Source organism: Bacillus sp. 11C (assembly GCF_055486375.1).
Genome location: NZ_JBUPVZ010000020.1, coordinates 1 through 48,753 on the forward strand (window position 1 = coordinate 1; position 48,753 = coordinate 48,753).

At 39.3% G+C, this 48,753-nt stretch carries 49 protein-coding genes, 1 other RNA gene and 7 pseudogenes; 20 read left to right on the forward strand and 37 right to left on the reverse strand.

Annotated features, from left to right (window positions below; all coding sequences use genetic code 11):
- Positions 1-306: 306 nt before the first annotated feature.
- Positions 307-669 (forward strand): hypothetical protein, encoded by a 363-nt coding sequence (locus ACY3LV_RS19335; RefSeq protein ID WP_333560317.1) that lies wholly within the window; start codon positions 307-309, stop codon positions 667-669.
- Positions 670-776: 107 nt separating this feature from the next.
- Here ACY3LV_RS19335 and ACY3LV_RS19340 read toward each other — a convergent pair whose 3' ends face one another.
- The 3 genes from ACY3LV_RS19340 to ACY3LV_RS19350 all read right to left on the reverse strand — a co-directional run bounded on the left by ACY3LV_RS19340 (position 777) and on the right by ACY3LV_RS19350 (position 2,574).
- A complete protein-coding gene (locus ACY3LV_RS19340) occupies positions 777-971 on the reverse strand; it encodes a hypothetical protein (RefSeq protein WP_252400930.1) in 195 nt (64 codons plus the stop codon).
- A gap of 144 nt (positions 972-1,115) precedes the next feature.
- The gene (locus ACY3LV_RS19345) at positions 1,116-1,610 is read right to left on the reverse strand and encodes a hypothetical protein (RefSeq protein WP_333560316.1); all 495 of its coding nucleotides are present in this window, start codon (positions 1,608-1,610) and stop codon (positions 1,116-1,118) included.
- Positions 1,611-1,659: 49 nt separating this feature from the next.
- The gene (locus ACY3LV_RS19350) at positions 1,660-2,574 is read right to left on the reverse strand and encodes a VanW family protein (protein ID WP_333560315.1); all 915 of its coding nucleotides are present in this window, start codon (positions 2,572-2,574) and stop codon (positions 1,660-1,662) included.
- 299 nt (positions 2,575-2,873) lie between these two features.
- Between ACY3LV_RS19350 and ACY3LV_RS19355 the strand changes: the two genes are divergently transcribed.
- The 3 genes from ACY3LV_RS19355 to ACY3LV_RS19365 all read left to right on the forward strand — a co-directional run bounded on the left by ACY3LV_RS19355 (position 2,874) and on the right by ACY3LV_RS19365 (position 4,477).
- Positions 2,874-3,356, forward strand: a complete 483-nt coding sequence (locus tag ACY3LV_RS19355; protein ID WP_148961645.1) for a DUF2975 domain-containing protein — start codon at positions 2,874-2,876, stop codon at positions 3,354-3,356.
- A 10-nt stretch (positions 3,357-3,366) separates the two neighbouring features.
- Positions 3,367-3,591 carry a helix-turn-helix domain-containing protein gene (locus ACY3LV_RS19360; protein WP_003220412.1) on the forward strand — a complete coding sequence of 75 codons (225 nt, stop codon included), beginning with the start codon at positions 3,367-3,369 and terminating at the stop codon, positions 3,589-3,591.
- Between the two features lie 88 nt (positions 3,592-3,679).
- Positions 3,680-4,477 (forward strand): DUF817 domain-containing protein, encoded by a 798-nt coding sequence (locus ACY3LV_RS19365; protein ID WP_464864339.1) that lies wholly within the window; start codon positions 3,680-3,682, stop codon positions 4,475-4,477.
- Between the two features lie 256 nt (positions 4,478-4,733).
- On the opposite strand, the gene ACY3LV_RS19370 is transcribed toward ACY3LV_RS19365, so the two are convergent.
- A complete protein-coding gene (locus tag ACY3LV_RS19370; protein ID WP_464864340.1) occupies positions 4,734-5,600 on the reverse strand; it encodes a LysR family transcriptional regulator in 867 nt (288 codons plus the stop codon).
- Between the two features lie 107 nt (positions 5,601-5,707).
- On the opposite strand from ACY3LV_RS19370, the gene ACY3LV_RS19375 reads away from it, so the two are divergent.
- Positions 5,708-6,586, forward strand: coding sequence for a DMT family transporter (locus tag ACY3LV_RS19375; protein ID WP_464864341.1), 879 nt, complete (start codon positions 5,708-5,710; stop codon positions 6,584-6,586).
- Positions 6,587-6,912: 326 nt separating this feature from the next.
- Here ACY3LV_RS19375 and ACY3LV_RS19380 read toward each other — a convergent pair whose 3' ends face one another.
- The 3 genes from ACY3LV_RS19380 to ACY3LV_RS19390 form a co-directional block, all read right to left on the reverse strand.
- Positions 6,913-7,077, reverse strand: coding sequence for a hypothetical protein (locus ACY3LV_RS19380; RefSeq protein ID WP_148961642.1), 165 nt, complete (start codon positions 7,075-7,077; stop codon positions 6,913-6,915).
- A 71-nt stretch (positions 7,078-7,148) separates the two neighbouring features.
- Positions 7,149-7,616: a hypothetical protein gene (locus tag ACY3LV_RS19385; RefSeq protein WP_464864342.1), complete on the reverse strand. Its 468-nt coding sequence runs from the start codon at positions 7,614-7,616 to the stop codon at positions 7,149-7,151.
- Between the two features lie 60 nt (positions 7,617-7,676).
- Positions 7,677-7,856 carry a permease gene (locus ACY3LV_RS19390; RefSeq protein ID WP_333519424.1) on the reverse strand — a complete coding sequence of 60 codons (180 nt, stop codon included), beginning with the start codon at positions 7,854-7,856 and terminating at the stop codon, positions 7,677-7,679.
- A gap of 369 nt (positions 7,857-8,225) precedes the next feature.
- Between ACY3LV_RS19390 and ACY3LV_RS19395 the strand changes: the two genes are divergently transcribed.
- Positions 8,226-8,456 (forward strand): hypothetical protein, encoded by a 231-nt coding sequence (locus ACY3LV_RS19395; RefSeq protein WP_148961639.1) that lies wholly within the window; start codon positions 8,226-8,228, stop codon positions 8,454-8,456.
- Positions 8,457-8,487: 31 nt separating this feature from the next.
- On the opposite strand, the pseudogene ACY3LV_RS19400 reads toward ACY3LV_RS19395, so the two are convergent.
- From ACY3LV_RS19400 to ACY3LV_RS19415, 4 genes and pseudogenes are all read right to left on the reverse strand, one after another.
- A pseudogene (locus ACY3LV_RS19400) lies at positions 8,488-8,779 on the reverse strand (UPF0715 family protein); the annotation flags it as partial.
- A gap of 795 nt (positions 8,780-9,574) precedes the next feature.
- Entirely contained in the window at positions 9,575-10,465 is an 891-nt protein-coding gene (locus tag ACY3LV_RS19405; protein ID WP_464864343.1) for a CPBP family intramembrane glutamic endopeptidase, read from the reverse strand.
- Between the two features lie 195 nt (positions 10,466-10,660).
- Positions 10,661-11,053 (reverse strand): annotated as a pseudogene (locus ACY3LV_RS19410) (DJ-1/PfpI family protein); the annotation flags it as partial.
- A gap of 66 nt (positions 11,054-11,119) precedes the next feature.
- Positions 11,120-11,740 (reverse strand): lytic polysaccharide monooxygenase auxiliary activity family 9 protein, encoded by a 621-nt coding sequence (locus ACY3LV_RS19415; RefSeq protein WP_464864344.1) that lies wholly within the window; start codon positions 11,738-11,740, stop codon positions 11,120-11,122.
- Between the two features lie 688 nt (positions 11,741-12,428).
- Between ACY3LV_RS19415 and ACY3LV_RS19420 the strand changes: the two genes are divergently transcribed.
- Entirely contained in the window at positions 12,429-12,932 is a 504-nt protein-coding gene (locus tag ACY3LV_RS19420) for a DinB family protein (protein WP_464864345.1), read from the forward strand.
- 695 nt (positions 12,933-13,627) lie between these two features.
- On the opposite strand, the gene ACY3LV_RS19425 is transcribed toward ACY3LV_RS19420, so the two are convergent.
- Together ACY3LV_RS19425 and ACY3LV_RS19430 are read right to left on the reverse strand one after the other, a co-directional pair.
- Positions 13,628-14,140, reverse strand: a complete 513-nt coding sequence (locus tag ACY3LV_RS19425; RefSeq protein ID WP_464864346.1) for a GNAT family N-acetyltransferase — start codon at positions 14,138-14,140, stop codon at positions 13,628-13,630.
- A gap of 217 nt (positions 14,141-14,357) precedes the next feature.
- Positions 14,358-14,580, reverse strand: a pseudogene (locus tag ACY3LV_RS19430) (UV damage repair protein UvrX); the annotation flags it as partial.
- A gap of 582 nt (positions 14,581-15,162) precedes the next feature.
- Here ACY3LV_RS19430 and ACY3LV_RS19435 point away from each other — a divergent pair.
- Positions 15,163-16,599 carry a flavin monoamine oxidase family protein gene (locus ACY3LV_RS19435; RefSeq protein ID WP_464864347.1) on the forward strand — a complete coding sequence of 479 codons (1,437 nt, stop codon included), beginning with the start codon at positions 15,163-15,165 and terminating at the stop codon, positions 16,597-16,599.
- A gap of 394 nt (positions 16,600-16,993) precedes the next feature.
- On the opposite strand, the gene xynA is transcribed toward ACY3LV_RS19435, so the two are convergent.
- Entirely contained in the window at positions 16,994-17,635 is a 642-nt protein-coding gene (gene xynA, locus ACY3LV_RS19440; protein ID WP_333519410.1) for an endo-1,4-beta-xylanase XynA, read from the reverse strand.
- A 304-nt stretch (positions 17,636-17,939) separates the two neighbouring features.
- Here xynA and ACY3LV_RS19445 point away from each other — a divergent pair.
- A pseudogene (locus ACY3LV_RS19445) lies at positions 17,940-18,323 on the forward strand (ATP-dependent DNA ligase); the annotation flags it as partial.
- A 400-nt stretch (positions 18,324-18,723) separates the two neighbouring features.
- On the opposite strand, the gene ACY3LV_RS19450 reads toward ACY3LV_RS19445, so the two are convergent.
- Positions 18,724-19,086 (reverse strand): hypothetical protein, encoded by a 363-nt coding sequence (locus tag ACY3LV_RS19450; protein ID WP_464864348.1) that lies wholly within the window; start codon positions 19,084-19,086, stop codon positions 18,724-18,726.
- Between the two features lie 149 nt (positions 19,087-19,235).
- Here ACY3LV_RS19450 and ACY3LV_RS19455 point away from each other — a divergent pair, with 149 nt between their 5' ends.
- Positions 19,236-19,319, forward strand: coding sequence for a putative holin-like toxin (locus ACY3LV_RS19455; protein WP_082786706.1), 84 nt, complete (start codon positions 19,236-19,238; stop codon positions 19,317-19,319).
- Positions 19,320-19,949: 630 nt separating this feature from the next.
- Here ACY3LV_RS19455 and yobK read toward each other — a convergent pair.
- The 11 genes and pseudogenes from yobK to ACY3LV_RS19510 form a co-directional block, all read right to left on the reverse strand.
- Positions 19,950-20,408, reverse strand: a complete 459-nt coding sequence (yobK, locus tag ACY3LV_RS19460) for a type VII secretion system immunity protein YobK (RefSeq protein WP_464864349.1) — start codon at positions 20,406-20,408, stop codon at positions 19,950-19,952.
- A 9-nt stretch (positions 20,409-20,417) separates the two neighbouring features.
- A pseudogene (locus ACY3LV_RS19465) lies at positions 20,418-22,210 on the reverse strand (T7SS effector LXG polymorphic toxin).
- Positions 22,211-22,310: 100 nt separating this feature from the next.
- The gene (locus ACY3LV_RS19470; protein ID WP_464864350.1) at positions 22,311-22,865 is read right to left on the reverse strand and encodes an SMI1/KNR4 family protein; all 555 of its coding nucleotides are present in this window, start codon (positions 22,863-22,865) and stop codon (positions 22,311-22,313) included.
- Between the two features lie 36 nt (positions 22,866-22,901).
- Positions 22,902-23,156: a SunI/YnzG family protein gene (locus ACY3LV_RS19475; RefSeq protein ID WP_333560295.1), complete on the reverse strand. Its 255-nt coding sequence runs from the start codon at positions 23,154-23,156 to the stop codon at positions 22,902-22,904.
- Positions 23,157-23,972: 816 nt separating this feature from the next.
- On the reverse strand, positions 23,973-24,305 hold the full coding sequence (csaA, locus tag ACY3LV_RS19480; protein WP_333560294.1) for a chaperone CsaA: 333 nt from the start codon (positions 24,303-24,305) through the stop codon (positions 23,973-23,975).
- A gap of 64 nt (positions 24,306-24,369) precedes the next feature.
- Entirely contained in the window at positions 24,370-25,095 is a 726-nt protein-coding gene (locus tag ACY3LV_RS19485) for a helix-turn-helix domain-containing protein (RefSeq protein ID WP_333560293.1), read from the reverse strand.
- 13 nt (positions 25,096-25,108) lie between these two features.
- Positions 25,109-25,207: pseudogene (locus tag ACY3LV_RS19490) on the reverse strand (GNAT family N-acetyltransferase); the annotation flags it as partial.
- Positions 25,208-25,332: 125 nt separating this feature from the next.
- Complete coding sequence (locus tag ACY3LV_RS19495) at positions 25,333-25,908, reverse strand: TetR/AcrR family transcriptional regulator (protein ID WP_148961614.1); 576 nt, start codon at positions 25,906-25,908, stop codon at positions 25,333-25,335.
- A gap of 5 nt (positions 25,909-25,913) precedes the next feature.
- Positions 25,914-26,615 carry an MBL fold metallo-hydrolase gene (locus tag ACY3LV_RS19500; protein ID WP_464864351.1) on the reverse strand — a complete coding sequence of 234 codons (702 nt, stop codon included), beginning with the start codon at positions 26,613-26,615 and terminating at the stop codon, positions 25,914-25,916.
- 75 nt (positions 26,616-26,690) lie between these two features.
- Positions 26,691-27,176 carry a GyrI-like domain-containing protein gene (locus ACY3LV_RS19505; RefSeq protein WP_464864352.1) on the reverse strand — a complete coding sequence of 162 codons (486 nt, stop codon included), beginning with the start codon at positions 27,174-27,176 and terminating at the stop codon, positions 26,691-26,693.
- 53 nt (positions 27,177-27,229) lie between these two features.
- Complete coding sequence (locus tag ACY3LV_RS19510) at positions 27,230-28,168, reverse strand: helix-turn-helix transcriptional regulator (protein ID WP_464864353.1); 939 nt, start codon at positions 28,166-28,168, stop codon at positions 27,230-27,232.
- A 207-nt stretch (positions 28,169-28,375) separates the two neighbouring features.
- Here ACY3LV_RS19510 and csk22 point away from each other — a divergent pair, with 207 nt between their 5' ends.
- Positions 28,376-28,921 carry a mother cell-specific sporulation protein Csk22 gene (gene csk22 / locus ACY3LV_RS19515; protein WP_148961610.1) on the forward strand — a complete coding sequence of 182 codons (546 nt, stop codon included), beginning with the start codon at positions 28,376-28,378 and terminating at the stop codon, positions 28,919-28,921.
- Between the two features lie 25 nt (positions 28,922-28,946).
- On the opposite strand, the gene czrA is transcribed toward csk22, so the two are convergent.
- Positions 28,947-29,270: a Zn(II)-responsive metalloregulatory transcriptional repressor CzrA gene (czrA, locus tag ACY3LV_RS19520; protein WP_014114065.1), complete on the reverse strand. Its 324-nt coding sequence runs from the start codon at positions 29,268-29,270 to the stop codon at positions 28,947-28,949.
- A 192-nt stretch (positions 29,271-29,462) separates the two neighbouring features.
- Here czrA and ACY3LV_RS19525 point away from each other — a divergent pair, with 192 nt between their 5' ends.
- On the forward strand, positions 29,463-30,140 hold the full coding sequence (locus ACY3LV_RS19525; protein WP_333560287.1) for a lysozyme family protein: 678 nt from the start codon (positions 29,463-29,465) through the stop codon (positions 30,138-30,140).
- A gap of 88 nt (positions 30,141-30,228) precedes the next feature.
- Here ACY3LV_RS19525 and ACY3LV_RS19530 read toward each other — a convergent pair whose 3' ends face one another.
- Both ACY3LV_RS19530 and ACY3LV_RS19535 read right to left on the reverse strand, forming a co-directional pair.
- Positions 30,229-30,765, reverse strand: coding sequence for a DUF420 domain-containing protein (locus ACY3LV_RS19530; protein WP_087993876.1), 537 nt, complete (start codon positions 30,763-30,765; stop codon positions 30,229-30,231).
- Positions 30,766-30,901: 136 nt separating this feature from the next.
- On the reverse strand, positions 30,902-31,684 hold the full coding sequence (locus tag ACY3LV_RS19535; RefSeq protein WP_464864354.1) for a VLRF1 family aeRF1-type release factor: 783 nt from the start codon (positions 31,682-31,684) through the stop codon (positions 30,902-30,904).
- A 174-nt stretch (positions 31,685-31,858) separates the two neighbouring features.
- On the opposite strand from ACY3LV_RS19535, the gene ACY3LV_RS19540 reads away from it, so the two are divergent.
- The 5 genes from ACY3LV_RS19540 (at position 31,859) to desR (ending at position 36,469) form a co-directional block, all read left to right on the forward strand.
- Entirely contained in the window at positions 31,859-32,356 is a 498-nt protein-coding gene (locus tag ACY3LV_RS19540; RefSeq protein WP_333560285.1) for a hypothetical protein, read from the forward strand.
- Positions 32,357-32,419: 63 nt separating this feature from the next.
- Positions 32,420-33,397: a S66 family peptidase gene (locus tag ACY3LV_RS19545; protein ID WP_464864355.1), complete on the forward strand. Its 978-nt coding sequence runs from the start codon at positions 32,420-32,422 to the stop codon at positions 33,395-33,397.
- A gap of 163 nt (positions 33,398-33,560) precedes the next feature.
- Positions 33,561-34,616: a Delta(5) desaturase DesA gene (desA, locus tag ACY3LV_RS19550; RefSeq protein ID WP_333560283.1), complete on the forward strand. Its 1,056-nt coding sequence runs from the start codon at positions 33,561-33,563 to the stop codon at positions 34,614-34,616.
- Positions 34,617-34,737: 121 nt separating this feature from the next.
- Positions 34,738-35,850: a sensor histidine kinase gene (locus tag ACY3LV_RS19555; RefSeq protein ID WP_464864356.1), complete on the forward strand. Its 1,113-nt coding sequence runs from the start codon at positions 34,738-34,740 to the stop codon at positions 35,848-35,850.
- A 19-nt stretch (positions 35,851-35,869) separates the two neighbouring features.
- A complete protein-coding gene (gene desR, locus ACY3LV_RS19560) occupies positions 35,870-36,469 on the forward strand; it encodes a two-component system response regulator DesR (protein WP_464864357.1) in 600 nt (199 codons plus the stop codon).
- A gap of 33 nt (positions 36,470-36,502) precedes the next feature.
- Here the strand turns inward: desR and ACY3LV_RS19565 are convergent.
- The 8 genes and pseudogenes from ACY3LV_RS19565 to ACY3LV_RS19600 form a co-directional block, all read right to left on the reverse strand.
- Positions 36,503-38,091, reverse strand: a pseudogene (locus ACY3LV_RS19565) (solute:sodium symporter family transporter).
- 180 nt (positions 38,092-38,271) lie between these two features.
- The gene (locus ACY3LV_RS19570; RefSeq protein ID WP_333560282.1) at positions 38,272-39,135 is read right to left on the reverse strand and encodes a LysM peptidoglycan-binding domain-containing protein; all 864 of its coding nucleotides are present in this window, start codon (positions 39,133-39,135) and stop codon (positions 38,272-38,274) included.
- Positions 39,136-39,382: 247 nt separating this feature from the next.
- A complete protein-coding gene (recQ, locus tag ACY3LV_RS19575; protein ID WP_148961600.1) occupies positions 39,383-41,158 on the reverse strand; it encodes a DNA helicase RecQ in 1,776 nt (591 codons plus the stop codon).
- A gap of 142 nt (positions 41,159-41,300) precedes the next feature.
- Positions 41,301-41,487, reverse strand: a non-coding RNA gene (ssrS, locus tag ACY3LV_RS19580) — 6S RNA.
- A 230-nt stretch (positions 41,488-41,717) separates the two neighbouring features.
- Positions 41,718-42,344 (reverse strand): FMN-dependent NADH-azoreductase AzoJ, encoded by a 627-nt coding sequence (gene azoJ / locus ACY3LV_RS19585; RefSeq protein WP_148961599.1) that lies wholly within the window; start codon positions 42,342-42,344, stop codon positions 41,718-41,720.
- A 152-nt stretch (positions 42,345-42,496) separates the two neighbouring features.
- Complete coding sequence (locus tag ACY3LV_RS19590; RefSeq protein WP_464864358.1) at positions 42,497-42,988, reverse strand: TraR/DksA family transcriptional regulator; 492 nt, start codon at positions 42,986-42,988, stop codon at positions 42,497-42,499.
- Positions 42,989-43,206: 218 nt separating this feature from the next.
- Positions 43,207-43,551 carry a PH domain-containing protein gene (locus ACY3LV_RS19595; protein WP_003220141.1) on the reverse strand — a complete coding sequence of 115 codons (345 nt, stop codon included), beginning with the start codon at positions 43,549-43,551 and terminating at the stop codon, positions 43,207-43,209.
- A gap of 350 nt (positions 43,552-43,901) precedes the next feature.
- Entirely contained in the window at positions 43,902-44,105 is a 204-nt protein-coding gene (locus ACY3LV_RS19600; protein WP_003241656.1) for a DUF6501 family protein, read from the reverse strand.
- Positions 44,106-44,335: 230 nt separating this feature from the next.
- Between ACY3LV_RS19600 and dhaS the strand changes: the two genes are divergently transcribed.
- From dhaS to ACY3LV_RS19615, 3 genes are all read left to right on the forward strand, one after another.
- A complete protein-coding gene (gene dhaS, locus ACY3LV_RS19605) occupies positions 44,336-45,823 on the forward strand; it encodes an aldehyde dehydrogenase DhaS (protein ID WP_333560280.1) in 1,488 nt (495 codons plus the stop codon).
- Positions 45,824-45,924: 101 nt separating this feature from the next.
- On the forward strand, positions 45,925-47,823 hold the full coding sequence (locus tag ACY3LV_RS19610) for a terpene cyclase/mutase family protein (RefSeq protein WP_464864359.1): 1,899 nt from the start codon (positions 45,925-45,927) through the stop codon (positions 47,821-47,823).
- Entirely contained in the window at positions 47,813-48,658 is an 846-nt protein-coding gene (locus tag ACY3LV_RS19615) for a superoxide dismutase (protein WP_289347527.1), read from the forward strand. The genes ACY3LV_RS19610 and ACY3LV_RS19615 overlap by 11 nt, the downstream gene beginning before the upstream one ends.
- Positions 48,659-48,753: the final 95 nt, after the last annotated feature.

The following is a 48,753-nucleotide window of genomic DNA, read 5'->3' on the forward strand; positions in this document are numbered from 1 at the left end:
CCCATAAAAAATCCCCTCCATAGTAGACAGATTAGTATGCTTTCTTTTTTCTGTCTACTATGAGGGGATCATATCAATGAGAGTGGGCTTTTTATTTTTCCATTACTCCAAGCTTCCTACACCTTAAGGCAGCATTAAGTTCGCTAACAATAGCTTGTTGAATAATTTTTATACTTATTTTATCCTTATGATTCAATGATAAGTACCTATTATCAGTATATAATTAGATCAATGAATTCTTATCAGCAGAACCACCAAATAGTAAGGTGTTACCATGAATTTTCAACAGATAAAAGAGGGACTAATTTGATAGAAAAATTATATTCATGTTTAATTTGCGGATATAAAGGATTAAGTCAAAATCCTTTGTATAAAGGCGAGTATCAAAAAACGTTTGACATTTGTCCATGTTGCGATTTTGAGTTTGGCTACAGTGAGGACCATGATGTAAGATTAGGCTTTATTGTCACTCCGGATCATTTAATTGAGGCTGCATTTCAATTGTATCGTAAACAATGGATTGAGTCCGGGATGAAAATTGCTCATCCTGAAGATATTCCAGAAGAATTAAAAAATGATGGTTGTTTAAAATTTGAAGTTCTGTTGAAACAACTGAAAAACCTAAATCTTGACATAGAGAATTTTGAAATTAACGGCTTTAATGATTAACTGAGGTGCTTTTTTGGTTTTTCAAAGGTGTAACAGTCTTTATCTTTACAATGTCAAGCTAAAATGCGCAGAAAGTGATTCAACTGCTTGTTCATTTCAATACTTTTCTATTCGTATTCAATAAAGACTTTGTGATCGTCAACAAACATTTCACTTCCATCAGATAAGTGTATCCAAAAAGCTTCCTCTGGTTCTTCTCTATAGTCAAAAATTGCAGTAACTTTGATGTTTGACTCATCTTTGACTGGTTTTCCAACTGTTATTTTCGTTTTTTCCTCTGGCAAAGTAATGGATTTAATCATCAAAACCATCCCATCTTATAGTTTTACTCTCCCTCTTCCCTTTTTCTCCGGAATATGCTTAATGCTGATTCATCTCATCTATATAAGAAATATGAATATTCTATTTCAATGACTGACAAATTTTAAAATAAGATGCTTTAACGCCTAATTAACGCCCTCTTCAGTGAATTTAAAGGTCTGTTTTAAATTGCGTCCTTCTTGCCCTTTTTGCGTCCAGATTATAACAACTTCTAATTCAGAGGCTTTATCTGCCAGCATAAAATGCTTGAACCTCAACGGCGAGCCATCGTTTAAACTTTCAGCTAACGTTTTAGTATCATCTATTTGTTTTACACAATTTTCATCGGGGCATCCAAAAAGTGAAAATCTTGTGATTGAATTAGGATCATTTCTATACAATTGCACATCCACCGTAGCTGCTTCTTTCCCAATATTGTTGACTTCCAAGGAATAAACATTATATTTCCCTTTTTTAGGTGCCGCAAATTCCTTTGCATTTTTTGCTTCACTTACTTCTACTGACCACTGTTCCGTTTTTTGTGTAATCGGCAACACCGTAAAAGTAAGAGCGTGCGCTTTTGATTGAACAAAAGTAAACGCAAATAATATTACATATAAGAAAAATAATACCTTCTTCACTTCATTTATCCCTCCTTTCTTTTTCATTCGCTTGTCCAATAATAGTATCCTATTGCCGCTCGGCATTTATTTCTTTCGGTATTTGAGATGGGGCTTTAGGGACTTTTCTCAGTTTGTTATTGATCATATCAGAAGAGTACAACGTAACAATCATACTCCCTCCATACCGTTTTGCCCGAATTAATATTGGCTGGTTATATTGGTTTTTAAAGAGAAAGTCTGGACCTCCCCAGCTTACTGTCGCATCACGTCCGGACGGAACATATGGTACGCTTCTTGAATGAGAATAGCGCTGAACGATTCGCAGCCCCGCACGATCGACTGCATTAAATAGTGTTGAAGACACCTGGCAAATTCCTCCGCCTACACCTTCAGACAACTCACCTTTAACGATAATGGGCGCACTCTTGTATCCTTTGTCTTGAGTTCTCATCCCAACAACTTGATTAAACGAAAACGTCTCATTAGGGAAAACAACATGATTGTTAATCGCTTTTGCAGAAAGAGAAATATTGTGTGAACGGCTTTTATTGTTCGAATTAAAATACGTTACGTACTGACCGAGCTGATGCGTACTGATGTGAGCAAGCAGCTCGCTGTCAACTTTCGGATATATGTTCAATTCCGGCACTTCTACCTTGGAGGGGCCATGGCCATAGAAATAGGCATATAACTTTTCCTTAAACGCCTGTTGATAAAGTCTGTAACCAACCCTGCCCGGGACAATGCTTCCCTGTTCGTTAAGCACAGCATTAGCCGGCTCCCGGTAAATTTCCTGATCCAGCTGTTCGATCAATTTCCGGTATTTTTCATGGTCAATCATTGGAGTACCAGGAAGAGGCATTGTAAAGTTTTCACGGGTAACAGTAGCTATCGTCCGCCCTTGCTGTGTGACCGTTAAGCTGTCAGGCGGCTCGCTCGGTTGAGCCAATAATAAAAGACCAGTGATCCAAATTTGTATCATAAGTCGTTTACCTCCCGACCATTAGTATGGGCATCAGCTTATTCTTTGATGTATTTCTTCCTATCGCTTGTTTGAATATTTAGATGTTGATTCGCTTATTTTCGAGTAATAGAAAAACCACATTAGTGAGCTATAACTTTAATTGTTCTCTGGTTCAATTCGCTGCCAAGTTAAAAAAAGACTAAAATGATAAAGATGTAATAACAACAATAAAATAATCTATCTTAATATTTTTTTATTGTAAAACGATAAATATCGTGTTAAATTCAAAATGACAACAAATCAGTGAGGTGCTTTTTATGAATCGAGTCTCAACACTCTTTTTAAAGATTGCCGTAATTCTTATCGGACTCCCGATTCTTGCTTTGTGCATTTTTGCGGTGCCGAAGATAGCCAATTATGCAGCGGAATTAGTTCCAAATATCGCTTATATCAAATATCTCGTTTTCATCTATTTGTATGTAACGGCGATTCCTTTTTACTTTGCTCTTTATCAAGCGTTCAAACTTTTAAGCTATATTGACAAGAACAAAGCTTTCTCTAACATTTCTGTAAGAGCTTTAAAGAATATAAAATACTGTGCGGTCACAATCAGTATCTTGTATGCAGCAGGCATGCCGGTCTTTTATCTGATGGCCGAGATAGACGACGCCCCGGGTATCATAGTCATCGGATTGGTCATTATTTTTGCTTCAATGGTGATTGCAGTCTTTGCTGCTGTTCTTCAAAAACTGTTAAAAGAAGCGATTGATATAAAATCAGAAAATGACTTAACGGTCTGAGGTGATGAACATGGCAATTATTATCAATATTGATGTGATGCTTGCTAAAAGGAAAATGAGCGTAACAGAGCTTTCGGAGAGAGTCGGCATCACGATGGCTAATCTTTCGATATTGAAAAACGGAAAAGCAAAGGCCATTCGATTATCAACTTTAGAAGCGATTTGTAAGGCTTTAGAATGCCAGCCCGGAGATATTTTGGAATACCGAAGTGATGAAGATACACAAGATTCATAAAGAGGACACGGTGACACTATGGACGTAACGCTATGTCCATCTATGTGTGCCTTACATATAATCAGAAAAAAGTTTGGAGGCACATATCATGAGAGCGTTAAAACAACTCTTTCATTTTGGCTGGGAACAGGCCCTTTCGTGTTTGTTTCCTGTCGTTATTTTTGCCTCTTTGGCTATCACACAAATCATCCCTCTTCCCTTCTTGCCGCGGTATGACTGGCTGCTCATCATCTGCGTTTTCATGCAGGGGCTGATGGTGCGTTCCGGGCTTGAAACACGAGATGAATTAAAAGTAATCACCTTGTTCCACCTTATTGGGCTTGCTCTTGAACTTTTCAAAGTCCATATGGGGTCCTGGTCTTATCCAGAAGAAGGATATTCCAAAATGTTCGGGGTGCCTTTGTATAGCGGCTTTATGTACGCAAGTGTGGCCAGTTATCTTTGCCAGGCGTGGAGAAGGCTTAAGGTTGAACTGGTGAAGTGGCCGCCGTGTTTTGCAGTTGTCCCGCTTGCCGCTACGATCTATTTGAATTTTTTTACCCACCATTATTCAATTGACATACGTTGGTGGTTATCTGGACTTGTCATCATTGTCTTTTGGAAAACATGGGTCATATACGAGGTGAATGGAACTCATTACCGGATGCCGCTTGCACTTTCTTTTGTGCTCATTGGATTTTTTATATGGATAGCGGAAAATATCGCAACGTTTTTTGGTGCTTGGACATATCCAAACCAAACCGAGGCATGGAGTCTTGTTCACCTAGGAAAGGTGAGTTCATGGCTTTTGTTAGTGATTGTTAGCTTTCTTATCGTAGCGACGTTAAAACAAGTTAAGGAACAGAATCCCACAAAGACAGAGATTGATGAACCTTTTTTAGGTTGAAGTTCTCCTAGCGTATAAAGTACCAAATAAAATGAAAAAGCAACGTTCGAATTGTTGCTTTTTTCTTTTTTTAAACTCTACCGATGAGTATTCATTTTCCTCTAGGGTTAGATCACAGAATAATTGTGGAGAAATCGTCTTTTGCCATCCTTTAAGAACATCAATAAAGTCTTCGAACACTTTTTATAAAACGTCTTAAACTAAGAGTTTTTACGCTCCTCTTCTAGACTAGAACCACCTTATTACGACTACGGATTCAGATGACGACTGTTTTCAATATCTTGATAAACTCATGCGCCGCCGGCGTTATTTCATCAAATGAGTGCGCGATGACGCCAATATCACGGGTAATCCGGGGAATGATGTCTTTTTTGATCAATTGATGCGGAACAGATGAAAGTGTAAAGTTTGAAATAATGCCTATGCCCAAGTTATTTTTGACCATATTGATCAAGGTTTCGGCATTTTGCACAGTCAAGTTTTCCTTTAATTCAATATGGTGCTGCTGAAACGTATTTGACATTGCAATTTCATGACCGCCTTTGCAAAAAATAAGGTCATCTTGATATGTGTTGAGGTCGACATGCTTTTCCTGTTTTAATTCATTATCTTGCGGAGGGATGACGGCCACCATATAGTCGTTACATATTAGTTGATAGTCAAATGGGTCAAATGGAGATGCCGCGATCCCAATATCAACCGTCCGATCCTCGACCCATCCTTTGATTTGATCAGAGGTCCCCTCGACCAATTCTATGCGGATCAGCGGGTAGTTTGATCTGAATGCCGCAATCGCCTGCGGCATGATATTTGTTGAAACAGCAGGAAATGAACCGATTTTCACCTTCCCGCTTAACAGCTTGTTTTCCCTGTTGGCTACTTGATATATTTTGCTTTCAATCCCCTTCATTTGCCTCGCCAGCAGCAAAATTTCCTTTCCGACGTCAGTCAGTATTAAACCATGATGTTTATCCCTAATCAATAATTTGAGCTGGAGCGAGTTTTCGAGGTTTTTTATCGCTTTGCTTACCGCCGGCTGAGAGATGAACAATTCTTTTGCCGCTTCTGTAATGTTCAATTTCTCCCCGACTTTTATAAATATGTGAAGATGGTTCATATTCATAACTTATTTGGTTATACCCCCAATAATAAAAATGTATTTCAGTTATATATAAATGTAACATATGATAGAAACCAGCACGATATTTAAACAAGAAAGGCGGCTTATTAATGGTAAAAGTCATGCTGGGAATCATATCTGTCACACTTATTTGGGGCTATACTTGGGTTGCGATGAAAGTAGGAATTCATGACATTCCCCCGCTTTTGTTTTCAGCATTGCGTCTGTTCATCGGGGCGGTTCCTTTATTTCTCATTCTCTTCATTCAAAGAAAAAAACTTTCAATTGGAAAACAATATGTCAAAAGCTATATCATCATGAGCCTGCTGATGGGCCTGGGCTATATGGGGATCTTAACGTATGGAATGCAGTTTGTCGATTCAGGGAAAACCTCTGTTTTGGTGTATACGATGCCTATATTTGTTACGGTGATCAGCCATTTTACATTAAACGAGAAAATGAATGTATATAAAACGATCGGGCTGATAAGCGGCTTCTTCGGACTTTTATTCATATTTGGAAAAGAAATGCTGAATGTCGATCAAAGTGCTTTATTTGGAGAACTGTGCGTCCTTGCGGCAGCGCTTAGCTGGGGAATTGCGAATGTATTTAGCAAGCTTCAATTCAAGCATATCGATATCATTCATATGAATGCCTGGCATCTACTGATGGGAGCCATCATGTTGTTGATGTTTTCCTTTATATTGGAGCCGGTCCATTCAGCCGAGTGGTCATATCAGGCGGTTTGGTCATTGCTGTTTAATGGTTTGCTTTCTACAGGCTTTACATTTGTCGTATGGTTTTGGGTGCTCAATCAAATCGAAGCGTCAAAAGCATCCATGGCATTAATGTTCGTTCCCGTTTTGGCTCTATTCTTTGGATGGTTGCAATTGCACGAACAGATGACCATAAATATCATCATCGGCGCACTGCTGATATGCTGCGGCATTTTTATGAATACATTTAAATTATCACGACAGAAAGTGTGATTTTTTAAAGATATACTTTTTCCTTGTCGATGTTAACCTCGTATGATAGGAGACCGCTATTATGAGTGCATCTCTAGGATCCTGACTGCAGTCTATTAAACAATGAAAAAAGCTAATGTCTGCATGTGAGACATTAGCTTAAATGGCTGGCGTTTAGGTTGGTGGGCAAGCCACTTGCAGGCAGCTTTACTTGTAAAACTTGGTTGCTTTTTGTAATACAATTGCATAGTGCTTATACTTCGGCAGAATTCAAATAATAATTGCTTATGTATGAACAATTTTATCCATCTTGAATTTTTCCAGCTGGCCAAAAAGGATTTTTTTATCTAAAAAGCCTTAAATACTGAATTAAAGAAAAACATCAAGATAATGATGGCTAGTACAATAACAATCTCAAAAGTATGTGAACTGCTATCTTCTTTTTCTTGTTCAGTCTTCTCCCTCATTTGTTCCCTATATTTTCTTTGTATTTCATCCTTTTTCTTATCCATCTTACTCGACTCCCTTCAAAGTAAAGCCAAGCAATTCTGAATTAGTAAAAATCAATTATCATCTTTCACCTTCATTTTTTTTGTGAAAGGTAATTGAAATCACTGTTGCTAATATTGTTAAGCTTGATGTCTTTATTTATCTCTAGTGCATATGGTTTAATGAAATCCACAATAGGGGTCATATCAAAAGGAAAATCAAAGTCCAGCAGCTCAGAATTTGATTTATATACCTGCTCTTTAATAAAGAAGTGGCAATCTGGTTTCATATTTAACAGACCATCTATAAAAGAAAAGGTATCTGCTGTAAAGTTTTCAAGAAATCTTTCTTCAGTGAATGCAATGACCTGAATAAAATTTGAGGAACCCTCGTATTCATTTTCATCCTTTATACCAATTAAAACTGGATTATCACACAGCTCTCCTTTTCTTTTTGAATCAACAATTAAGATATAACCGTAAATGTTTGAAGTTTCTTTTTGCAGTACCTGAAAAAACTCGACATCATTTGTTCTAAAAAGCCTGTAAAATTTTAAATCCATATAAACCTCACTCTTCATATGATGATTTCGTTTCTATTCTCTAACCAAAAAACAGTTTATTCAGAGCTGCTCATTCGTGTTTTCTTCTTTTACCTTCTTGTTTAACTTGAAGCCAATCAAGACATTGATAATCGCAGCTGGAAAATATAAAATTCCTGCACCCATTATTCCTAACGCAGTACTCGAGCCGACGATAAACGACTGCACTTCTGTACTTCTCGACTTTAGACTAAGTAACACAAGAATTCCCGCTACAATCCCAATAAACCGAGCAATACCTGGTATAAAAAAATCGGTTAAAATTCCAAAAAATTGTCCCATGGCTGATAACAGGATTCCTAGAATGCTAGAAATCACGACTAGTTTTTTTATACCCTGTCCCCCCCTTTCATTGCCACATTTGAATTTTCCTTATTTCAATGGTACTTGTTAAAAAGCTCTGAGAGAAAGTGATGAACTCTTGCGTGAGCGCCAGCGATTCGGGATGAAAAACAGCATTTTTACATTACATTTGTTTAACATGCTTCTTTTATCTTACTCCTTTAGTCTCTCCAAGGACAGTGCATAACGTGTTAAGCTTTTAATAAAAACTTTGCAAGGAGTGGTACTTTGCTTAAAGCTTCAAAATTTTTCATTTCATGTGTAGCTTTAATACTGTGCGTGTATTCATTATATAATCAAAGTGTTTTCCTCTTAACCTCTCTCCAAGTACTAGTTGCACTTCTCTTTGTACTAATAGGGGTGGAGGCCCTTATAGAGAAACAAACGAGGTCCGCATATATCTTGTTCGGATCAGCGGCTTTTATACTTGTTGTAAATGCAGTTAAATACATGATCTAACTTAATTTGTACTAATTCCGCTAAATATAGAATCACAAAACCAAAAAATGAAGGCAGCTACAAAAGCAATGACTGTATAAATCATAAGATTAAGTAAATTAAACTTTTTGAGCCTTCTTCTCAACCACAATTCCAAAGGAACAGCAAATACCCAGTAAGTGATGAAAGGTCAAAAGCAATGATGTCAATAGTGACTAATGCGATTGTCATAAAACCGGATAAACAAACATATACAGACCAAAGATCAGACCGTATGAGATACTTGAAAACGCCCGAGTATAAACATAACTTTTTAACTTCTTTTGATTGAGGCTCTTGAGCACCTCCGTATTTTCAAATCATGGTTAAGTTGTTATGTTCCGCTCTGTTAAACTCATCGTAATTTTATATAGTAAAAATAAGTTTCTTCTTCAATTTCCTTAAAAAGCTCGTTTAGCTCGAGCTTACTCCTCCAATATATTAAATTATTGGGCTGGTTTTATTTGTTTTTATCTTTTGAAAACGGTATTATCATAGGAATGAATAACGCCCATATCGAACGATAATACCTACTGAAGCAGCCAAAGCAGTCGATATCCATATGACTGCATAAGTCGTGGTTGGTTTCAATGTAATCCCCCTGATTTTATTTATGTAACTCGAAAGCGTGTAATCGACTTCCAATACTTGTCACATCAGTTTACCATTTTCACTTTGAGTGAACGATAGATTATGATCTTTTTGAAAGACTAGCAATTTATGCACTTCAATGTGCAGATATGACAGACTTTAATCATAATCATTTGAAGCTACTTGATTGGTAAGTGCTGCATATATTTCAAAGAAAGAATGATGATTTAAAAAATCATGACGATCCCTCCGCTCTGTTTTTTTTATTTTCGTGTTATACTTAATTAACCTGAAATATGACATATCCAGCAACTTCAGCTACAAGAAGATAAATCATGTACCTCCCATAAATGAATACTTCTTCACCCGCATTTTTTTGCCTTTTGAAAATCCATGCGAATAAACCTAATACAGTTAACACTGAGATGATTTCAACAATTATTAAAATAGACATTTTTACTCCTATCCGTTTACCTCGCCACTTTCTATCTGTATATAAACCACAGTCGTTAAACACCTTCGCCGTTTCTCTTATTCTTACGCCAACAGCGAGCTATTACTGCTGGTATTAATAGCAGAGTACCGACAAAAAGCAACATACAAAAGATGATAAACAGCGCTCCTGTACCCGGCACAATTTCTTCATAGGTTATAAAGCGTTCCTCCCCCTGCAGGACGAAAAACCGAGAATTTTCGAGAAAAGCTAGATGAAAGGCGATAGATGTCCATAAACTTCCTGTTACAATACGCAAAAGTTGAAGGATGAATCCAAAAGATAACAATAAAACGATGTAATCTAATGTGATAGCTGGTGATTCAATTCCTGCTATATATTGCAAACCACCTACAGTTATTGGTGCAAGCACAAATAGGGTTGGCTGCAGGAATAAAGTTATGAAACAGTTAAACCGCCTGTTTAGAGCGTAGTACACCGCACCTCGAAAAGTTAATTCCTCTGGAAAAGCTTCATAAAAGAAAGCGATTATCATATTTAAGAGCAATACTGTAACCAAATGACCAGAGAAGTGAAATTGTGTAATGTTGATCCACCCTAATAAATGAGCGATAGCAAATCCAGATCCAGAAAGAATAATCACATACATTGCTCCCATAATGGCTTTCGGAATGGCTTGCCGCCACCCAGACAGTCCGATAGAGCAGAATGGTTTACTAGAAAACCGTTTAAAAAGAATGTAGAGCAACGGGACAGTGACTAATGTCACTAAGCCTGCTTGGATACCTTGCTGCAAGAGCTTGGAAGCTCCTGCCTGGCGTGCCATTGAACCGACAAAAGTTGCAAAAAACAGCGCAAAAACGAACGTTCCCCAGCTGAAAAAAACAGCCGCGACCCATTTAAGATGATTGTTTTGTTTTCCGTTTTGGATTTGATGAAATTGCATTTTCATCCCCCTTTCACATCATGAACAGCATCAAACAAGAAAGCAAATTGAGCAGTCGATCATTAGCTTTCTTATCACAATACGTTCCAGATGCTGTTATTGTTTCAAATTTTTGAATCACCCTGCTTCAATTGTATCGCTTTCTTTCATCATAAAAAAATGCCCCATCATTTCTGGGGCATGGTACTGATTCTATCAATTTACTATATTCATTAACTCGAAGAAGTATTCAGGTTTTTGGGTCTTATTTAGCTTATACCATGCATGCAATGTATCAGGTGCAAATACATCTAATTTTTTCAGTACTTCCATCGCAAATTCCAGGGGAGCTATTCCTGATGCGGTGACCAAATTCTCATCAGATACTGCAGGTCCCATCTCATAAAATGTTTCTCCTTTATAGTGAGAACAGACCATTTTCAAATAGGCTAAGTCATTGCTTGTGTGCTTTCTAGAATCTAAGTATCCATAACGCGCGAGGCCCTCGGTTGCACCACAAATGGCAGCAACAATCGTGCCAAGCTTTAAAGCTTCGCCAACTTTTTTCAAGATCGATTGATGAATATCTTCTCCCCAAGTATTCCCTCCGGATTAATTCAATAGTATTTGCCGTTACTTTTGAGGCATTAAGATTTGTTGGATGGAGGTTCAACATCATCGTATGAGGTTTACATCAATTACGTTATAAAAGGCATTAGAGGTGTCCGCAACATCCCACACCCCTAGAATGACATGATAACCACTGCGATCAGTTGGTACATAAATCTTATGAGATAGATTCGTATCAGCCCTTGAACCATCGTGATCAACAGTACCAATTAATTCAAACTCATCTCTTGTTAAAGGTTTGTTTGGATTCCAATCTTTCTTAGTTATATAATAGTGCCACTTTGTTGTTGCGTGAGGAGCAGTATAGTGCCAAATAAAGGTGTTTAGACCCCCACGTATGTTTTGTTTTACCCAATGATCTGCAGTCTGCCTGTCTAACCCAAAATCAATTTGACCCGATCCTCCATTTGCTGATGCAATTTTCCCATCTGGTGGACCCGCTGATGGAAACCCTTTTGGTCCTTCTACCGATTGAGGATTATCAACTACGGAACCATATTTTTGAGTAGCTGCAGTCCAACCAATTATTTGTTTTTCTAATGATCCCATGTACGCTCGACTAGCAGGTTCTTTTATATACCCGTGTGCAGATACATCACCTGCAAATAAAGTAGCACCAACACCTAGAACAGCAGTTAGAACAGCACCTTTAATAAAACTCTTCATTACTAACTCATTCCTCCCTTTGTTGTAAAATTTTTCTCTTTCCTACTATAATAATTCATTACATGTGAGGTAATCTCCTTCTTTATTTTTGATCACGTGAAATTTAAAGAACTTCATGTTCCCCCAGCTCCTTTGTTCTTCAGCTTATTGACAAACACTCTTTGCATATAGCTTTCCATTTTAGTTACAGATACCGAAACACTTTATCAATCTCTTCTTGATCTTTTCAACTCTATAAAACACATATCATCTCAATATCATTTAACCTGCCGCTCGATATTGGTTCTGTAAATTTTCAAAGTAATCTTGTATTGATTTTTTAATAAAACAATGCAACTTGAATCAAAAACTGCAGCTGGATTCTTTACTTTGTTATGTTCTTTCTCCTGAATCGTCTCTAATTAGAAATAAGGCTGTTCCCCTTTCTCTTTAAAACAGTTGTTTTATTCAGAACCCTTTGTAAAAAAGGAATTTTGCATTTCAATATCAAGCAAATCTTATTTGACTTCCTTATCATTTAGGTTGGTTGTGATTGCATGTATTCTAAATGTAGCTTTGAATTAAAGTTGTGACGATTATAAGAATGTCGCAATGCCTTTTAAAGTTCTGTTCTTTTTAACTAAACGGGACATTATAATTGAACTACAGGTTTATAGAAAGAAAACAAAATATTATAAGGAGGAATTTTGTGTTTCAAACCTTAAATCATTTTTTAAAATCTTGGGAGTTCGAAGCCGGTGCAACACAGAAAATACTAAATAGTCTAACTGATGAATCACTTAAACAGGAAATAACTTCAGAAAATTGGACTTTAGGCCGTATTGCTTGGCATACTGTTGCTGCCATTCGCATCATTACCTCAAACACAGACTTAACGTTTCATGCCCCAGCTGAAGATTATCCTGTTCCTACTTCGGCTCAGTTTATAGCAGACAGTTATCATCAAGCCAGTAATGCATTTGTACAGGCATTAAAAACCCAATGGACTGACTATACACTCCAAGAACGTATCAACTTTATTGGGCAACAATTGCCGAATGGTTCACTTTTGATGTTTTTAATTCAACATCAAAATCACCATCGAGGACAAATGACTGTTCTTATGAGACAAGCAGGGTTAAGTGTTCCAGGTATTTATGGTCCAGCAAAAGAGGAATGGACAAAATTTGGTTTGGAACCCCCGCAAATGTAATATAAAGAAATTAACCAAGCATGTTTTGATCAATCTTATTTCAAAACATGTTCTTTCTTTTGTTCATTTATCAATGTTGTTATTAACATAACTTTGATTCATTTTTATTCCAAACCTAGACTAACTAAATAACATTGCCTGCGTGATCAGGATTATTCGACTTCATCCAATTTTGGTTAAGATCAGCTTTTCCCATTGTTTACACTTTATTTGACCTCACCTTATTTTATCCATATTTTTCACATCTCTTTTCTGATTAAAATTATTGTTTTATTGAGATTCCTCACTAAAAAAAGCGCTCTGCTTTCTGCTGCAGGTGCGCTTCATCTCTCAATATATGGACATATATCATCATTCCAGATTATTTGGACTTCATAACTCTATCTTATAGTTAGCTGAATCTTTCTTAAAAGCTTCTACGTGATCAACCTTTAAAAACTAAGACTGTATGCCGCCAATATAATTACAACATTAACTAACAAATTCCTATAACATTGTTCTTCGGGTTTGCATATGAAGAGCTAATTTAGTCCTCAAGCGAATCCTACAAAGAATGATCTCCCCGGCATATAACTTATCCCGTCTTAAGCGAATTGTAATGGTATAGGAGGGATATTTTGTTTGTATCGCCAATGTTGCTGCATTCACTAAAAGAACTTTTGTTCAAGAGGTAAGACTTAAAAATTATTAATAGTTTATTTCCACTCTTCTTCTAAAATAGCGTAATAATATTCATCCCACCATTCATTGCCTTTGGGAATACATTTTTTAAAAAAGCCTTCTCTTCTCATTCCGATTTTCTCCATAACTCGGTATGATGGAATATTCTCAGGCTGACACGTAGCTATAATCCTATGTAAGTTCATTTCTTTAAATCCATATTCCAAGATAGCTTGTGCTGCTTCAGAAGCGTACCCTCTATTTTGATAATTTTGATTAAACACCCACCCAATCTCATATGTATGTTCACCAAAATACTTATAAAAAACAATATGACCTATAAGATAATCTTCATCTATTAGTACTACAGGAAATTTTTCAGCGTTATCACCTTTGTTTTTATTTACAAATTCTTTAGCATCTTCTTCAGTAAAAACCCCTTCTGGTATATACTTCATAACATTAATATCTGATGTATACTCATATACAGCTTGCCAATCATTTAATTCAAATTCACGTATCAATAACCTTTTTGTTGTTATATGCATTAAAGTGACTCCCATCAAAAGTACTTAAACTTAATCTTTATTTCGATATTAAGACAACAATAACCTCTTTAAATACTATCCTTATTCAACAACTCAAGAAATTTCTGACCAGTGAACAGGCCATGGGATATGATTCATCACAATAAAAGCCCCGCTCGAGCTATCAGTAAGCCTTATCGGCTTACGAGGGACTTAAATCATTCACGTAAATTCATTAAACATCTAAAGAATTAACACATTTTTCAAGAAAAAATCTGTAAAAAGGAATCAACCGGAACTGATGAAAAGCTTTTTTATTTAGAGATTTACGAGATGTATTCTTGGATCTTCAGCTATCATAAAAAGTACCGAGCCTGTTTTGATTCGAAAATCTTTTTTAAGTTCAGAGATGCAGCTAACACTACACTTCCCTGTCTCTCCGTATTCCCTACAACAGCAAGTTCATAAATAAAAAATAGACCTCCCTTGAGCTTAGGAATCTTCAAGGGTTAGGTCTACACAGATTGACCATTGAGCAAGCTCTTTGATGGGTAGCTTTTTGTACAAAGCCGGGGTATTGCCGTCCCTCGGTCTTTTTATTTTGTGCATTTCCAACAATTGTTTTGCTTACTGGGATTACCTTTATCCTATTTATCCTAGTCCGATCATCAAAAGGTAACCTTCCAATTAGCAGTCAACCGGAAGACTATTGATGTTCTTCAGATAAATCCTCATATTTCAGTTCCTCTTCAAGTTCTTCATGGCTAAATAAATGAATTCCTCTACCTCTAAGTGTTTAATTTGATACTTCGCTTCGAAGTTTTGAAGTTCCTTAAGAGTTGCTTTGTTCATCTAAGAGACTTTTTGAAATATTTACAGTCTTATAACAAAATTAGTCAATATACGTCTCCCCATTTTGTTCTTTTAATGAGAATAAATGTTCGTTTTGGCGTTCCAATTCCAAAAGATGTGAACAGAACGTGATAGGCGCCCTTTTCACTGAATATAATGCCATAAATTCAAAAAAGAGGTGCCTCCAAAAAGTGAATTCTCTAACGAATGATGACATGGTGAAGATCATTAGAAACGGACTTAGCGCATCACATCATCCAAAGCATATTATTGTTGTGGGAGCTGGATTGGCCGGGCTTGTATCAGCATCTTTGCTGAAAAATGCCGGTCACAGAGTAACGATTCTTGAAGCGAGCGGCAGAGCAGGCGGCCGTGTCTGCACGTTGAGATCTCCCTTTAGTGATGGTTTGTACTTTAATGTTGGTCCGATGCGCATTCCAAATATCCATATGTTAACCTTAGAATATATAAAAAAATTCAGGCTGCCGACAAATGTATTTATCAACAAAAGCCAAATGGACATCATTTACACGAACGGAATTAAAACACGTCTCCATCTTTTTGAACGAAATCCTCAGATATTAAGATACCCCGTTGCACCAAACGAACAAGGGAAAACCGCGGAAGAGCTGATGCTTTCTGTATTGCAGCCTATTCTGCATTTTATTAATCAAAATCCAGAGAGAAATTGGCGGATTGTTGAAGAACAATACAAAAATGACTCGTTAAGCTCTTTTTTAAACACATATTTTTCATATGGCGCGATCGATATGATAGGAGTCCTTTTGGATATGGAAGCGTATATGGGTATGTCCCTTGTTGAAGTGTTACGGGAATCCATCTTTTTTACTTCACCAACTCACTTCTATGAAATAACAGGCGGAATGGATCGGCTTCCTCTCGCGTTTCTTCCTCAACTAAAAACAGATATTCTATACCATCAAAAAATGATGAAAATTTCTCAAAATGAGCACAGCGTTACGGTCCATTGTCAGCATCAACAAACAGCAGAGCATATAGCGTTCACAGCTAACCTTGCTATTGTAACCATTCCTTTTTCAACATTGCGATTTGTCAAATTCGAACCATACCATTCCTTTTCCTACTATAAACGGCGGGCAATCCGCGAACTGAACTATATAAGCGCAACCAAAATCGGCATAGAGTTTAAAAGCCGATTTTGGGAAAAAGCCGGGCAGCGCGGCGGCAAATCGATTACTGATCTTCCGATTCGATTTTCGTATTACCCAAGCACTGGTATTGGAGCAAATGGACATGCTGTCGTTCTGGCGAGTTATACATGGGCAGATGAGGCACTGATGTGGGACAGTCTTTCAGAAAGAGAGCGTATTCAGTATACTTTACTGAATTTATCAGAGATATATGGCGATATTGTATGGTCTGAATTTGTGTCCGGCGCTTCTTTTAGCTGGAGTCAGAATCCTTATTCTGCAGGGGCCTTTACAGCTATGGAACCCGGACAAGAATTAGAACTGTACCCCTATATCCCTGTTCCTGAGGGAAGAATCCATTTCGCTGGAGAACATGCCTCACTCACTCATGCGTGGATGCAAGGGGCGATTGAATCTGGAATCCGTGCCGCTTATGAAGTTAATCGTTTATCTTAGATCCTGCTCTGTGCTAAATCTTGTTGTCTATAACAAAGTAACCCTTGCATTCCTTCACCTGCCATGCTATTTCATATAGCGATGAGCTGAATTGTGTAAGCCGATGTACATGTGTCAAAAGAGGTACTACAAAGCCTTACACAGCGAAGTTCATCGCTTTTTTTATTTGATCAGGTCACAGGTGAGGTCACGCTCTTATCTGCTGCTTCTAATTGCATTGATGGAAGTGCGTGACTATATATTCCTAATAATTATTTACCATATCCGAGGCATATATTGGGATTCCAACTAAAAGACCGACGATTATTAGTAACTCACAATAATAACAATGATTATAAAAATTCTTAAGGAACGATCAGCAGTCCGTTAGCTACCCCTGATTAAAGACGCTCTGTTACCAAACTGTTACGTTAGAACTTCCACTACTTTGATATCCCTCTGTCGCTAAGACTTGGTAAGACCAATTACTACCCAGATTCATTCCATGACTCTTCCATGCGTTAACATGATTGCTGAAAGTGATTGTAGCGTTGCTTCCAGTTGGTCTCTTCGACTGGCGAACACTCCAATACTGTGTAAAGGTAGTGTTTTCTCCATCAATGGAAGGAGCATTATAACGTGTCGTTGTATATATGTCATATACCCCCCCATCACTGTATACCGTACCTTTATACGTTCCAGTAGGTCGATAAGTACCCCATGAATCCACTACATAATATTCTATGAGAGGTGATCGCGTCCAACCATATAAAGTCAAATATCCATTGCCATTCGGCGCCCAAACTCCGGCATTATAGTTTATTGTCCTAAATGGCGAACCTGTAGTCCAACCTTTACCAACAACAAAATTTCCGGTATTAGACCAATTCACACTGTAATTCCCGCCAGACCCATTGACAGCGTTTACTATTCCGCCCCCATCAGTCCAATTTTGCCAGTAGTCTGTGCTAGCTGCAGAGGCGGTTGCCGAAAACAAGCTTATACTCATTAAAGCTGCCGTTAATCCAACTAAGAAATTCTTTTTAAACTTAAACATATGTTACCTCCTATAATATTTTTTCTGACTTTGACATGAGGTAGCACTCTTTGTATATATTTAAAACATTCTTAATGACTAACGCCAAAGCTTTTGATCGTTCCCTTCAATATAATACCATGAATTCACGAGTGAATATTATGACTATTTGTAATTTAATTACAAAGGACTAAAATTACATTATAGGTAGTCTTGTTCCACCATAGCCTTATCATTTTTCGTAGAATCGCAATTCCTTCTAATCTGATGGAATAATATCTATAATTAATCCCCATTCGAACCATTTATCACAAAGAAAATACACATTAGAGATTGTGAAGTCATTGTAGCTTCTCCAGATGGTGCTCCTGACTTTGAAGCTGTAATGGAACGTTTTATGTCCAAAAAATCAGCCCATAAGATTGTTTACTGTGTCTTCGATGCTATCTTCAAAGACGGTCAGTTAATTGCCTCTAAGTCGTTCATTTGCCTTGGCCAAAGAAAAAACTTCGGGGCAATCGTACTCAATAAAGCTGACTCCCCTTATGAAATTAATAAACGTTCTCATAATTGGCTGAAAGTGATCAATTATGATTATACTGAAGTTCTCATAACCGGCTACAATGGAGCTGCAGCTGGGTTTATGTAATTCATTCCACATGCAGAACGAAGTAAGTTTCACTCTATGAAACAAGTAAAGTCTGAGACTCTATAGTGGAATTAGGTTAATTCATTGCAAGATAATATTAAAATAATTTAAGAGAGTACATGAGGTTGTTAACACGTACTCCTTTTACAATACTTACTATAATCAAAAAGCACGCACTACCTTCTGTCCCGTTCAAGCTAGCTGTGAAGGTATTCCAACATTGGTTAATGTCAATTGTAAATACCAATTTAATAATCACAATCCTCTCAGAGCTTTTTATAATTGTAGCAACTGTTCCATTTTTACACATGTTAAATATCGCAATCACTCATATGATTTAATAAGGCTCTGTTAAATTTTAATGTTGATAAATACGCAAAAATAAAAGGAAACCATAGTAAATAGGGTTTCCTTCAATCTTGTTTATGTAACGCGCCCGATTCCGGAACAGTTTACTGTCTTATATAAGACGGTTCTCTAAGGATTCGATTGCCTGTTTTAATGCAGTTAAGCGACGCTCATTTAATGTTTTTTGAGAACTGCCTTCTTTCGCTTTTGCTATTTGTTTTTCAATAGATGGAATGATATCTTGTAGAACTTCTTTAGAAGTCAATATGATTTCTTGCTCATAGCAAAAATCTTCACCATTCCAAGTACCTTTTAGGCTTTCTAAACCAACTTTTACTGCGTTTAGTCTCTTTTTGACAAGAATTGTGTTTGAACCTTTTTCTGTCATGCTTTTGTAAGCATTTGAAAGTTTACTAAAAGTTGCCCCCAAGGATTTAATGGATAAATCTTGGATTTCTTGGCTAACAGTCTTCATATTCAACCCTCACTTTTCGTTTTGCTCGTTATCAATATATTGTGAATTTTTAACGACAAGGGGATTTATGTATAGTATAATATTTCCTGTACATTAAGTTTGCTCACTCTAGGGAGTCTTGCTCATCCCCTATGAAAGGGGGTGAGGCTATGTCAACATTCCAGGCATTAATGCTAATGCTTGCATTCGGGTCATTTATAATTGCCCTGTTGACGTATATAAATAAAAAATAGACCTCCCTTGAGCTTAGACACCTGAAGGGCTAGGTCTATCTAGAACGACATCTGAGCAAGCCCTTTGATGGGCAGCTTTTTGTACATGCCGGGGTGTTGGCGCACCTCGGTCTTTTTATTTTATGCATTTCCTTAAATCAAAATGCAAAAAAATAATTATATAATTGTATCATTACCCTAATTATAACCATATAGAAATGGTATTTGCAATACTATTGCTTTATGGTTAAAACCATTATTTTATTTAGATTGAGGATATAGGTTCGACAAGCAACAATACTTTGGTATTGTGTTAATCGTATCATCAGCCCTATCTTCACTAAGCCCACAGTACAGCTACTCAGGGACAACAACTTTCAAAAAGTGAGATTAAGCAAACAGCTATTTTAAGTCAAAAGCGAGCCTCCATCAAACCTAGCGCATCTTTATGAGTTTCCAAAGTATATAAGCACCAAGAGATAATAAGCCAACACCTAGCAAAAAAGTTAAAATCAAAGCACCAAAGAAATAAAATCCTCCCATGAACCTCACTCCTTTTTCAGTATCATGCCATCAATGACCTTGATACCTTAATGTATATCATATGAGCTCAGATTCAATAAGTTTCGGCCTTATTTGTAATACTTTTGCTTAATCTTCCCAGTCTTCATCCTCATCCCAGCCATCTTTCGCTTCCTGAATCTTATTATAAAAAAATTCAATAAAGCTGTCTGCAACAGTATCTTGATAACCAATTATCCTATCCCATTCAACTACAGGGCATTCTCCGTCTTTCATTTTATTCGTATCTAGACAGTAAGCAAAATAATCAACATCTTCAATAATCACAAGTCCATCAGTAAGGCCATAGTGTTCTTTATATTCAATAGTTCTATTTACAACTGATGCATGATCAAAATTGTAGCCTAAAACTAAAACACCGAATAAACCCCCTGCACCGTATTTTTCTAAAAACCATTTATAGCTATTGGGAAGATTGCATTGGAGGTTTTCTTCAATGCGACCAATGTTTTCATGACTTGCACCATCTGTAAATATAGCATTTTGTTTGTTTTCATTAATAAAGTTTTCAACCTTCGAATAAATCATTTTAACACCTTAATTCTCATTCTCAAATTGTTTCGCTCTCCACTTCCAATATCTCTTTCTAAAGCTTTCGTATTGGGCTTTTAAAACCTTATCATTTCTAAAACTTTCACCATCAGACATAAGCTTATGAATGACATCACTATATTTTGTATGCAAACTGTTCGGAATTTCAAGCATTGGGCCAGGTTCTTCTTGAATCAAGTGATGTAAATTAATCTGTGTGCCATCTTTTGCATAAGGGGCATTCCCGTTTTTCATTAGTTGAAGATTTGTAACGCCGAATTCCGTTTTTTGATTAATATCTATATCTTTCATAGTATACACTCTTCGACTTACAACTTTAACTTCCCCCTTCGCCTTTACCTTCCCCTTTATTTCATACGCTTCATACTTTTCTTTATTTAACCATGGTGGATTAATCTTTTGTCCAGTAAACGGCTTTCTTGTTCCATCTGGTAATTTCTTCGCATTAGTCAAAAGATCATTCTTAAGGTTTTGGCTATCAACCACATTGTATGGTACGTTATCTGCTAGAGCAAGCTTATACTTAGGATTATAAGGCAGCAAATCTGGTATCTTAACATCCTTCATTTTCTTCCCTGCTTGACTTGCTTTATTTATTACCTTGCCCGCTGCATCTGCTTTGTTTATAGCTCCTGCACCTTTTGTTCCAACAACAGCTACAGCCACTGAACCAACAGCATAGGTGATCCATCTTGATCTAGAATAGGCATCTCCATTCACCATATCTTTTTGATACGATTCTTCTATTGCTGCTGAAATGGCATCATATGTTTTAACTGGATGAATAACTGCATTGCCCAGCGCTGAGAGTGTTTCTCCTGGATCGGTGATAAAGTCCCATATGCCGGTTACAGTGTCTTTCCCAACATCGTATAAACCAACTTCTACACCTTTTACGATATCCCAAGTGATCTCTCCTGCTTCTTCTAGCTGCTTTGCTTGTTCAATTTGCATTGCAAGCTGTACTTGAGCCGGCTCCAGATTCTCGTAGCCTGCTTTCTTAGCAATCTCTAAATACTCATCAGGATCAGACACACCATCATTAAGTTTCTTTTTCAATTCCTTAATTTCACGTTTTTCTGCTTCTTCTTTTTTCACGCTCAAGTATGCTTCAGAATGCTTCTCAATATCGCCTTTTTTCTTATGTATGTCACTTTCTCTATACGCTTTGGCGTTGTAGTGAATTGGTGTAGCGTTCTTCCCTTTACCTGTTGATTCCTGCAGCTTTTTAAAGTCTTGCTGAATGAATTGTTCGTTTGGCTCAGTCTCAGCGTACTCCGTTTTTAAATCCTCATCAAGCTTGTTCAACTTATCGATTGTTTTTTCACGTTTGTCATCTGCAGTAGAAAGTTTGTCTTTGAAGTCTTCTGTTGAGAATATTTCATGAGGAAGAATATCATTGATGTCATTCAGAATGTCTTTCATCGATTTCTTTTCAGACATAATTGATTTTGTGTAGGCGTTAGCAGCTCATGTTCTAAAAAGGATTCTTCTATGTATGCATCTGACATCTTTGCATCTTCAAGTTTTGCAGAAACGCTGCTTAAGAAAGCAACCTTCATATCGATAAGATCAATCCATTGGTCTGTAACACCTACATGATCATGATAAAATGCTTTGATATTGTTAGCGCCCTTGCCTGAAAACTCGCTGTCATCCAGATCAGCTACGTCTTTAAACGCTTTTTTGAGCTTCACCATTTGCGACCTTAGTTCCTTATACTCTTTGGTTCTTTTATCCGCTTCAGAGAGTAGTGAATCAGCTTCAAAAACCTTCATATCATTCTCCTTCCATGCTTGCTCTATGTAAATTTTACAACAACCATCTATTTGAATAACAGAAAAAGACAGCCGAAAAATGACGGCCTTATACATATTGCTATCGTGTTCTATAATAATTTTCTGCGGTATAGTAGCGCCATTCCCAAAAAGTTGCCCCATTGGATTGTATATACCGATCTAAAAATAGCTCAAAATTTAAATTTAATGGTGTATACTCACCCATTTGAAAAATAAAGAGATAGTTGGGATCACCTTTACCCAATTTATCTTTGTCGATCATCAAATGGCAACCTTCTAATAAGTGCCCAATTGGGATGCCATTGATGCCTTCAAACAAATCCTCATATTTTAATTCTTCTTCAATCTCTTCAAGGCTAAATAAATAAAGTCCTCCACCTATATTCTCCCCATCAGCAAGGATCTGAAAAATTTTCGCACCATTATGTAGTGTAATAAACTTCTGATAATCATCTGGAAGGGTAAGCTGGTGTTTAGCCTCAAAGCTTTGAATGTCATTCAGGGTTGCTTTGTCCTGTGAAAATGTAACAAGGAACTCCATGATATATCCTTCAGAACAAAACAATTTAATGGCTCCTTTTTCATTTAAGAGACTTTTCAAACCGTTTACGGTCTTATGAATAAAGTTAGTCAAATAAATCACCTCATTTGATAATGAAACTTAAATACTTTAAGCATTAATGATTTTATTCATAATAGAAGCAGCATTAGTAGTGAACAAAATGTAAGTGTTATTTGCTGTTTTAATTACTACCCTATCAGTAGAGCCATAAGGAAACCCAATCCTGACTGCGCTTTTCTCCTCTCCCCCATAGTTTGGGTCAAGGAATACATCGTTAATTTCTTTGATTGGAATTTCAATTTTGGATAGCTGCCAATTGATAATTAAGTTTTCATTTGTTTTTTCAACGTTGATTCCCAGCATAAAACATTCCCCTTTTGACTATGAATTCAGTAAAATTTTAACATACGCCAGAAAGTCTTAAAGAGAAATGCAATGATATTAAGGAAAAATTAAATTCACAATAACCGCATTCACTTTGAGCCTATCGTTGGCAGCTTGTAGCTCAAATGATGCTGAAAAAGTACGCATGGAAAAAGAAATTCAACAAGTCTCAAAAGCTGTATTGATCGTGAAGAGAAAAAAACAGTTCTATCTACCCTATCACTCGGACTCCTATTCTTCACAGCGGCTCCGCAGAATCCACCTCAGAACCTACACCAAGTGATATCACTTAGGTTAATTCAACACCACTTCAAGAATTAGTTATAACATCATCAATTCCAGTCATTCAAGAGAATGGAGAAATTTCAATTCAAGCTGTGCCACCATCAACAAAATGAAAGGTTGTAGATCGTTTTAGAGGGAACCCTAAGAACATAGACACTGCAGCTGAATTATGAGCAAGCTATAGGTTTACCTGGTCTTAAATACTCCTGGGCTGGTATATTCGCTCAAGCTGTTTTTGGAACATCCTATCACAAAAAACCAACTGGTTATTACTCAATACTAATATGAATATGTACATCTACAATGACAGTAAATATAGCAAAATAAGATACGAATAAAAAATTACAAAGTAACCCTTGCATTCCTTCACCCGCCATGCTATATTCATATAGCGATGAGCTGAATTGTGTAAGTCGATGTACATGCCCTTTGCGGCGCACACGAATGTGGCGTGTGGTGCATCGCCTCAATACGCAAAGACGTTTGCCTTAGGCAAACGTCTTTTTTATGTTATCCGATTTTTGTGCCGTTTGGGACAGGCTGATCCGACTTCAGCAGGACGACGTCACCCTGGCCAGGAATCCCGCCAAGGACTAGCACTTCCGATTTAAATCCGGCAATCCGGCGCGGCGGAAAGTTGATGACTGCTATGATTTGCTTGTTGATGAGATCTTCCGGGTGGTAACGCTTCGTAATTTGCGCGCTCGATTGTTTCATGCCGATTTCTGCTCCAAAATCAATCACAAGCTTAATCGCCGGGACTCTTGCTTCAGGAAATTCTTCCGCTTTTACAATAGTGCCTGTTCTGATATCCAATTTCTCAAAGTCCTCAATGACTGCCATATTAATAGCTCCTTTTTCTCCTATTATAAAAGAGATATGTAAGGTTCGTTTAACCATAGAGCCATCATTTTTTATCCATATATAAGGTGCTTTGATACAGCCGGGGCGGCATGCCTGTACTTTTTGTAAACCACCTTGTGAATGAAGAGAGATTTTGAAAGCCCAGCGCCTCGCTCACGACAGTAAGGGTTTCCTTTTTCTCCATCAGCATTCGTTTCGCTTCCTCGAGACGAAGATTGGCAATATAGTTCTGCGGAGACTGCCCCGTCTGCTTCTTGAACCAACTTGAATAGTAAGCTGGGTGGTAATGCTCGATTTCTGCCAGCTTCTTAATCGTCAGCCGCTCAGATAAATGGCTGTGAATGTAGGCAATTGAGGCGTATGTATGGGATTGCAGCTTTTCTTTTATGTATTGAACAAGCATATGCAGTGAGTTCGCGGTGCCGGCCTTTTCTTCCTCAGTCAGCAAGTACCTGATCGAAGACCAGAATGGATCGAGCGCAGCTTCAATTCCCGATGTTGCACGATACTCGTTAATTTTCATCGTATGAAGCGGAACATCCAGTACAAGACATTCATTTCTGCCGATTGACCGGAAACGATGCTCGCACTCAGGCGGAATATATAAAAAATGATCCGGCTTTAATTTCACCTCGCGTCCCTCTGTCTCAAGATCAATACACCCTTCAAGCGGAAAAAGAAATTGGCTGTATTTATGCTGATGTGAATGATAAAGGCGTGTATATGTCCGTTTTTCGCAAATTATGTCTTGAAGCAAGTCCATCAGCAATCCCCTCCTTTGGTCATCTTTTGATCCGGTAATGGTGTTCCGATATATGAAAAAATCCGATTTTTTCATATAAAGAAACTACCGCCAGATTTTCTTTCAGCACTTGCAAATAGATGTTACTGAGTCCCCCCATGATGCTGCCGCTAACCTCAATTTTGTGAATGTCCTGTCTCTCCCCTATGTATACTCCCATGACATTATACAATATTCAGAAATATAAGACATCTATTAAATAGTTTACATAACATTTTTATTGTTCATTAATAATCCTGACAAAAACGTCCGAATTGAAAATGACAGGCTTTCTGAAATATCCTCTTCACGTTCAAATGCTTCTTTTGCGATCAAAGCCGTAAAGCCATGCAACAGGCTTCTTAGCCCCCTTGTCGCGTGAATCACAGTCTTTTCGTTTGCATAGCCGTTTTCAATGAGCAGCTTCGAGACAAGCTGGACAATATGATCTGAAACAATTTCCATCCTTTTGTCCTGGACCTTGAGCAAAGCTGCTTCATAATATCCGGGATTTTCAACTGCAAAATCCACATATGCATGAGCTAAAGAAAGCATAGCGGAATCACCCTTTTGTTCTGTTACGGAGTCTGCCATATGATCTAAAAGCTTTGTCAGCCCGCTGACAGCGAGCTCTGTTCTGATCGCTTGCAGTCCGTTGATATGATTATACAGTGACGGAGGGCGTACATTCATTTTTTTAGACAGTGCGGCAAGTGTGACACTATTCAAGCCCTCCTGATCGGCAATCTCCGCTGCGGCGTCTACAATCATTTTTTGGCTCAATCCAATTCTCGGTGACATGTTCATCATCCTTTCTTTGCTTTTTGGATCGCCTGGCGCATCCGTTCTGCGGGTGAGCTAAGGAAATTCCCATGTCCGACAGCGAGACAGGAAGGTGACTTGTCGACGAGCAATTGTGCGCTTTTGATGGCTTCATCCTTATTCCATGTGGCGAAAGCGGGAAAAGGAAACGCCCATTTCATCTGGCCTGATACAGCGATTCCTCCGCGCAATTGGAACGCATCTCCAGCTATGATAGTGCCGTTTCTTGTGTCAAGAAATGACATACTGCCCGGTGTATGGCCCGGTGTAGAAATTGCAAACAGAGAACCAATTGTTTCACCGCCCGTCAGCAGATGGTGAGGCTTTGTTTGTACGTGTTTCGGAATACCTCCTTTTATAGGTGTGTGCGGTTCATCATGACGCAAGGACATGTCACCTTGCAGCAGGAAAGAATCCCGTTCTGAGATCATCACCTTTGCATGAGGAAATGCTTGTGTCAATGCATCCAGTGATCCGACATGATCCCCATGTGCATGGGTCAGTAAAATATGCTGAAGCGGTTTTCCCAACTGATTTACAGCTTGAATAATTCCTTTATAGCTGCCCGGAAGTGCGGCATCAATAAGGGTGACTTCGTTTTCTTCCTCTACTAAATAGCAATTGACCGGAAATAATGTTGGAAAAAAAGTCAGCTGCCAAACGGTTTGATGCTGAGTAACTCTCATTTATTTATTCCCCCTAACAAAAAACTAATGGTGTTAGTTTCATTATTAACTAACACCATTAGTTTTTCAAGAGCATTATGAATGTTTTATGGCGATATATATGTTAACTTGCGCCCGGTGAGGTACTGCTGCACTTTGATCATACATCTCAAAGTCACCTGTAAATGTACGCAGATAACGCTTATCCCAAGCCCAAATCTCCTTCCACGTTTCAAGCACAACCTCTTCAATAGGGCCGATTCTGGAAGTGAATACAGCATAAGCGGAAGCCGGCAGAGCAATGTTTTCATATGGTTCTGGAAGAGTGCGGCTGTCCTCCTGAAACGTTCCGACTGAAAACGTGTAAAACCCATTCGTCTCCTGCTCGTAATTGGAATATAAGGCGATAATGCTTTGATCTTTTTCAGCCTGTGAGAAAAGAATGCTCATATCCTGCTGCCAGAATTGATCCCACAGTGCCGGGATCCGCCTTTCTTCCGTCATTTCCAATGCGTTGCTTGTCCGCCGTGAAAGTCCGGCAAACCGTTTCTGTTTTAAGTGTGTCATATGTGAAAAACTCATACGATCCCTCCTTTTTACTTAGATTATAAAAAAAGAAACCTGACAGCAGTATGTCAGGTTTCATATACTTTTTGCATCTGGTGAATGGTATCTTTTATTTTATCCCGTATATGAAGAGGTTCCAGAATCTCAATATCCTTTCCAAACTGCAGCAAAAAACCGATCAGCCATTGATCTTCAGGAAGAGAAATCACGGCCCGGCAGTTCTCATCTTCATCACAATGAAGAACATCATATCCGAACCATTCACGTATGCGCTGACGAGCTGACGGCTGAACAAGAATGACCAGCTCAGTTAAACGGTCCTTTTGGTACCAGTTCTTATCCCACGGCAAGGTCTCCAGCTGAATATCTTTTCTGATAAAGGACTGATGTGAGATGGTCAGATCTTTCATTCGGTTCAGTTTAAAAAAGCGAAAATCGTTTCTAACTAGACAATAGGCATATAAATACCAGTGCCCCGCCTTGCAAACCAAAGTGTAAGGTTCCGTTTCACGAAGAAGTGTTTCCCCGCTTGCGTTTGTATATGTAAATGATATCGTCGACAATCGATCAATGGCGGCACTGATTTTCTCACGAAGCGCCTTTTGATCCTCAGTTCGGCCCCAAGCCGTCATGTCAATAAACCATTTTTCTGTTTGGTGCTTAAATGCTTCAGCAGACTGCTCCGGTATAAGGTGCTTGATTTTTTGATAAGCTGTGCTGTGAGAAACAGGTTCGTACATAGATGAGACACTCTGCAAAGCAGAAGCAATCGCAAATAATTCCTCCTCTTTCAGCCACTCTCTCTCAAGCCGATACGTTTCCATAATGCCAATTCCGCCCCCGGAGCCCTGTGAGGTCACAATCGGAATACCAGCCCTATTGATCGTCTCAATATCACGGTAAATTGTTCTGACGGATACTTCAAACATCTCAGCAAGTTCAGCGGCCTGCACTTGTTTTTTGCTGATTAATAACACAACAATTGCTAACAAACGTTCCAGTTTCATTTTGTGCACCTTTTCTTCTATTGTTTTCCAGAGAAATTAATCATAACATTTTTATAACGCTTGGGCATATCTATTATGCGGCCCAAAGAACCTCCGCATATGTTATGAAAACAGGGGTTTCCCCTTCTTTTTTATGTTCAGTATTGTTTTCAGCTACTATTTTGAACCGGATAAGCATACACTTCTCAACGGAGGGGATTTCACATCATGCATCTTACACTTCAGAGCATTTATCCTGCCATGATTCTTATCTTTTTTCTGTATAAAAAAATTAAAAGGTCCATTGGGTATCAGCCGCTGAAGCCTCGCTGGCTGTTTACCCGTATGATTCTTTTCTCGCTGTTTGCTTTTGGTCTTTCGATCTTCAGCGTCATTCACCCTTTTTTATATGGATATCTCATTTTCGGCATTCTTGGCGGCTGGCTCCTTGTCTTTTTCGCCAAGAAAAACATCTCCTTTGAAAAACGCAGAGGAAAAATCTATTTTCGCACTCATATTTGGGTAGAAATGATTCTTTTAACCTTATTTTTATCAAGATTTCTTTATCGAGTGACAGAGCTCTATCTTACCTCGCCTGATCTAAACAGCCTTGAATCGTACAGTCAGTCAATCGGAACAGATCCTCTGACAATTGGCGTCTTTTTTCTGATAGCTGTTTATTATATCGGGTTTTCCTCTTTTGTCATTAAGCTCAGCAGAAACGAACTCGATCAGAACAGACGCAATAAAGAAAAAGACATCCTTGCCCGCTAGCAGCGATTAAGCAAGGATGTCTTTTTTAATCATGTTGTGTATGATGGATCATCTGCTGAAGAACATCTAAAACGTGTTCATCCTCCGGAGAGTAGTAAATGGATGTTCCTTCTCTGCGCGATTTGACAAGCCGGAGATTTTTTAAGAATCTGAGCTGGTGGGAGACAGTAGATTGCAGTAAATTCAGCTTTTCCGCAATTCCGTTTACAGCATGTTCACCCTGGGATAATAAATGGAGAATCCTGATTCTGGTAGGGTCAGAAAGCGCTTTGAATGTTTGTGCGACTAGAAACAGCGTTTCCTCGTCCAGATCAGCAGCTGTCCGGTCCGTTTCTCTAAATTCAGTCATCTGTATCACCTTTCTTTATTCGTAGTTTTATCTTATAACAAATGTGCTTGGGTGCAAACCAGTCCACTTGTATTCCAATTCAATCTCATAGTTTAAATTTATGTTTCAAATCAGGTTTGTACTTGGTCTGATATACCGTTCTGTGTCATAATAAAAAAGTCATATTGCTTCAAACATTAAGGGTGAAACACAATGAAGAAAAAGAGAAAAGGCTGTTTCGCTGCTGCGGGTTTTATAATGATTTTTGTCTTTGTCACCGCCTCTTTTTTATTGGTATTGCTTTTTTTCAACCGGGATTTAATCAAAAAACTTCCGATCGATACAAAAACGATTGTTTTGGAACGTTTAACCGATTATAAACCGCTGGTGGAAGACGAGCTTGAAAATCAAGGACTCTCTCATTATACATCACTCATACTTGGCATGATGTATCAGGAGTCAAAAGGAAAAGGCAATGATCCCATGCAGTCCTCTGAATCTCTGGGGTTAAAACGCAATGAGATAACAGATCCTCAACTCAGTGTTAAACAAGGCATCAAGCAATTTACCCTCATGTACAAGACCGGTAAGGAAAAAGATGTGGATTTGGATACCATTATTCAAAGCTATAACATGGGGGCAGGTTACATTGATTTTGTAGCTGATCATGGAGGCGCGCATACTGAGGAATTGGCAAAACAATACTCCGAGCAGCAAGTCAAAAAAAATCCCGATCTGTATACTTGCGGGGGAAATGTGAATAATTTCCGCTATCCGTATTGCTACGGTGATTACACGTATGCAGAAAAAGTAAAAGAAAAAACAAAAACTGTTGAAGAATCTTTGCAGGTTGCAACACTTGAAACCATGGAATCAAAAGCTCATAAATAGGAGTCTATCAATTTACTGACAAAAGCCCAACTGATTTGGGCTTTTGCCATATTTACAAGCGCAAAAAAAGCCATACTCAGTATGGCTTTTAATAATACGGTGATATCATCAGATATACTACAACGCCTGTAAGGCTTACATACAGCCACAGAGGCATTGTCCATCTGGCAATTTTTTTATGGCGCTCCACCTGCATGCTGAAGCCTCTGATCAGTGTAAATAGCGCAAGCGGCACAATGATTGCAGAAAGGAAGATATGCGTAATTAAGATAAAGAAGTAAATCGAACGCATAATACCTTCTCCGCCATACAGCGTATTCTCTGCAATCGAATGGTAAACAACATAACAAATCAAAAATAGTAATGTTGTTGTGAAAGCGGCTAAAATAAAGCGTTTATGAGCTTTAATATTTTTCTGTTTAATCATAATCAGCGCGGCCAATAAGAAGATAAACGTAAAGCTGTTGAATATCGCATTCAGCATAGGCAAAATGTGAATATTCGCATGGCTGAACTGATCTAATTTAGGCATAAAAAACAGCACTGCGATTAAACCGTTAATCAGAACTGTCAGCGTAAGGACAATCCCCGTATAATTTTTCGGTTTATTTTCTGTTTGATTCATTTGATGACCTCTCCTATTTGTACTGGCTATCCAAATCGTATGCAAATTCGAAGAGGTTGTCAACGTTTTCGTATGCTTCGTCAGAAATTAGACACACTTCAAAGGCCGGCGGCTTGTAGCCCCGGCCCTGTTAGGTTCACGCCTCTTTGATTAAATGCTCAATGGCCTTATGTTCATTTTCATTTAGAAGGTTCTTTTGAATTTTCGAATGAATGGGTTTATTCATATGCTGATCCAAGATATCCGCCGTTTCTTTATCACCGGCGATGACCATTCGTTCCCATCTTTTCGCGGCCGCTTTTTGATCAAGGTTGGCAGCCAGCCGCTTATACAGTCTTGTCTGGTTCTCCGTTACATGTTCCTTCATTCGGTCCTCTTCAAACGGTACCGCTTTTTTTGCAGAGGAATGGCGATTCTCCCACGACTCATTGATGATATCATACTCATAATGCTCAACCGCCTCAATTTCACCTAATACGGTTTCAATAATTTTCACTTCATGTTGCTGAGTTAAAATAAACGCCGTACTTGGGTACGTTTGGCGTAGCCCTTTTAGCTGATCCAGAACAGCTGTTTCTTCCCAGTAAAATCTTGTTTCTACAGGGATTTGAAGCTTAATTGGTTCCCATATACCGCTATCGGAAACAAAAAACACGAGACTGCGGGGCATGTCTTTTCCCATTTCATTGAGGTGTTGCTCAATTTTCGTTCTGATACCTTGCAGACACTTCTCTTCCTTTGGATCACTTGCTGCCAAATACTCTTTTAATCGGCCGAATCCTGACTTTAGGGCAATCTTCCATTCTCCCCCCTGCTGCTCTGGATCTCTCATGTCTGTATTGAGATATAGGGAGAGAATTTTATCGGGCGGTTCCAATTGGACATACTGTAATTTGTTAATCAATGAATCAATCGCCATTCCGATTCCTCCTTTTTCAACAGGTTAGTTTTCTTTTTCCTCTCTTAGAAACGATCAAACCTTACTTTGCGCTAATTTCTAGTAATAATGGATTTGTTATTTACAGATGCCCCTCTTATCTAATACAATTGGTAATTGTGTTTCTAAAACTGTTTTTTTGAAAGGAGTTTGATCTTGTTTACTGTTAAAGAAAAAAATCGCGAAGAACTTGAGGAAGAACTGCATGATTTAGAATTTCAAATTTACCGCATGCAGGAGAATATGAAGGATCTATCTAAAGATGCCAAAGTGCTTGGTATTGATCAATCGAAACATGAAGAATGGATGATTGTTTCATCGATTGATGATGGCCAAACATGCAAAATTATGCTTACTGATTGTAAAACGGCTTACAGAGGTAAAGACTGTTTTTCAATTGTAGCGTCTTACAAGGAAGATGCCATTCATATCGGCGACATAAAAGGCCCTCCGAATCACGGGTTTGGTTCTATTTGCATGAAATATTTAAAAGATATCGCCAGAGACCACAATATCCCGAAAGTCACCGGCGACATTGCCAAGCGGGACTGGAATCATGTAGACCGGCTGATTCATTTTTATGAAAAACATCAATTCAAAGTATGTGTCGATCATGATACACAATCAGGCAGCATTAAGTGGGTTGATTTGTAAAAAGGCCTGGAAGAACGAGCCAAGATGTGCTGTAATGGTGTAAAACCATTGATGGAGGAATCTATGTACGCCTCAAAACTGAAAAAGGGAGACGAAATCCGGATCGTGTCTCCCGCGACCAGCATGTCTAAATTATCAAACGAAGCAAAAATTCAAGCAAAAACGGCGTTAGAAAGCTTAGGTTATCGGGTAACCATCGCTGAACATGCAAATGAATGTAACGAATTTGATTCATCTTCTATCGAATCAAGAGTCCATGATCTGCACGCTGCCTTTTTCGACCCCGGGGTCAAAGCGATTTTAACGACACTCGGCGGTTCCAATTCAAATCAGCTGCTGCGTTATCTTGATTACGAGAAAATCAAACAGCATCCAAAAATTCTGTGCGGCTATTCCGATATAACGGCTCTTGGCAACGCCATTTATCAAAAAACGGGCCTTGTTACGTATTCAGGCCCCCACTTTTCAACATTCGCAATGAAAAAAGGACTCGAATATACAAAAGAGTATTTTCTTTCTTGCTGCGCTTCAGACGATCCGTTTGAGATTCACCCTTCTAGCGAATGGAGCGATGACCGCTGGTATTTGGATCAAGAACACAGGCGCTTTTATCCTCATAACGGCCCTATTGTCATCCATGAGGGATCTCCGGAAGGCACCTTGATTGGCGGAAACCTTTGCACGCTTAATTTGCTGCAGGGAACGGAGTATTTTCCTGAAACAGAAAATACGATTTTATTGATTGAAGACGATTATATGTCAGACATCCACATGTTTGACCGCGATTTGCAATCCCTCATCCACCTCCCCGCTTTTTCTCATGTGAAGGCGGTTTTGATCGGCAGATTTCAAAAAGCATCAAATGTATCAATAGAGCAGGTAACAGCCATGATTAAAACAAAAAAAGAATTATCCGGCCTCCCAATCATCGCAAATATAAATGCCGGACACACCTCACCAATTGCCACGTTTCCTATAGGGGGAACATGCAGGGTTGAAGCTGTTGCGGGTACATCACGAATATGGATCGACAAACATTAATCAGCTTGTAAATTTTTTTACAAGCTTTTTTAGTGCAAACAGTTATGCAAGACGCACGACCGCCATGACAAATGTCATATATGATGTATGATGTGTGCTACTACAAAGGACTTCTCTGATTAGCGTATACTTAACCGAGACACACAATGAGAGGATACTTACTATGACTGAACAAACCATTGCACATAAACAAAAACAGCTGACAAAGCAAGTCGCTGCTTTTGCTAAACCCGAAACAAAAAACAGCCTGATTCAGCTTTTGAACACGTTTATCCCTTTCTTCGGACTGTGGTTTCTTGCTTATTTTAGCCTCAATGTCTCCTATCTCCTTACGATAGCATTAACAGTAATTGCCGCAGGATTTTTGACGAGAATTTTTATCATCTTCCATGACTGCTGCCATCAATCGTTTTTCAAACAAAAGCGCTATAACCATATTCTCGGTTTTGTGACAGGTGTCCTGACTTTATTCCCTTACCTTCAATGGCAGCATAGCCATTCGATTCATCATGCGACAAGCAGCAATCTGGATAAACGCGGGACAGGAGATATCTGGATGTTAACAGTAAACGAATATAAAGCTGCATCTACACGAACAAAGCTTGCATATAGGCTTTATAGAAATCCGTTTATCATGTTTATTCTCGGACCGATTTATGTTTTTCTGATTACTAACCGTTTTAACAAAAAAGGCGCAAGACGTAAAGAACGTGTAAACACATATCTTACGAATCTGGCAATTGTGGCGTTGGCTGCTGCTTGCTGTCTGATCTTTGGCTGGCAATCGTTTTTACTGGTGCAGGGCCCTATTTTTCTGATTTCAGGTTCAATCGGGGTTTGGCTGTTTTATGTGCAGCATACCTTTGAAGATTCTTATTTTGAAGCAGATGAAAACTGGAGCTACGTCCAGGCAGCTGTGGAAGGCAGTTCATTTTATCAACTCCCGAAACTGCTTCAATGGCTCACAGGCAATATCGGGTACCACCATGTTCACCATTTGAGTCCAAAGGTGCCTAACTATAAGCTTGAAGTTGCTCATGAACATCACGAACCATTGAAAAACGTACCGACAATTACCTTAAAAACAAGTCTGCAGTCACTTGCATTCCGACTTTGGGATGAAGATAAAAAACAATTTGTATCATTTCGGAATATCAAACATATTCCTTCCAGCCTACCGCCTGATTCAACAGAAAAACAGAAGCTGCGGAACGCCTGATGATGAAGGAGGTCTTCTCTTATACACAAGAAGGCTTCCTTTTTATTGTTCAAGGGTGCATTCTGGCTTTCGCAATGATAAAGTTACATATAAGATGAAAAGCTGAAAATGAGGGAATATCATGATTAAAAAACATTTTACATTTCAAAAACTAAGCGGGATTACGCCTTATATATGGACGATATTTTTCATCCTTCCCTTCTACTTTATATGGCAATCATCATCTACATTTGTTATCATCGTCGGCATCATTTTGACGCTTTTATTTTTTTCGATATATAGATTTGCTTTTGTCTCAAAAGGCTGGGCCATTTATTTGTGGGCGTTTTTATTAATCGGCATTTCAACCGCTTCCATTACGCTGTTCAGTTATATTTATTTTGCTTTTTTTATTGCGTATTTTATTGGAAACATAAAAGAACGTGTCCCTTTTCATATTTTATATTACGTTCATTTAATAAGCGCCGCCGTCGCAGCCAATTTCAGCCTCGTATTAAAAAAAGAATTCTTTCTGACTCAAATTCCTTTTGTCGTCATTACCCTCATCAGCGCGATTTTATTGCCGTTCAGTATTAGAAGCCGCAAGGAACGCGAACGACTGGAAGAAAAACTCGAGAATGCAAATGAACGGATTGCTGACCTGGTGAAATTAGAAGAGCGGCAGCGAATTGCCCGTGACCTCCACGATACACTTGGGCAAAAGCTTTCTCTAATCGGTTTAAAAAGCGATTTGGCGAGAAAATTGATATACAAAGACCCTGAACAAGCAACACGTGAACTAAAAAGCGTTCAGCAAACTGCGAGAACTTCTTTAAATGAAGTCAGAAAAATCGTATCTTCCATGAAAGGCATCCGGCTCAAGGATGAAATCATAAACATCAAACAAATTCTTGAAGCAGCCGGCATTACGTTTATCTACGAGGAAGATCAATTGCCGGATAATATCTCAATGCTTAATGAAAACATATTAAGCATGTGCTTAAAGGAAGCGGTCACTAATGTCGTCAAACACAGTCAGGCTAAGACCTGCCGAGTCGACATTCAACAGCTCTGGAAGGAAGTTGTCATTACAGTGACTGACGATGGAACGTTTCAAGGTGAAGAGAAATACTTTTCAAAAGGACATGGCCTGCTTGGCATGAGAGAACGGCTTGAATTTGCAAACGGGAGCCTACACATTGATACAAAAAACGGCACCAAGCTTACCATGTCAATTCCTAATAACTCAAAATAAACAAAAAAGGATGGCTTATATGATTAGTATATTTATTGCGGAAGATCAGCAAATGCTCTTGGGCGCTTTAGGATCACTTCTGAATTTAGAAGACGATATGGAAGTTGTCGGCAAAGGTACAAACGGTCAAGATGCTGTTGATTTTGTCAAAAAACATCAGCCTGATGTATGCATTATGGACATTGAAATGCCCGGAAAAACGGGGCTTGAAGCTGCTGAGGAGTTAAAGGATACAGGCTGTAACATTATTATCCTCACCACTTTTACCAGACCCGGCTACTTTCATAGAGCCATTAAAGCTGGCGTTAAGGGCTATTTGTTAAAAGACAGTCCGAGCGAAGAGCTCGCGAGCGCAATCCGAAGCGTCATGAACGGAAAACGCATCTATGCACCTGAGCTGATGGAAGACATATACAGCGAGACTAATCCTCTTACAGACAGAGAAAAAGAAGTGCTCGAACTTGTGGCTGACGGTAAAAACACAAAAGAAATCGCTCAGGAACTCAGCATCAAAAGCGGGACAGTGCGAAATTATATTTCAATGATTCTTGATAAACTTGAAGTGAAAAACCGAATAGAAGCCATTACCCGGTCAAAGGAAAAAGGCTGGTTTAAATAAAAAGGATCTTGGCAGGTGCCAAGATCCTTTTTGTTAACCCGCAATTCCCCATGGAGAAAACACAAGGTACGTCGCCGCAACTAAAATCAGAATGATACAGGACGCCAGCTTTACGTGCTTCCAAGGTGTTATATCCACTTGCGGGTTGTGATCGAGCTTATAGTCCGTTTCCCTCGGATACAGCTTTCCTGTCAGAAGCATCACAGCCACTGAAAATGGAAAGAGTACGGCAAGGATGTATAGAAAATGAATGTGTCCTAAATAAATTTTTGATAAACCGTATAAAACAATATGGGCTGGTATTGCTATTTTCACAGCTAAAGCCGGCACTTTTTTTGTAAAGAAGCCAATGACGATCGCTGCTAATATCGGAACATTAAAAAATCCGAACATCTCTTGAAGATAGTTGTACAGCCCTGATGGCGCATATAAAATAAAGGGTGCGATGACAATCGATACCAGCCCGAGAACCGCGACAAAAATCCGCCCTGTTTTGACGAGATCAGCTTCATTTGCATGAGGCTTAAAGACCGGTTTGTATATGTCCAGAGTAAACAACGTAATGGTACTGTTCAGAGAGCCGTTAAACGAGCTAAAATCGCTCCGAATAAAATAGCGGCGAATACACCGGTAAGCGATGCCGGCAATAAATCGACGATCAGCCGGGGATATACACTGTCAGCATTTTTAATGCCGCCTCCATATAAATGAAAGGCAATCACTCCGGGGACGACTAAATAAAACACGCCAATCAGTTTAAAGAAACCTGCTAAAAGAGCACCCTTTTGTCCTTCAGCTAGATTTTTCGCTCCTAATGTCCGCTGAACAATCGCTTGGTTAACAGCCCAATAAAAGAGATTATTCACTAATAGTCCTGTTAAAATCGTCGGCCAAGGCACATCTGCCGAATTGCTGATATCAATTGAATTGAGTTTGTCTGTATGTAAAGCCGTCAGTTGTGCAACTCCGCCCCCAAAGCTGCCTTGTCCGACTGCAAGAACTCCTAATATCACAATAAAAAAACCGCCTAAAATTAATCCGATTCCGTATATGGCATCTGCTGATGCAGCAGCTTTCAATCCGCCAAAAAAGATATAACAGCTGCTCGTTACGCCAATGATTAAGGATATCAGCAAAACAGCCATAAATGTGCTGATGCCAAATGTATCTGTAATGCGGAAGACTTGATTTAACACGAGAGCGCCTGAATACAATACTGTCGGCAGGAATGAAACAGCGTAGCCGATGATAAGCAGCACAGAAACGATCTGTCTTGTTCTTTGATCAAACCGCTTCTCTAGAAAATCAGGTATGGTAGTAATTCCTGTTTTTAAATAACGAGGCAAAAAGACAAGCGCCAGAAAAATTAACGCAAGCGGCGCACTCGCTTCCCATGACATCGCTGTCATAGATCCTGCATAGCTTTGTCCATTTAACCCAACCATCTGCTCTGTTGATAAATTGGTTAACAGTAGCGAGCTTCCGATATATAACGCAGTCAGACTTCTTCCTCCGAGAAAATATCCATCGGACGATTGTAAGTTAACCTCCTTTGTTCTCCGCCATGAAAATAGAAATATCCCGATATTGATAACCAGAAAAGATACAATAATCCAAAGCAACAGTCAGCAACTCCTTCTGCAAAATAGTTAGATGATAGGGACATATACCATCTACCCATTTTTCACACGCGAAAAACATCAGGACCGCTTTTCTTTTATCAGCATAAGATAGAAACATCTTTACACAATGAAAAAAAGACACAAGCCAAAAGCTCGCGTCTTTTATCACAATTTATATGATTAGTTTAAGATTTTTACACTTACAGTTTTGACGCCCCAATTGGATGCATCACTTTTATTTGGTACAAATACATCGATTTTGTTACCTTTAATAGCGCCGCCAGTATCTCCTGCTGTTGCTTCACCGTAGCCTTCAACATAGACTTTAGAACCTAGAGGAATCACATTAGGATCAACCGCGATAACTTTCGCGTTCGGGTTCTTATTTAAGTCAATGCCTGTTGCTGTAACGCCGGAAATGCCGCCGTCGTTAGCAGTGTAAGCAGTAGCAGTAACTGTTAGTTCTTTTGAAGCTTCTTGATGATTTGTATTTGATTGAACAGCCTTTTCTTCTGTAGGAACAGAAGTTTCTGCTGCAGCCTTTGTTTCTTGTTTTGGTTGTTGTTGGACTGTTTCTTGTTTAGGTTGCTCTTTTTGCACAGCTTCTTGTTTTGTTTGAGTTTGAGGTGCGCTTGTTTGCGTATTCTCAGTAACTGCGTTTGCTGCTGTTGCCTGACCTTTTACTGAAAGTGTTGATCCAGCATAGATCATGTCAGAGCTTAGGTTATTCCAAACTTTCAGGTTGTTGACTGTCGTTCCGAATTGTTGAGCAATCTTTGTCAGCGTGTCTCCCGCTTTAATTGTATATTGCCCAGCAGTGGCTGTTTCTTCTGAAGAAATGGTCAGTTTTTCTCCTGTAATGATTTTATCAGAAGTTAACTTGTTCCATTCTTTTAAGTCCTTTAGGTTCACTCCGTTTTTCTGAGAGATTCCCCAGAGCGTATCACCCTTTTGCACCGTGATTTCTTTTGCAGAAGCGTGAGCTCCGAATGCAGTTGATGAAAGTGCAGCAACTGCTACAAAGGACATAATCGTCTTCTTCATAAGTAAATCCTCCCTTGTTAGCTTTTTATTGGCGGCTAACAGGTGCTATCGTAACACACGTAAATGTCAAATCAATAACAAAAAGATATGATTTAGATTACAGTTCCTTTACATGAAGGATTTCTCTCGGCTGGAAAGACTTGCTGAACCCCTGATATAATAGGCTTCGCAAGTCTTTTTAATCTGATGCAAAAAAGAGAAAATAAAATGTGTTTTTTATAGAAAAAAAGATTGATTTTCTCTTTTTTTAGTCTGTCACCCTTGCATAAGCTTGTATTTCTTGTAAAAAAAGCCGGCCGTATTTTGCTCTTTTTTGTTCTCCGACTCCTTTTATAGACAAAAGTTCCTCGTCATTTACGGGCTGTTTGCCTGACATTTCTTTTAACGTTTGGTCAGAGAAAACAACAAAAGGCGGAACACCCTGCTCTGCCGCAATATCTTTGCGAACCATGCGCAGACGCTCAAACAGCTCATCATTTTCAGTAATCGCTGCCGCTTTTAATGCTTCTTTTCTTGTGACTGATAATTCCCCTTTTAGTACATTCCTTCCTTTACTGCTGACTAAAAGAGTCGGAAACGTTCCATCTGACATCCTAATGAAATCGTCAGAAATAAGAAATTCGATAAAGTCACTGATTTCCCCTACTGATTGGTGTTTTAATATCCCGTATGTTGAGAGATCGGTAAAGCCGTTTTCAAGAACTTTTTTATTTCTAGATCCGGCCAGCACCTGTGCAACCATCGTCTTGCCAAACCGTTCTTTCATGCGAATGATACACGATAAGACCATTTGCGCCTCTCGTGTCACGTCATGGGCCGTCCTAGTATCAGTACAGTTTCCGCACTGTCCGCACGCATCAGGCTCCTTTTCTCCGAAATACATAAGAATAAAACGCTGCAGACAATCTTCCGTGTGACAATAGTCGACCATTTGTCTCAGCTTTTTCAAATCCTGCTTTTGTTTCTCTTCATGCTCTGATTGTTCAATTAAAAAACGCTGTACCATAATATCCTGCGGTGAAAACAGGAGAACACATTCACTTTCAAGACCGTCCCGCCCAGCTCGTCCAGCCTCTTGATAATAGCTTTCCATATCTTTCGGAATTTGGGCGTGCAGAACAAATCTAATATTGGATTTATCAATGCCCATTCCAAAAGCAGAGGTTGCCACCATAACCTGCAGCTCATCATTAAGAAATCTTTCCTGCTGCTCTTTTCTCACATCGTCAGCCAAGCCCCCGTGATACCGCCCTGCACTGATCTGATTTCGTTTCAGTTTCTCATAAATCCGATCAGCTTCTTTTCTGGTCGCTGTATAGACAATGCCTGCTTCATGTTTGTTGTTTTGCACATATTCATCAATAAAACGATCTTTATTTTCTCCTTTTGCTACTTTAAACGTTAAATTGTCTCGGGAAAATCCGGTATATACCGTATGATCTTTTTGAATATGCAGCTGTTTGCAGATATCCTCATGAACTTCGGGTGTTGCCGTTGCTGTTAATGCTATGATGACAGGTTTGTCATGTAATTCTCGGAATAATATTTCAATATTTCTGTAGCTTGGCCTGAAATCGTGTCCCCATTGAGAAATACAGTGAGCCTCATCTATTGCGACTAAAGGAACATCAATGCCCTGCAAAATCCGAATAAACTCTGTAGATGTTAATCGCTCCGGTGTAATGTAAAAAAGCTTATAAGCCCCTTCTTTGAGCCCGTTCAGCCTCTCATATATTTCCTGATTGGATTGAGTGCTGTTAATGTAGGCAGCATTAATTCCCGCTTCTTCTAACGCATCGACTTGATCCTTCATCAAGGAAATCAACGGCGAAATGACGATCGTTGTCCCTTCAAACATCAGGGCCGGAATTTGATAGCAAATCGATTTGCCTCCTCCCGTCGGCATAATGCAGGCCGTGTTTTGCCTCGCTTCCGTCACCGAGCGGATCGCTTCCTCTTGGCCGCTGCGAAGCTTTTCATAGCCAAAATAATGGGCCAAAAGGGATTGGGCTCTATGTAACATAACGTGTAAACCTCGCTTTTTCTTGAATTTCTCCCATCATATCATAAAAAATCGCTCTTCATTTCTTTCAAACAGAAACTGAATTTTCACGATATCAAGCTTTTTTAGATAAAAATAAAAAGCCATTTCCAAAAAGGAAATGGCTTTCGCTACGTCTTGCCGTATGCAAGTAAGAAAGTTTTAAACCACCACTCCTCAAAGTGGGTGTTTGCAGAAGCGTTCCTGTCGTCCTCTACAATGGAGGCGTGACATTCCGGCTTCGATATAAAACTCCCTATTACAGCTTAAAGGTTAAAACTTAATTAACAATACGCACAAAGTAGCTTCTTTTATATAGTACACCATCAGCTGATTTTTATCAAGGGGGCAGAACAATTGTTCAGAAAAACTTTTTCCAGCGATTAAAACTGCTTTTTCACTATTATATATGACGATTTGACAAATACAAAATATATTACAATAAAAAAACAGCCTTTTTCGCTAAGAGGAATGATCACTTTCTTCTATATAATATGTAAACAAAAAAACTCCTATCGCAACGATAGGAGTTTTGGCATAATTAGAATTTTGCAGCAAGATCTTTTGCTTCTTGTAAACCTTTTTCAACGATTTCTTGTGCTTGATCAGGCGCTGCGTTATGTCCTTCGATGACAACTGTGTGCAAGTCTTGAACACCCCAGAAACCAAGAACTGTTTTCATGAAGTTTAATGACATTTCAAGTGCAGCCATTGGTCCTTCAGAGTACACACCGCCGCGCGCGTTAAGAAGCGCAACTTTTTTGCCGCCCATTAAACCAACTGGCCCTTCTTGTGTGTATTTGAATGTAACGCCTGCACGAGACAGGTAATCAACATAAGTATGAAGCACTGCCGGCACTGTGAAGTTCCAAAGCGGGAATGCGAAAACAACTTTGTCAGCTTTTACAAACTGATTCAGATATTTGTCAGCAATTGCTGCTTGTTTTTTCTCTTCTTCTGTCATTTCCATTCCTTGACCTGCTTTAAATGTTCCGTTAATCATATCTCTTCCAAGGTAAGGAAGGTTTTCTTTATGAAGATCTAATTCAACCACTTCATCCGCAGGGTTGTTTTCTTTATAAGCAGCTAAGAAAGCTTCGTAAAGTTTAGTTGAAACGCCTTCTTCAGCTGTACGGTCGCTTGTTTTTACAAATAATACTGTAGACATTTGTATTCCTCCCGGTAAACTTTTTATATTTACTTACTAATAGTATGTTACTTTCTTTTTCACTAGAAGTCAATCACTTTATTTTAAATATGAGATTTTTCCCCAAAAAAAAAAGCAAGTACATCTACTATCGGTGTACTTGCTTGCCAATTTCACTTCGAATCTTGTTCCCGATCCAAAATTTCATACGTCTGAGAACTTTTTTGATCAACTGTTTCTTCATTGGATAGATCTTTTATCTGTTCGTGAAACTCTCTTTCAAATGACGGAGCATCAGTCTCCAAATCATCCTCCGCATCAGCTTGAGCTTCAACTGTCATTCTTGCATAGGGAACAGCTTCAAGCCTTTCATAAGGAATGTCTTGGCCAGTTTTTTCACAAACTCCGTACGTTCCGTCTTTCATTTTTTGTAACGCATGGTTGACCTCTTCCAACAGCTCCCGGTCAATTTCTCTCACCGTTTGGTCTGTCATCCGGTCTGTGACGAGCGTGCCGTGATCTCCCATATGGTTGTCAATTCCATTGGAAAGCTCCCCCACTTCTTCCGTCATTGATTTTGTTTCCTTTTTTTCACCAGCCAATTCTTTTTGCATATCGAGCAATTTATGGTAGAGATGCTGTGTTTGTTCTTTTGTCAGTGCCATGTGTATCCTCTCCTTTCTATCCTGATTCCCGTTTTGCCGCCTGTCAAACATGGGAACTTTGATAGAAAGTTGAGCTGCTGCTTTTTTGAATGAATCGTAATCGCAGGCGGTAATGATATTTCAGGTATTCTCTTTTTGCGGTACACAGTATGTGCACTCTGCTCTGTTTTTATATAAAAAAAGCCTAACCATTTTTGAACGGCTGGCTCATCAAATATTCAGCTGCACAAGTGCTTTGTCAGCACCGCTTGAACTTCGCTTAAATCGGTGTCTTTTGCAAATTCTAATTCAAAGGTTTTGCTTCTTGTCATCAACAATAATCCAGTGTCGGGGTCAAACATGCCCGCTTCTTGGATCGCAAAGCTTTCAATTGTTTTATATGGGAGAAATACACGAACCTTCTTTTTAGAAAACATCTTATTGTCAAAGAAAATGATCCGTTTATTTGTAAAGCAAATTTGATCAACTCGGAGCTTATAAATCGATTCTATTCTTTCCCCTTCAACAAGCAAAGCTTCAAGCTTCTTTGCGTCTGTTGATCTGCTAACAGAAAAAATACCCAATGAAGAACCCCTCTTTCTGCATTTATCTAATTGTTTTAACATTCATTACATAAAAATAAGTCCTTTATCCCTATATAAGAATACGACATAGAAGACATTTAAACCATTACGAACAGATTACATTTTTCAAATTTTTGATTTGTTTTCCGTCTTTTATGCTGTTGACATCAAGTAATACGCACGTACGAAGAAAAAAGTTTCAATATTCAGCAGTATTTTTTGAAAAATTGGTTTTTTATGTTTTCATGGATTTGTTTTATTTTTCCTGTTTTAACCATAGAAAAAACCGCAGCCCAACTGCGGTTTTATATTTCATAAAATTTTCTGCTCATATTTTAAGGATTCAGGCATTAAACCTCTTCGAAGTATTCTTTATAATAGCCGCCGACTTTATTCGTATTGTCGATCACAAACAGAAACTCCTCTGTTTCATTTTTCACTTCATATTCTTTTCCCGGAGTTAAAACGCGGTTCACGATATATTTTTTTGCGTTTGTCTGCACACATTTCACCTTTTTGATTGTTTCTTTTTCAAGCCAATTGTTATGAATCATAAATGAAATCTCCTTTACTGATCTATAAGCTTATTGTAGCTTTTTTCTTTTGTAAATTGCAATATCGGTTATTCATTGATTTTGACTTGTTTTCTATTATAGAATGTTTGTATACGCTTACTCTTACAGCAAATGTCATATCTTCTTTCTGCTATTGAATCAAGGAATCCATGTGCTATCACCAAGAATCTCAAAACAGACCATAAAAAATGACTGGAGGTTTGTTACGAATGAGTTCTTTAACGATGCAAGTGACGAAAAGGCTGGAGACATTTTTGCAGGGAACAAAGAAGCTTTATATTGACGGAAAGTTTGTTCCGAGTGTCTCAGGGGCAACCTTTGACACTCCCAACCCGGCGACCGGCGAAACCTTGATGACGCTGTATGAAGCCCAGGCTGCGGATGTAGACAAAGCGGTTAAAGCTGCCCGCAAAGCCTTTGACCAAGGCGAATGGAGAACCATGTCTCCAGCTTCAAGAAGCAGACTGATGTATAAGCTGGCAGACTTAATGGAAGAGCATAAAACTGAGCTTGCTCAGCTTGAAACGCTCGATAACGGGAAACCGATAAATGAAACGACGAATGGAGATATTCCGCTGGCTATTGAGCATATGCGCTATTACGCCGGCTGGTGTACAAAAATAACAGGACAGACGATCCCGGTTTCCGGCGCCTATTTTAATTATACGCGCCATGAGCCTGTCGGCGTCGTCGGCCAGATCATTCCATGGAATTTCCCGCTCCTGATGGCGATGTGGAAAATGGGTGCGGCTCTTGCGACAGGCTGTACAATCGTGCTCAAACCGGCTGAACAGACACCGCTTTCAGCTCTTTATTTGGCAGAATTAATTGACCAAGCCGGCTTCCCGGACGGTGTCATTAATATCATTCCGGGATTCGGTGAAGATGCGGGAGAAACGCTGACGAACCATGAGGCGGTTGATAAAATTGCCTTTACCGGTTCCACTGAAATCGGAAAGAAAATCATGGCCACCGCTGCGAAAAGCATTAAGCGGGTTACATTGGAGCTGGGCGGAAAATCTCCTAATATTCTTCTGCCGGATGCCAATTTGAAAAAAGCCATCCCAGGCGCTTTAAACGGTGTGATGTTTAACCAAGGCCAAGTCTGCTGTGCGGGCTCGCGTGTTTTCATTCATAAAGACCAATATGATGAAGTTATTGATGAGATGGTGTCCTATGCTGAATCACTCCGCCAAGGAGCGGGACTTCATAAGGATACACAAATCGGGCCTCTCGTGAGCAAGGAACAGCACGAACGGGTTCTTTCCTACATTCAAAAAGGAAAAGACGAAGGAGCAAAAGCAGTGACTGGCGGAAGCTGTCCTTTTGAAGAAGGGTATTTTGTCGCACCGACAGTGTTTGCGAATGTTGAAGACGAAATGACGATCGCAAAAGAAGAAATTTTCGGACCGGTGCTGACTGCGATTCCGTATGAAACAGTCGATGAAGTCATTGACCGAGCGAATCATTCAGAATATGGACTTGCGGCCGGACTATGGACAGAGAACGTCAAGCATGCCCACTATATCGCGGACCGTCTTCAAGCCGGAACTATCTGGGTGAACTGCTATAATGTGTTTGACGCGGCGTCTCCGTTTGGCGGTTATAAACAGTCAGGGCTCGGACGAGAAATGGGATCATATGCCTTAGATAACTACACAGAAGTCAAAAGCGTATGGATTAATCTCGAAGACTAACATGCATGTCAAAAAAACTGCTGCCAGCCAGCAGTTTTTTTTCTTTCTGTAATGGCGGCAAAAGACGCTGAATATATATGCTTCTGAAGGAGTTGAGCGTGATGAGCACACTTCAGAAGAAAGTGAGGCGTTTTCAAAAGAAAACCGTTTCAGAGTTAAAAGACAGGCAAAATGCTGATGGTTCGTGGACATTTTGCTTTGAAGGACCAATCATGACAAATTCCTTTTTTATTTTGCTCCTCACCTCACTTGATGATGGTGACCATGAAAAAGAACTGATATCAGCGCTTGCAGCCGGCATTCGTGAAAAACAGCAACCCGACGGCACATTCATCAATTATCCCGATGAAACGAACGGAAATATAACAGCTACCGTCCAAGGATATGTCGGAATGCTGGCTTCAGGATGTTTTCACAGATCTGACCCGCACATGAGAAAAGCAGAACAATTTATCATCGCCCATGGCGGACTGAGGCAGGTTCATTTCATGACAAAATGGATGCTTGCCGCCAACGGGCTCTATCCTTGGCCTGTATTGTATTTACCATTATCGCTCATGGCGCTTCCCCCAACATTACCGGTTCATTTCTATCAGTTCAGCGCCTATGCCCGAATTCATTTTGCTCCTATGGCTGTAACACTTAATCAGCGATTTGTTCTTAAAAACCGCAATATCCCATCTCTTCGCCATCTCGATCCGCACATGACAAAAAACCCTTTCACTTGGCTTCGATCTGATGCTTTTGAAGAAAGAGATCTCACATCTATTTCGTCACATTGGAAACGTATTTTTAATGCACCCTTTGCTTTTCAACAGCTAGGCTTACAGACAGCGAAAACATATATGCTGGACCGAATTGAAAAAGACGGAACATTATACAGCTATGCGAGTGCAACCATATTTATGGTTTACAGCCTTCTGTCGCTTGGTGTGTCGCGCCACTCTCATGTCATCAGAAAGGCATTGAAAGGCCTTAAATCGCTAGTGACAGAGTGCAGCGGGATTCCTTATCTGGAAAACTCTACTTCCACTGTTTGGGACACTGCTCTGATCAGCTATGCCCTTCAAAAAAACGGCGTGGCCGAAACAGACGGCCCTATTACAAAAGCAGCTGCCTTTTTGCTAGAACGCCAGCATACCAAAGTAGCGGATTGGTCTGTCAAAAATCCGGATGCAAATCCCGGCGGATGGGGATTTTCAAACATCAATACAAACAACCCTGACTGTGACGACACTGCAGCCGCATTAAAAGCGATTCCCCGCAGTTATTCTCCTTCAGCTTGGGAGCGAGGAGTGTCTTGGCTTTTATCGATGCAAAACAATGACGGCGGATTTTCAGCTTTTGAGAAAAATTTGAACCATCCTCTGATCCGCCTTCTCCCGCTTGAATCCGCCGAGGACGCGGCAGTTGACCCTTCAACAGCCGACCTTACCGGACGTGTGTTGCACTTTTTAGGCGAGAAAGCAGGCTTCACAGAAAAACATCAACATATTCAGCGCGCAGTGAACTGGCTTTTCGAACATCAAGAACAAAATGGGTCATGGTACGGGAGATGGGGTGTTTGCTACATATACGGCACATGGGCTGCTCTTACAGGTCTGCATGCCTGCGGGGTTAATCGGAAGCACCCTGCTATACAAAAGGCCCTGCGCTGGCTCACATCCATACAGCTAGATGACGGCAGCTGGGGAGAATCCTGCAAAAGCGCCGAAGTCAAAACATACGTCCCGCATAATAGAGGAACCATTGTACAGACAGCCTGGGCTTTAGACGCTTTGCTCACATCCGAAAACCCCGAACACCCATCTGTGGTGAAAGGTATGCAATATCTTACTGACAGCAGTTCTCATGGCGCCGATAACCTGGTGTATCCAACAGGGATCGGATTACCAAACCAATTTTATATCCGCTATCACAGTTATCCATATGTATTCTCTTTGCTGGCTGTCGGGAAATATTTGAATTCTATTGAAAAGGAGACAATAAATGAAACGTGAATCTTATCAAACAGAGATGTTCAATTGGTGTGAAGCCCTTAAGGACCAGATTCAAAAGCGAGGAGAGCTTGATCAGTTTGAAGATCAAATCGACAAGATGATAGCAGCACTGGAAGATGACCAAACAACAGAAGAAGATTGGTATAAGCAGGCTGCTGCTCTTTATCGGGATATTACAGAATCAGCGGATGCAAGTGAAAGACGCGCATATGTCCCTATAGGGAAACATGTGCTTCCAAAGCTTCCGTACAAATATTCCGCCTTAGAACCTTATATTTCACGCGACATTATGTTCCTTCATCATACGAAGCATCACCAAAGCTATGTTGACGGTCTGAATAAAGCAGAAACAGAACTTAAAAAAGCAAGAGCGACAAAGAATTATGACTTGATCACTCATTGGGAAAGAGAGCTTGCATTCCATGGAGCAGGCCATTACTTACACAGTATTTTTTGGTTTTCGATGCATCCAAACGGAAAACGGCGTCCTACAGGAGCATTGTTCCAAATGATTGATCTTTCATTTGGAAGTTATTCCGCTTTTAAAGAACATTTTACTCAGGCCGCAAAAAAAGTGGAGGGTGTCGGCTGGGCCATCCTGGTCTGGGCACCTCGTTCGGGACGGCTGGAGATTTTAACGGCAGAAAAGCACCAGCTCTTCAGCCAATGGGATGTGATTCCTCTTTTAGCGCTTGACGTATGGGAACATGCCTACTATTTGCAATATAAAAATGACCGGGCGAGCTATGTCGACCACTGGTGGAATGTCGTGGATTGGCGTGAGGCAGAAAAACGTTTTGAACAGGCAAAAGAAGTCGTTTGGAAACTCTATTAAAAAAAGCCCCCCCCTTTTTGAAGTGACCCCTGTCAAGTAGACAGTGTTAAAAAGGCACTAAGTAGCCTGAGTCCTGTATTGATATGGGCTCAGGT

Coding starts and splice junctions, on each gene's coding strand:
- azoJ (WP_148961599.1), bottom strand. CDS start 42,344: ATGTCTACAGTATTATTTGTAAAAACAAGCGACCGTACAGCTGAAGAA.
- ACY3LV_RS19365 (WP_464864339.1), top strand. CDS start 3,680: ATGAGAGCGTTAAAACAACTCTTTCATTTTGGCTGGGAACAGGCCCTT.
- ACY3LV_RS19530 (WP_087993876.1), bottom strand. CDS start 30,765: ATGAATCAAACAGAAAATAAACCGAAAAATTATACGGGGATTGTCCTT.
- ACY3LV_RS19380 (WP_148961642.1), bottom strand. CDS start 7,077: ATGGATAAGAAAAAGGATGAAATACAAAGAAAATATAGGGAACAAATG.
- ACY3LV_RS19385 (WP_464864342.1), bottom strand. CDS start 7,616: ATGGATTTAAAATTTTACAGGCTTTTTAGAACAAATGATGTCGAGTTT.
- ACY3LV_RS19495 (WP_148961614.1), bottom strand. CDS start 25,908: ATGTCACCGAGAATTGGATTGAGCCAAAAAATGATTGTAGACGCCGCA.
- ACY3LV_RS19375 (WP_464864341.1), top strand. CDS start 5,708: ATGGTAAAAGTCATGCTGGGAATCATATCTGTCACACTTATTTGGGGC.
- ACY3LV_RS19340 (WP_252400930.1), bottom strand. CDS start 971: ATGATTAAATCCATTACTTTGCCAGAGGAAAAAACGAAAATAACAGTT.
- ACY3LV_RS19405 (WP_464864343.1), bottom strand. CDS start 10,465: ATGCAATTTCATCAAATCCAAAACGGAAAACAAAACAATCATCTTAAA.
- desR (WP_464864357.1), top strand. CDS start 35,870: ATGATTAGTATATTTATTGCGGAAGATCAGCAAATGCTCTTGGGCGCT.
- ACY3LV_RS19360 (WP_003220412.1), top strand. CDS start 3,367: ATGGCAATTATTATCAATATTGATGTGATGCTTGCTAAAAGGAAAATG.
- ACY3LV_RS19525 (WP_333560287.1), top strand. CDS start 29,463: ATGAAGAAAAAGAGAAAAGGCTGTTTCGCTGCTGCGGGTTTTATAATG.
- ACY3LV_RS19535 (WP_464864354.1), bottom strand. CDS start 31,684: ATGGCGATTGATTCATTGATTAACAAATTACAGTATGTCCAATTGGAA.
- ACY3LV_RS19545 (WP_464864355.1), top strand. CDS start 32,420: ATGTACGCCTCAAAACTGAAAAAGGGAGACGAAATCCGGATCGTGTCT.
- ACY3LV_RS19450 (WP_464864348.1), bottom strand. CDS start 19,086: ATGAAGACTGTTAGCCAAGAAATCCAAGATTTATCCATTAAATCCTTG.
- ACY3LV_RS19615 (WP_289347527.1), top strand. CDS start 47,813: ATGAAACGTGAATCTTATCAAACAGAGATGTTCAATTGGTGTGAAGCC.
- csaA (WP_333560294.1), bottom strand. CDS start 24,305: ATGGCAGTCATTGAGGACTTTGAGAAATTGGATATCAGAACAGGCACT.
- ACY3LV_RS19475 (WP_333560295.1), bottom strand. CDS start 23,156: ATGCTGGGAATCAACGTTGAAAAAACAAATGAAAACTTAATTATCAAT.
- csk22 (WP_148961610.1), top strand. CDS start 28,376: ATGCATCTTACACTTCAGAGCATTTATCCTGCCATGATTCTTATCTTT.
- ACY3LV_RS19600 (WP_003241656.1), bottom strand. CDS start 44,105: ATGATTCATAACAATTGGCTTGAAAAAGAAACAATCAAAAAGGTGAAA.
- ACY3LV_RS19415 (WP_464864344.1), bottom strand. CDS start 11,740: ATGAAGAGTTTTATTAAAGGTGCTGTTCTAACTGCTGTTCTAGGTGTT.
- ACY3LV_RS19570 (WP_333560282.1), bottom strand. CDS start 39,135: ATGAAGAAGACGATTATGTCCTTTGTAGCAGTTGCTGCACTTTCATCA.
- xynA (WP_333519410.1), bottom strand. CDS start 17,635: ATGTTTAAGTTTAAAAAGAATTTCTTAGTTGGATTAACGGCAGCTTTA.
- ACY3LV_RS19610 (WP_464864359.1), top strand. CDS start 45,925: ATGAGCACACTTCAGAAGAAAGTGAGGCGTTTTCAAAAGAAAACCGTT.
- ACY3LV_RS19555 (WP_464864356.1), top strand. CDS start 34,738: ATGATTAAAAAACATTTTACATTTCAAAAACTAAGCGGGATTACGCCT.
- ACY3LV_RS19510 (WP_464864353.1), bottom strand. CDS start 28,168: ATGAAACTGGAACGTTTGTTAGCAATTGTTGTGTTATTAATCAGCAAA.
- ACY3LV_RS19590 (WP_464864358.1), bottom strand. CDS start 42,988: ATGGCACTGACAAAAGAACAAACACAGCATCTCTACCATAAATTGCTC.
- ACY3LV_RS19350 (WP_333560315.1), bottom strand. CDS start 2,574: ATGATACAAATTTGGATCACTGGTCTTTTATTATTGGCTCAACCGAGC.
- ACY3LV_RS19370 (WP_464864340.1), bottom strand. CDS start 5,600: ATGAATATGAACCATCTTCACATATTTATAAAAGTCGGGGAGAAATTG.
- czrA (WP_014114065.1), bottom strand. CDS start 29,270: ATGACTGAATTTAGAGAAACGGACCGGACAGCTGCTGATCTGGACGAG.
- dhaS (WP_333560280.1), top strand. CDS start 44,336: ATGAGTTCTTTAACGATGCAAGTGACGAAAAGGCTGGAGACATTTTTG.
- ACY3LV_RS19500 (WP_464864351.1), bottom strand. CDS start 26,615: ATGAGAGTTACTCAGCATCAAACCGTTTGGCAGCTGACTTTTTTTCCA.
- yobK (WP_464864349.1), bottom strand. CDS start 20,408: ATGATTTATTCGAAGGTTGAAAACTTTATTAATGAAAACAAACAAAAT.
- recQ (WP_148961600.1), bottom strand. CDS start 41,158: ATGTTACATAGAGCCCAATCCCTTTTGGCCCATTATTTTGGCTATGAA.
- ACY3LV_RS19455 (WP_082786706.1), top strand. CDS start 19,236: ATGTCAACATTCCAGGCATTAATGCTAATGCTTGCATTCGGGTCATTT.
- desA (WP_333560283.1), top strand. CDS start 33,561: ATGACTGAACAAACCATTGCACATAAACAAAAACAGCTGACAAAGCAA.
- ACY3LV_RS19505 (WP_464864352.1), bottom strand. CDS start 27,176: ATGAGTTTTTCACATATGACACACTTAAAACAGAAACGGTTTGCCGGA.
- ACY3LV_RS19425 (WP_464864346.1), bottom strand. CDS start 14,140: ATGCATATAACAACAAAAAGGTTATTGATACGTGAATTTGAATTAAAT.
- ACY3LV_RS19355 (WP_148961645.1), top strand. CDS start 2,874: ATGAATCGAGTCTCAACACTCTTTTTAAAGATTGCCGTAATTCTTATC.